This is a genomic window from Aetokthonos hydrillicola CCALA 1050, assembly GCF_017591665.1.
Taxonomy (GTDB): domain Bacteria; phylum Cyanobacteriota; class Cyanobacteriia; order Cyanobacteriales; family Nostocaceae; genus Aetokthonos; species Aetokthonos hydrillicola.
In genome coordinates, this window is record NZ_JAAKGC010000052.1 from 1 (window position 1) to 53,419 (window position 53,419).

A 53,419-nucleotide genomic window follows, 5' to 3' on the forward strand; every position below is an offset into this window, starting at 1 on the left:
AAATAACTCGACCCATTTTCAGTGGTCTAGCTTTGAACCATTTACCCCACTCCCGCATTTCTTTACTAAAAGTATGGGTTTTTTCTGGGTATTTTTTCAGATAGTCACCAGCTTTATCACCATCTCCCTGAAACCAGCCTTGAAAATCATCTTTGTATCTGCTTAAATCTTTAAAAGATAATGGCTGTAAGTCTTTTGATATCTGTGTGATATCCTTAATCAGTGGTTCAAGATCTGTTGTATCTTCGCCAAATTTCTCTATTATCTTATTAATTAGCTTCTTGGACACGCTTTCATAGGTAATCATACGCTTGATTAACTCTGGAATGCTGAGTTCTTCTTTTGGATCAATAAATGATTCCCCTAGTTTCTCGCTGAGTGCTTGGTAGAAAGCTGTGAGAATCTGCTTTTCTTGCTGATAGTTGTAATTGCGAGGATCGGAAATTTCGCCGAGTTTTGGATGTGCGATCGCATCCACACCAGAAAGAAGAGAACTCTCACCTTGCCAATTTATTCCAGTCCAATCACGCCTGTGCTTTCTCTGGTTGAGCTTCTCTCTAACATCATTTATACTCTGATTTGGCTCTCCTTGAACCCAGAAAAATTCCCATGCGTATTTTGTCCACAAACCCCAACTACTTTTCCACGTCGTGTAGTGCCATTCACCTTTAATATTATCCTCAATCCACTGACGGCAAGTTTTTGTAACACATTCCCAAGCTGTTAAGAATGTTCCTCTTGCATCTTCTTCTGGGAAATCACCATCAATAATAATCTGGTTGGGCATTCCTTGAATGATATTTGCTAAAGCGGGAGAAATTACTTCACAACCATGCTTATACGCAGTGTTACAAATCATCCAAGATAAGTAAGAAAGTAAATAATAACTTGCATACAAATCTCGCAGCTTGCGCGATTTTTCAATAAACCCCTGCTGCAGAGGAGTAAAGGTAATTATGGTGTAAATTTTGTTTTTCATAGGCATTTGTGATTGCATTACGTTAGGTTCTTTTAACATCAAAAATGTTTAAGTTCCTTTAGGAACTATACTCTACACGGTCAAAGAATGAGCTTTTTGCTTAAGCCAAGAGCAATACTAACTTAATGTACTATCCTTATGCTCAAAAACGCAATCAATGCCCGTGCAGAGTATACTTACTTGGAAAAAAATATTTTCAGATACTCTTGTTTCACAACAATAAAAAACATAGATTTTTGTCTGCGTTTCTTTTAATGGATGATTCGATACCTATAGGATGACTATTTGATTTTTGAAAAAATCTCAATTGTTGAGTATCTTAGGGCAGCGTAACGCACCGAAACCTTGGAATGGTGGTTTAGAACTTCGTTCTAAACCACTCTACTTATTATCCCAAATATAAAATAAGATTCCTATAAATTCCTGGCTACAATATCTGTTGAATAGATAGGAAAATCATAGCAGATGCGCCAATAAATAAGGTGATCGTATCATCTCCTGATAAGCCCATAAGGCTTTGTTGGGAAGTGACGATCCTATATATCACAGCACTTCCGGACACTATTCCGTAAGTGCTCATAATAACGTTCAAAACACTCTCCAACTTTACCTGACTCGTTGATCTGTAATAGTATGCAGATAGTCCTCGATAAATGAGGCAAGCAATGAGTAGTATCAAGAAAAGTCTCATTTGTTGTGACATATTATTGATTAAACCAAAAGTGAAGGTGGACAGAATAATTGCGGCTATAGCTAATGAGGTGAAAAACAACAATCTCCTCACCCTGATCGGCTATATCTCCTGAGAGGTTAAACATTGCGCCATTAGACATCTAGTTGAAACCGTTAGTGGGAGCGAGCAAGTACACCCTACGGAAACACCTAAAGGCAAGAGCCCCTACCTCATTTTTGAGGTATCTATGTGATAAAGTCCTATCGGTTAGCGCTTGTTATCGTTGTTGCAAGGTTTCTACGTCCACCTTTTGGTTGAATGAAGTAGTCACAAGATAGAATATTGGATCCTTTTGGAAAATTAATATGGGAAAAAATCTTGCTAGCCTTCGCTTCCTAGCAATTTTTGTAGCGTTACAACCGTGTTTGGTCAATTGCGGAAGCAGGATTTTAAGTTTTGTAGAGGACATATTATGGGGTCTCGTGTTAAATCGCTTACTTGTGGAGGGTTTATCATTAGGATTGATCGGGTCTCCCCAATCATTGAAGAAATTTTCGAGTTTCATATGCAACTAGAAATTAATAGACCTAAGTATAATACCATAGTACAACCTAGTGTTCCTTGAAATAGAACTTCATAAAAATTTAAGCTTAGGTAAGTTGACGATAAAAATTCAACGTATATGAAGAAATGTAAGTTGACCTTAGGGTGCTGCGAGATAACACAACCTAGCTCAACATTTCTTAACATAGTTTCAAATATTAGACAGAGCTACTTACCCCTATAAGCTCATCTTAACTGCCTATCTAATCTCTATGCAGGCTCTATTAACTAAGCTTAAGTTAGAATATTTATATGAAATCAGTAATGATTTCCACCGCAACTGGTTTAAGTTGATTAGTTGTAAACAAGATAAAATCGCATACGTGTGATGGTTTATCGTTAGACAATGGCTAATTAGCAGAGTGATGTATCAATTAAGCTAAAAAAGTTTAATCACCTTTGCTATTAGCCATTGTTTGTGTGAAGTCGAAAACTATCGACAACAAGGGAGCGATCGCTTTAAAATATTGACTATCAACTAGCTTGATGTTTGGCAAACCTAAGCGGGAGCCAAAACCTAGGGGGGTTTGCCAAAATTGCTGGAACCTTCATGGGTAAATGCTTTGAGCGTTTTGATTTTGGAGGTAAATAATAATTTGTGTCAATAAGTGTCCTTGAAATGAACCTGTTTTTTACCTTTGCCAAAACCTCTTGTAGAGTTCTTACTCTGTCAGGTTTTCAGGCGACAGTCTCGCGCCGACTGCGTTAAGTCGGATTAGTTGGAAACATATCAATAGAGGATATGTATGTTAATGGGGAAGAACTCGCGCCGACTGCGTTAAGTCGGCACGAGTTGGAAACTCGTACATTCCTAGCTCAGCTAAATGTAAGATACCATCCTCACCTACACGACAGTTTAAAGTTACACCTGAAAAGATCGGGAAGTTTGGTAGCCTCGAAAGAAGGGGTCAAGGATATTATTGGAATTAACCCCCTTCTGGTATTTATATCGGGGTGTAAAGACGGCACGAGCGAGTAAGTGTAAATACTGAGAGATAGTCAATTATGCAAGTCTGTCTAGTTACAGGTGGTAACTCTGGTGTAGGTTTAATGACGGCGGTAGGTTTAGCCAAATTAGGTAATCATGTATTTATTGCATGTCGTTCAGCAACTAAAGCAGCAAAAGCTATAGAATATATTCGGCGAACTACTCTTAATCAAAATGTGGAATTTTTACCACTTGACCTAGCTTCTTTAGATTCAGTTCGTAATTGTGTCACACTATTCAATGAGAAAAATTTACCGTTGCATATATTGGTCAATAATGCTGGTATATTTAACCGCAGAGGGACAACAAAAGAAGGGTTTGAACTCATTTGGGGAACTAACTATTTAGGTCACTTCTTACTCACCTATTTATTACTAGAAAAAATGCAAAAATCTGCGCCAAGTCGCATTATCATGGTATCGTCAGATTTAGCATTATATCCAAGTGGTATTGACTGGGATTTATTAGTAAAAAGAACACCGTTAAATTTTATAAACCTGTATGCCATTTCTAAACTCTGCTTATTGCTATTAACTCAAGAACTTTCTCAGCGATTAAATAATTCTCAAGTTACTGTTAATGCAATCCATCCAGGTTTTGTGCAATCGAATATTACTATATGGCATCAACTCAGTAAATATTTAGGTTTAGGTATTTCCCCAGAAGCTGGAGCATATAGCACCCTAGTTTGTGCTATTTCCCCAGACTATCAAAGTATTAGTGGAAAATTTTTAGATCGTCATAACAAAGAAATTCCATTACCTAAAATAGCACAAGACAAAGAAATATTACAGGAATTATGGGAACGTAGTTTATTATGGACTGGTTGCAATCAACAGCAAAATTTGCCGAAAATTAATTATGATGGGACTGATGGCATTTGGGGACCAATTTCTCTCAATTTAAACAGCAAAGAACTATCTGATATTACCAAAAATATTTTAAATGAAGTCTTGCCAAAATTACCAAAAAGAGTAATGCTTACTCAATTATTCTTGGCATTGATTAAATTTAATCCTGGTTCTGTTTGGATGATAATAGTTCAATTGTTGAAAAAATCTTTTCACATGGAGAGACATTTAGATTCGCCTATAATTTTGAACTTATGTCATAACAAGAGTTTATTAGAAAAGCTGAGCGAACATTTAGGAGAGAATTTAGTATTATGGCGCTCGGAAGTATGGGTAAATTATCCCGCTCAACAATTAATTCCTTTTTGGCATCAAGATTCTTATCCTAAATTGCTTAAAGGGGATGGTAAAACTATCCATGCTTATATAGCTTTAACAGAAGTTAATGAGCATAATGGTTTTGAGTATATACCTAATAGTTACTTGAAAAATTTTCCGATAAAACTGACTGATCCTTTTAGTGGTAATCAGTTTTTTGATATCCCTGATGAAGTTGTTAAAAAAGCAATTCCTGTAGTATTACGTCCTGGAGAATTTGTCTTATTTACTGATAACCTTGTACATCGTTCTATACGTAATCAGAGTGGTAAAGTACGACTTTCTTTAACACTGAGGTTAACTCAGCCGGGAGTAGAAATTTTACCACGTTATACATCTAACTATCACAAACCTCTGATTTTACAATCCCAAAACAAAAGGTAAGACTAACTTAATCGCTTTTTTCCTTCTCGCAACTGGGACGAGCAACAAGTCCTGGATACGGTTCAATTGAGAATTCTCGGTCTGGATCGGCTAATAAATAGCGATCGCACACCCCAAATAGTTCAGTTTCAGTCTTAGATTGCCGCATCTGGCTTAAGAAAGTACCGGTTCTCTCTACACTCAAACCAATAAAGTTGAGATACATCTTCATCTGGTTAACCCGTGCACGCTCCGGTACTGTCCCCCCACTGGTCGTTCGACGCAGTTTTTCAATGTAGTCGCGAACAAGTCCCAAAGTCACGACACAAATTCTTTCACCACTCAGATGTTGACGGATTTGCTGAAAAATCCAAGGGTTTCGGATTGCAGAGCGACCGATCATGACTCCGGCTGCTCCTGTACTGGAAAGGACTTTAGCAGCACTATAAGCTGATGTCACGTTACCGTTTGCTAAAACTGGGCAATTCACCCGTTGTACAGCGTGTGCAATTGTATCGTAATCTACAGCGCCATGATAACCCTGCTTAACGGTACGACCGTGCAAGCTTAGCAAACTGATATCATACAAATTAATATAATCGAGAATACGATCAAACAAATCAGTATTTTCAAAGCCAATTCGCATTTTGACGCTTAATACACCATCAATAGAAGATCGCAATTCGCCAAGAATTCGGTTTATCTTCTCAGGATCGCGTAACAGCCCACCACCAACATTTTTCCGATAAATTCTTGGAGCTGGACATCCCATATTAAGGTCGATACCTGCTATTGGGTAGAAGCTTAGCTCTTGGGCGATGCGGACTAAATCAGGAATGCTCTCGCCAATAATCTGAGCAAAGATGGGGCGACCGGTGGTATTTTCTGTAATAGAGCGCAAAATGTTTTTATCTAGACCAGAACTAGCATGGACGCGAAAATATTCAGTAAAGAAGTAATCCGGACTGCCATACTCAGCGATCACGTTCATAAATTGCAGATCCGTTACATCCTGCATGGGAGCAAGAGCAGTCAACTCAAGTCCTGGTGAAAGAGGTTCTGGTAGGCAAGTCGATTTTGGCATTTGCAGGGGAGATTGGGTTTTTTCAAAAATTTAGCTGTCCGAAGTGAGAGTTTTTGCGAGAACCAAGGATTAAGGCGATTATTGAACCAATGTTAGCAGGTTTGAAATTAGGGGATGTACCTAACGATGACATTCAATTTGTTATCGACTTGGGTTTATCCAAAATGGATCCCCAAGGAGGATTAACAATCGCAAATCCTATTTATCGGGCAATACGGTTCAGTTAAGGTTAGTGGTAGGTTGGGGTGAACGCTCGTGTTACCCAACAAAATCCTAAAAATGTTGGGTTTCGTTCCTCAACCCAACCTACGCAATTTTAGGCTTTAGGCTTTAACTGAACCATATTGATTTATCGGGAGGTTTTACTCATTGCCCTAATCAATCTCAAAAGATGCTCCAATAGCATATCAATTTAATCAATAAAGGCGTTTTAGAGTAGAACTATACGAGCATCATCAAAACTTTGCTGCTGCACACAGTAATGAACTACACAGATGCGCGACTATACCTTAGAGTCGCTTTAGCATAATTCAGGTATTAACCATGACAGGAAAGTAGCTGTTTAACTGATCTTTTTTGTGAGCGTTAACTGAACTTTTTTGTGAATCCTGTTTGAAAAAAACTGAGCCTTGCCCTGATATCTGGCTTAATGCTAAACCTTTGATTGTGGTTCAACAGAGAGATATCCATTTAACAAGGAGAAGGAGATCAAGTTGAATTTAATTCAAAAGGGGTCGTTACCTAATTGGCAATGCTATATAGAGCAAACTTTCTTTGAAAAACTTAAACTTATTCAATGGAAAGAAATATTTGCGAGGCTCTTAGAATCTAATGAAGATCAGAATTTAAGTTCAACACAAGTTTTATTAGCATTTCAAAAGTATGAACGATTCCTATTTTTGATACGAAAATACCCGTACGTAAGAATGGTTCCTAATCAAGAAATTGATTCAGTTTTACACGCACACATCGCTAATATTCATGAGTTTGAAAGAGACTGCCAAAACCTCTTTAGTGTTTGTCTTAAACATCTTCCAGGATTCGGAAGTGGAGGAGATGCTGAGCGTTTAGAATGGCAATTGGCATTTTCTCAAACTCAGGAGCTATTTGAGCTAAATTATGGACAAGGCACCATGGGTATTTCTGCCGCTGCTTCTTGTGAAATTCTTTGGAACTGTAGCTCATTCAGTAACTTGAAAGTGGTGTGCTAATCACTACAAAACAGTCTTGTATAGGACTGTCCTATGAACTAGCTATAGAATTGATGCGATCGCAGATGACAAACCAGCACATATATTGTTGTGTTAATTGGGTCTTATGTCTATATCTAGCGTTTCCAGCAAATGTTGTGTTTCCTCAACTTCTGGTAACATCCCTAGTTGTTCAAAATTCTCTAATGCTTTAGTTCCCCAAGAGTGAGCATCAACTAAATTGCCTCGTGCTTTCGCTAGAGAGGATAATGAGCGTTGACAAAACCCAAGACGGCTTTTGTCTTCGTTAGCTTCGGCTACCCGGAGTCCTTCAGTTAAAAGTCGTTCGGCTTCATCTAGTCTAGCTTGTTTGATAGCAATGTCAGCTAACCAATTCTGTGTACAGAAGATGGCTCGTATCCAGTCTATGGCTCGTGCAAGTTCGAGAGTTTCTTGAAAAAGAATTTTTGCTTCTTCATATCTTTCATATTTAAAGCAAATTTCACCCTGATAATATCGAATTTGTAACAACTTACGCGATCGCAGCTGTTCGTCGAATTGAGTTTGCTCTAGTAGTTCTCTTGCTTGATTCAGCCAAACTTGCGCCTGATCAAATTTGTGCTGTTGAATGTGTAAAACTGCTATTTTTATTGCCAAACTCAACACAAATAAAGGTTGTTGATGGTGACACAGCTCCCAAGCCTTGATAAATAGTTCGTTTGCTTCTTCTAGCTGCTTCTGCTTTCCCATTGAGGTGAGAGTCCAAGCACGGTCAACCATAACGTTTGCAGTGACTGACCAGTCTCCACGTTGTTCTGCTGCTTGAATTAACCATGCTGTCCAGGTAAGGCGTTCATCCCAGTATCTCAAGCGACTTTCTTGCCTACCCATGATGTGAGTATATGCCTCAAGATTGTGCCAGAATTTCAACATTTCGGCATATCGACTCTCAAGCATACACCACTCAATCACAGCTTGTAAATTTTGCCACTCCTCCTCTAAACCATCAAACTGTCCTTGCCATTCTTTAGCATCTTGTCCAGCATATGTCTGAGAAAAGCTTAAGTACCAACCAATCCACCTTTCCCTTGCCTCTCTTTCAAAATCTGGATGAGCTTTCAGTTCCGCTAGGGCATACTCGCGGGTTAGTGGTAGCATAGTGTAGCGATTATTTTCTTGTGTGACTAAGGAAAGCTGTCGCAATCGAGCTAAGTCTGTATTTGTTGTATTGAGTTGAACTTCTGGTACAGCAACTTGTACGAGAGCATCCTGTAGAGCTGGCGTTGGAAATAGCGCCAGAGCCATGAGTAATTTATGGGCTGATTTACCTACAAGTGGATTCACAGAAGTTTCAAAACAAAAACGGGCAACATCTCCTGTAGATTGAGATACCCCTCCCAATACTTCCTGAATGGGGTACCCGTTAGCTAGCTGACCAACCGTGTAGTTGATAGCTACTGGAATACCTCCAGTGACTTTGTAAAGTGCTTGACTATCTTTGTGGCTGAGGGATACACCTTTTTCTTCAGCTTCGTGCTTAATTAAACAAAGACCATCTGATTCTGGCATTGAAGTCAAGCGCACAGGTACAAATAAAATTTGTTCTCGGGTGGTGATGATTGCTTTAGCACTTGCTGGCAGCTCATACAAAAATGCTAAAACATCCTGCTGATTTTCCACCGTCTCCAAATTATCGACAATTAGCAACGTGCGCCGACAGGAGAGAGCATCTTGAATTAAATCTAATTGGTCTTCAAAACTCAACCCTGTAATATCTAACTCAGTTAGTACCCGCACAATTTGACGGAAAATATCATGTAAAGTCCGACGTGGAGCTAAACTTGGTAATAAACCAAAGGGTGTAAGATAAGACTGTTTGGCTGAGGTAAAAATAATGGTATCAAAGGTGGGTAGACCTAAAAAAGCTTCGTTGTTGTAACTCGCGTGTAGACAACGATAAGCTGCTTCCAGCACAAGGGTTGTTTTACCCACACCACCTATACCATCGACGCTAACCAAGTGTGCAGAATGCGACGGTGAAAGTAACTCCAAAAGTCGAGCAATTTCTTCTTCTCGACCAACAAATGTAGTACAACTAGGAGCAGGTAAGTTGTGACGTACACGTTGGGGAAGTATAGGAGGAGAAACTGAAGGGAATTCAGGCTGCGTAATAATTTCACCTTCGTTACTTCTACTATAGCTCGGCTCTTGTAATAGCTTTTCTAACACTAACTTTACTGTATTGATACGCACCTTCTGTCCTGTAGCCTGCGTTAATAACTCCCAAAGTTTTGGGCAAAATATTCGCTGGACTGTGCTATTCGAGTATCCAGTAACGTGAATATTTTTGAGCTTCTTATCTGTCAAAACTTGCTCCAGGATAGAGTTTTGTACATCAGTCAAAGATATACCTGCTTTGGAGAGAACTAAAGCATTTGCCATTCTTATGAGTTCCGATATTTTTTCAGTGCTCATTTGTCGGCTCAAAATAACTTCTTGTAGAGAGCTTAACTTAATTTTGAAAGTAAGTTGATGCCCTACTGGAATTTCTCACAAAATCTGCAAAAAAGCGGTTAAAAACATGCTATGGCAAAACAGCAGGGTTAAAGCTAGTTAAGCGCACAAACTGAACATGTTGAATATTTTGAATTTAAGAAATGAATATCCTGCTGAAATTTAGGTGACAAAATGAAGCATCCTTCTGATACTTTATGAGCAGTGTCTCAAAGTAAAAGTATAGAGAGGATTACTATTCGATTTTTGGAAAAATAGGTAGGGGAGGCTTTATTGAGGTGTGAATTTTCAAAGCAGTTTGGGAAGTAGATTTTCTTCGGCGTAAAACTGCTGTTCTCCCCCAATATTGCCCTGATGTTGGTGCAGAGATTAGGCAATAAGTTATCAGGGTTTAGTGGGTTACAACATTCCATCTAACAGATCCTACAATAATTAATTTTTTTCAGAAAAAAAGTAAATTTTTATACTACCTACCCGCATTCCGCACTCCAGCACGAATTTAAGGTCTCTACAAAAATAGTTGGTGTTAGAAGGAAGATTATGTTGAGTTTTATCAGAGAGCGTTTCAGCGTAGTTTATTTTGTCTTAATTTGGAGTCTGTCGCTCATTCCAATTTCAAAAGTAAGAGCGCAAGACTCACCAGGAGTTTTGAGCATTGACAAAAGCACTGATTCCCTTAAGGAAATTAGTCAATACACTGAACAAGATTCTCTACCAGTTACTTCAGTTTCTCAGCTTTCTGATGTGCAACCTAGTGACTGGGCATTTGGTGCTTTACAGTCTTTAGTTGAACGATATGGCTGTATTGCTGGGTATCCTGATCGCAATTTTAAAGGGAATCGTAGTATGACTCGCTTTGAGTTTGCGGCTGCATTAAACACCTGCTTAGAGAAAGTTAACCAACTGATTACTACTGGTACAGCAAACTTAGCTACTAAAGAAGATTTGGCAACTTTGCAAAAGCTGCAAGGGGAGTTCCAACCAGAGATTGCTAGCTTACGTGCTAGAGTTGATGCAATAGAACTACATACTGCACAGCTAAAGGCAGATCAGTTTTCAACACCCATAAAGTCTTCAACACCCATAAAGTTAAATTATTGCGAAGATCAAAGCCCAAAGAAACAGCCTAAGAGCGGAGTAAAACTTGATGCTCAGTTGATTCTTGCTGGTGTAGGTTCCACCCATAGTGGACGTGGGGAAGATAGCAACCTCGCAGTTGCTGATCGGGTGCGCCTAAACGTTAAAACTAGCTTTACTGGAGATCGTGACAACGAAGAACTTCGTGCACGAATTCAGGCGAGTAATGTTATAAATCCGATAGGACCGGGAAGAGAGACTCGCTTAAGTTTCTACTCTGGGACTGATGCAACTAATGCAGCTTTCCTCAGTAAGCTGGACTATAAATTTCCTGTAGGAAAAAGAAAAGAACTGAATGTTATGCTTGGTACAGGCTTTAATACTTCCTTCGATGATTGGGAGGTTATTAATCCTCTAAAAGATGATGGGGATGCTGCCATTTCGCGCTTTGGTCGATATAGTCCTATCTTCCGTCTAGGTGGAGATACTGGTGCTGGTGTGACTTATAATCCATGCAAGCATGAGGATATCAAAATACAGATGGTTTATCTAGCAGGCGACAAGAACGCTAACAACCCTGCTAGTGGATTGTTTAATGGTAAATATGGTGTACTAGGGCAGATTATATACTATCCCACGAGAAAGTGTAAAGATGAGGAAAATCAAAATGAGAAAGAGCCACAAAACAAATGCGAGAGAGAGATTAATAAAGACACCAAGATTGCTTTCACCTACGTCAATGCTTATAACGACAATGGTTTAGGACACAACACTGGCAGTATATACTCCAACCTGTTAGGCAAACAAGTATCCTCTAATTCCTTTGGTATTGAATCAAATGTAAAAATTAATAAAGGCTTTCAACTTGGTGGGTGGGTGAGCTATACCGATGCACGGGTGCTGAGTGGAGGTGTTAAAGGTAATGCTGATATCTGGAGTTGGGCTGTCACTCTAGCCTTACCTAAGGTAGACAAACAGTGTGAAAATCGTAAAAAGCTTAAAGAGCGTGAAAAGTGTAGTTTGGGAGGGGTTATCATCGGGATGGAGCCTAGGTTGACTGGTACTTCAGTGTCTATCCCAAACTTACGTCGTCGTGACCCAGATACAGGATTTCACATCGAAGGGTTCTATCGGTATCAAATTAACGACAAAATTAGCATAACTCCAGGTTTGATTTGGTTAACAGCACCAAATCATGATAGTCAGAACGGTAACATTTTTGTAGGAGTACTTAGGACTACCTTCGATATCAAATAACCCTGCGTGAAAACTTTAAGGGATCTCCAAAAGTAAAATGTCTATGTCCCAGCCTTTTGGAATGGGACATCCACGCAGATCAGGGATCAGTTGTCTAATAAATTAGACGACTGGGCATTTTATTATTTGTAAGTGCATAAATGTAATAAAATTACTACTTAAGTAATAATCCTTAGGAGGTAGGTGCAACTTAATTGTAATTATTAATACCATAATCATGAAATCAAGATACTTAATAGCCTGCATTAAGGAGCATTAATATATAGAAAATTAAAAATTACATATCCAACTTCTTCCAAAAGTCTGTTACAAGTTCTTGTTATCGAGTGTGTAATCAAACCAATTCGGGAGGTAAATTAATGAAAGTCTACTGCACTCATCCAAAGTGCTCGAAACCAGAGAATGAAATTTCAGATAAAGAGATAAATGCAAGAAATGAAACAAAAATATGTTGTAATGATTGTCAAATGCCATTAATTTTACAAGGGCATTTTGTAGCCATAAATTTATTAGGAGAAGGAGGATTTGGTAGAACTTTTCTAGCAAAAGATCTAGATTTTCTCGAGCCAAATTTTGTAATTAAACAGTTGCGCCTCACACATACTTCTGGACAAATTTTTACTCCACAAGAGCTAGAACGTAGACAAAACTTGTTTGTGAGAGAAGCAAAAACTTTGTTCACACTGAGACATCCGCAAATTCCTAGACTTTTTGCTTTTTTTTCGTTGGAATTGACAGATAAAAATGGCTTGCCACAGAATTTTTTTTACTTAGTTCAAGATTATATTGAAGGTTGCAATTTAGCCGAAGAACTTAGTAACAAGCCGGATAAAAAATTTTCAGAGGATGAAGTTATAAATATCCTTAAGGAAATTTTGAACATACTCACATATATCCATCATGACGAAGGTACTCATAACGAGCACTATATCCATAGAGACATTAAGCCTGAAAATATTATGCGCTGTAGCAGAGACGGTAAGCTACACCTGATAGATTTCGGTGCAGTTAAACAGGTAGTGCAAGGCTTTGAGCCTGAGACAACATCTATCGTGCTAGATCCACGTTTTGCACCACCTGAGCAATGGGATAAAAAAGCTGTATCACCTGCATCCGATTTATACGCCACAGCGACCACTTGTCTATGCTTATTAACAGGAATTAGAAACGTTCGGGGACTGCTATTCAATTCATGTTGGAGAGATCATGTAAAAGTGCGTGATCACCGATTTGCGTTAGTTTTAGACAGTATGCTTAAATCCGAGCAACAAATTCGTCCTCAGTCTGCTACAGAGGTTCTTAATGCTCTCTCTAGCACAACTAATCCAGATCCAGCTGCAACAACTGAAAATGAACCCAATGGACATCTCTCTCCCCCAATTAATCCAGATAGAGCTAAGTCAACTATTATACTTCCCCAATCTTGGTTTAGAAGATTTATTGATTGGATAAGTACACTTCCTAGATCCTGGCGTTCGATAATAAGATTTGTAATTCCGTTTGTGTTAGGGATAGTTATTGCCGTTACTTTTTATTATCTAAAAAATGTCTTACCCCCGGATCCAACGCCACCTCTTGCAGAAGATTTTAGCAGGGGAGAACAAGCTTTAATATCCCCTACAAATCTTAGTACTCCAGAATGTAATAAGGCTTACGCTTATAAAGAAAAAGGCATGAGGGCCTTTAAAGAAGGCAATTTTAAAATATCTACAGAACTTTTCAAACAAGCCAGGAAACAATTCTCCTCTAACCAAACTAAGTGTGAAGTTGATCCAGAAACATTAATTTACGAACATAATTCCCAAATTGCTCAAACTCCAGCAAACCTTAGTCTACCAACAATTGCAGTTGTTATCCCAATTGACTACAATGATATTGCACTAGAAATACTGCGTGGTGTAGCCCAAGCTCTCGATGAACAAAGACCACAATTTCAAATTCTTATAGCTAAAGAAAATATTGATAATAATACAAGTGGAAGTCAAGGAGTAGCTACGTATATCTCTCAAGGTAATATTCCAGGAGATATTTCTTCTTTTGAAAAGAGCAAAATACTAGGAGTAATAGGTCATTATACAAGTGAAAATACTCAGATAGCAGGTAAAACTTATGGAGCAGAAGCTCTTGGAGATGAAAAACTTGTACTGATTTCACCGACAAGTACTGGTGAGAGAGAACTTTATAGTGGTAATGATATTAGCAGCAAAAACTTAAAAAATCTATATGTTTTCCGCACAGCTTCTAGTGACAAAACTGCTGCTGGTGATTTAGCTAAATATATGTCGCAAACGCTCCACCAGAAAGACGGGGTGATTCTTTATGATCCTGGTAGCCCTTATTACAGCAAATCGCTGGCTACGTGGTTTAAACATGAAATGAATGACAAACTAGATTTTAAGCTAGGCGACCATATTAACAATTGTAATTTAATCATAGATATAGAGGCTAATGATTGTATAAAATCGGCAATCAAAAGACAAGCAAAAGTATTGATATTATTTCCTAGCCGTGCCACTTTCAAGGAAGTAAAAAACATTATTAAATCCAATAGTAGAAGTTTTGAAAAAATTCTAGCAGGAGACGTTTTATATAGTAAGGATACCTTGAACATTAGAGAAGCTGAAGGGATGATTATTGCTGTATCTTTCCATGTTAACCAAGCTAAAGATGCGTTTAAGGAAAGAGCTACAGAAATTGGCTGGTTAAGAAACATGACATGGAGAAGTATCACTTCTTATGATGCAACACAGGTATTTGTGAAAGCTTTGAGCGGAAATAATAATCGAAAGGATCTAACTCGTAGAGAAATATATGATAAATTAAATGATTCTAGATTTTCTGCTATAGGTGCTGTTGTTGATGTAAGTTTTAATGAATATCATGATCGTAAAATAGTCAATAGTGTTGGTATCTTAGTAGAAGTTAAGAAAAGTGATTCTAACAGCGATGAATATTATTTTGATCTTGTGCCACAATCACAATACAATAATCCGTAAGTATACCAATAGGCCGTCAACGAAAACTTTTTAGCATGACTTGAAATATATTTATGCCTCGCAATTCTCTAAAATCTTCTCAACGCGGAAAACAACTTATCAAAGAAGCTAAGAAGAAGTTAATTCAGAAACATAAAACGACAGATATAAACCGAATAGTTCGCAAAGAAGCAAGTAATATTCTAGAACCAGAAAAAAACTACGATAATGTTCTAGAAGAGCATTATGCTGTATCATTATCCACTTTAAGACGCTTCCAAGAAGGAAAACCTATTACTGCTTCTACTTTTAAAACTTTTTGCGAAGTGTTGAACCTAAACTGGGAAGATCTAGCAGAAAATGAAACAGATGCTAATATTGATCTCAGCGAAGCACCTTTTCCTGTTAATTTTTATGGTCGTACCCAAGAGTTAGCTGAACTTGAGAGATTTCTTATCCAACAAAACTCCCGGTTAGTCTTAATTTATGGAATGGGAGGAATTGGAAAAAGCACCTTAGCTCGCCATTTAGTAGATAGAGTTGCTAGCAGATATAATCGCTTAATCTGGCTTTCTCTAGAATCAGCACCTCCTTTTCAACAAATATTGATTAGATTGTTGCAACTTTTATCTAAAGGTGAACAAGAAGAAGGCTTTATTGACCAAATAATGCAATATTTACATCAACAAAGATGTTTAATAGTGCTGGATAGCTGGGAAGAAATTATTGATAATAATAGCGGAGCTTATAAAAGCTATAATGTGTTTGTGGAAAGAGTTGCGAAAGAACCTCATAGAAGCTCCCTATTACTACTTAGTAGAAGAAAACCTGATAACATTGAAATTTTACAAGGACAATTTGTTTATTCAAAAAGAATATTACCTCTCACTCAACAAGAAGTAAAAGAATTTTTAAGTTCAGAAGGTTTGTTTGGAACAGATATTGAAATAGAAAGATTTAGTGAACGTTATAATAATCCGTGGATTCTTAAGAGAATTATACAAAGTATTCATAATGTCTTTAATGGTGATATATCACTATTTGTAAATAATAATGAATTTTCTATTGTTCTTGACGAATTAACCACCGTTTTTTTAGATCAGCAATTTGAAACACTGTCACAAGCAGAAATAAATCTAATCTATTGGGTGGCTATTAGACGCAATACAGCTTTATGGGATCAATTAGTACAAGATAGTAAGGAAATTTTTACTTATCAACAATTATTTGAAAATGTAAATAGTTTAATTGGAAAGCATTCTTTAATCTCTAAAAATACCCAAGAAATACCAGTAATCTACATACTAGAGCCAGTCATTTTAAAATATAGTCTCAACAGGTTTGTGAAAGAGAATTATGTACAGATAAACCAAATATTTGAGACTAAAAATATTAATGGTTATGAACTGTTCTTGACTCATCGCTTCATTACTCAATATCCAAAAGATGAAGAACTGAACCAAGAACAAACGAGGCGGATTGTTACACCCCTTCAAAGAATGCTAGCCGCGAATTTTCGTAGTCAGCAGAAATTAGAAAATCAACTGACACAAATTTTGTCGATGTTGAAAGATAAAGAATTGTCTCATAGCTGTGGTTACCAAAATATTTCACAATTGATTTCGGCTTGCCAACAAATATAGTTGAAAGTGAAAAATATCGAGTTCTCGCCCTGCTTAGCTTAGATCTTGCACCTTTAAATATAAATACTGAATTAACGCCATAAAAGTATCGAAGATTGAACTATAAAAAATTCCTTTCCATTCCAATACTGCACGGGTTTTGGAAAATCGTAGCGTGGGTAGAGCGCATAAGCGTTACCCAACGAACCCTTGAAAATGTTGGGTTTCGTTCCTCAACCCAACCTACATTAATTTACAGTTTTCGGCTTAACCGAGCAGTATTGCTTTCCATTCCTCTTCTAGAGGAATTTAGCTCTTAGACAGGGATTTATAATCCCTGGCTGATTTAATCGTCGCGGTAGCATTTATGCAACGCCTAAAGTTTTATTGTTTATGCTAAAGTCGTCGTTAAAAGGGTAAACTTAAAGGCGCGATCGCTATGACCCAAGCTGCTTCAAAACTCTTGACTTTTGATGATTTCATCCGTCTCTATGGGGATAACGATCGCTACGAATTGATTGACGGTGAACTGGTTGATACGGAACCGACTGGACAGCACGAAGAGGTAGCTGCTTTTATATTGCGAAAAGTTAATATCGAGATAGACCGGATGGGTATGCGTTGGTTTACACCTACCCGTTGTTTAATTAAACCTCTAGGAACTAAAACAGCTTTCCGTCCTGATGTAGTGGTGCTAGATAAAGCTGCGCTCAGCAATGAGCCGTTGTGGCAAGACCAGCCTATAATCACGTTGGGATCTTCTGTTAAACTTGTTGTGGAAGTCGTCAGCACGAACTGGCAAAATGACTACGCAAGAAAAGTCGAAGACTACAGCGCAATAGGTATTCCAGAGTACTGGGTTATCGATTACTTGGGCTTGGGGGGTAGAGACTATATTGGCAATCCAAAGCAACCGACGATATCGATTTACCTGTTATCAGCTAGTGGAAATCAGTACCAAAAGCCCTCTCAGTTTCGTGGGAGGGAGCGCATTATCTCCCCTACATTCAATGAGTTACAGCTAACAGCAGAACAGATTTTTGCTGCTTAAGTAATCGCGTTTTTGATACACTGTCATCTCTCATAACCCACCAAAAGACATATGTATCAAGTTTAAAGGTAAGGTAGCCTAGATAATGGGCAGTTTCAGGGTAATAAACCATGACCGCTGAAGAAGCAAGATTAAAAGCAGATTCCGAACGTACCGCTTATTGGAAACGCTGGGGTTCTTATCTAAGCGAACGTCAATGGGGAACTGTCCGCGAAGATTATAGCCCTGATGGTAGCGCTTGGGAGTTTTTCCCCCACGAACATGCTCGTTCCCGTGCTTACCGTTGGGGGGAAGATGGTATTGCTGGTATTTGTGATAACCATCAAAGATTATGTTTTGCTCTTGCATTTTGGAATGGTCAAGATTCGATTCTTAAAGAAAGGATTTTTGGCTTAACGGGTAACGAAGGTAACCATGGGGAAGATGTCAAAGAATATTATTTCTACCTCGACAACACCCCAACACACTCATACATGAAGACTCTCTACAAATACCCGCAAGCTGCTTTTCCCTACACCCAATTGGTAGAAGAAAATCGTAAAAGAAGCCGTCAAGATTTTGAATTTGAATTGCTTGATACGGGTGTATTTGCAGAAGATGCCTACTTTGATGTGTTTGTTGAATATGCAAAAAAAACACCAGAAGATATCTTAATTCAAGTTAGTGTCGTCAACCGGGGACAAGAAGAGAAAACGCTGCATTTATTACCAACGTTATGGTTCCGCAATACTTGGTCTTGGTTTCTTAATCAAGAAAAGCCTTTAATCAAAGTTTTGAAATCCGATCCACATTTGAGTGTCGTTGAAGCAACTGAGGCAAGTATAGGAACAAGATGGCTGTACTGTAATAATGCTAGGGAACTGCTGTTTACAGAAAATGAGACGAATTTTGAAAGATTATTTGGAGTTAAAAATTCTTCTCCCTACGTCAAAGATGGGATTAACGACTATATAGTTGATGGGAAAAAGGATGCGGTCAATCCTAATGAAATTGGAACAAAGTTTGCTGCCCATTATGTATTGACAATTGCTCCAGGCGAAACTAAGACTGTCCAATTGCGACTTTGTGATACTCCAGATTTAGCAGAACCATTTGGATCTGATTTTGACCAGACGGTGAGCGATCGCATCAAAGAAGCAGATGAATTTTATCAGCGTATTTGCCCCTTTCCCATATCCCAAGATCAGCGTAATGTGCAGCGACAAGCGTATGCAGGACTTTTGTGGAGCAAACAATTTTACTACTACGTGGTGGAAGAATGGCTAAAAGGCGATCCAGCAAGTCCACCACCGCCAGAATCACGCCAAAATGGTAGAAATTCTAACTGGCTACACATATACAACGATGATGTTATCTCAATGCCTGATAAATGGGAATACCCTTGGTTTGCTGCTTGGGATTTGGCATTTCATGTAATACCGCTAGCCATAATTGATCCAGACTTCGCTAAACGACAATTAACCCGGTTCACGCGAGAATGGTATATGCATCCCAATGGTCAACTTCCTGCTTATGAATGGGCGTTGAGCGATGTTAACCCTCCAGTTCACGCTTGGGCAGCTTGGCGCGTTTACAATATAGAGCAAAAGATCCACGGACGTACAGATCACCAATTTCTTGAGCGTGTATTTCAAAAATTGCTGCTCAATTTCACTTGGTGGGTAAACCGCAAGGATATTGACGGTAAGAATGTCTTTCAGGGCGGGTTTTTGGGTTTAGATAATATCGGTGTGTTTGATCGTAGCGCACAATTGCCTACAGGTGGTCAGCTAGAACAAGCAGACGGAACCAGTTGGATGGCTATGTACTGCATCAACATGCTGACAATTGCCTTGGAACTGGCTACATTTGATCCTACTTATGAGGACATTGCAAGCAAATTCTTTGAGCATTTTCTTCGCATCACTGCTGCAATGGAGGGGGTTGGCAGAAACGAGATTTCTCTATGGGATGAAACTGATGGCTTTTACTACGATGCTCTGCGTTTCCCCGATGGTCACCATTGTCCAATGAAGGTACGCTCATTGGTGGGTTTGGTTCCACTGTTTGCGGTGGGAACACTGGAACCAGAAATCTTAGACAAATTGCCAGACTTTAAGCGGCGGACGGAATGGTTTATTGAAAACCGCCCAGACTTAACGGCTGGAATAGCTTGTATGCATTCATCTGGGGTGGGGAATCGCAAACTGTTAGCGATCGCCAATGAAGACAAGTTGCGTCGCCTGCTGCATAAGATGTTAGATGAAGCAGAGTTTTTGAGTCCCTATGGTATCCGTTCTGTTTCTAAATATCATGCTTTGCATCCCTATGTACTGACAGCAAACGATCAGGAATACCGGGTGGATTATGAGCCTGCTGAATCCACAACAGGCTTGTTTGGTGGTAACTCTAACTGGCGTGGTCCGGTTTGGTTTCCGATGAACTACTTGATTATTGAGTCACTTCAAAGGTTCCATCACTACATGGGTGACAATTTCAAAGTGGAATGTCCCACTGGTTCCGGTAAGGAGATGACCTTGTTAGAAGTAGGAGTTGAATTGTCTACCAGGCTAAGTCAGCTTTTTCTCGTAAATTCCTCTGGAAAAAGACCAGTATTTGGCGATTTAGAGGTGTTTCAAACGAACCCTCATTGGCGCGATTTGATTCTTTTCCACGAATATTTTCATGGAGACAACGGTGCCGGTTTAGGTGCTAATCATCAAACTGGTTGGACAGGTTTAGTTGCAGAAATGATTCAACGGTGCGGAGAACATTCCCAAATTTAAAATTGGTTCGTAGTTGCGCTACCCTCCGGGAAGCCACTTCGTGTCTATAGCGCACTCAAGCACAATCACCAGCCCTTCAAGCCATTTTCCAAAAAAACGAAGGTGAAAAACTACCTTCAGCAATTTACCGAAACTCCAAACACAAGCGAAGCTGTAATCACATACCTGTAAAAATATCAACCGTATTAAAATTATCAATAAATGTTTTTGTTAAGCCAGCGCTTTTAGTTTTCAATCTTTAGCAATTGAACAACGCAACTGCAAGGCTTTTAACTATTTGAATTTAAATTGTCATACGCCGCCAGTGATTATTACAATACCGCAGCCCAAAAGTATTGTCAATTCGTAGAGTCAAATTAAAAATATCAGGGTTTATTGACAGAATTTACAATTGCACTATTGGTTGTTTAAATCAAAATCTCAAGAAAGTTTAGAAAAAATTATATTAAGGGGAATTATGCTCTCTTGGGTGCGATCGCACTTTGCACAGTGCCGGAGGTGATGCGCAAGCCGTCACTTCGCGATCGCTTGAAGGTAGAGTAAATTTTTCACCTTGCAGGACAACTATTTGGAGTACTGTTAGAAGCAGCATTAGACACAGAAGAAATGAGTGTGACTTCACCTTTGCCATTGAACACCCAACCGGTAGCAGGGACAATTTCTATTGGCTTAGGTTTAATTCTTGCAGCGCGTGTCTTAGGTTGATTTTGCGGTGCTGTGGTTAGTGGTAAGCGAATGTCTGACCAAATAGCGTCAGAAGTTAGCGGTTCGTAAGGGCTAGGAGCCAAGCCACCGCGTCCTGTTATGGTACTGCCACCACCACCAGCTTCCACATATACAGCAGCGCCATTAGTCAAAGATATATCTGCTCTTTGACTAGAAGCAGGAAAGCCCAAACTCAAATTATTACCATTGATATTAAGCCCCACAGTACCGGATGTTGCTAATCCTCCTATCTCGACTCGACCACCATAAGCATTGAGTTGTCCACCATCCATACTGACATTGCCACCAACCAGTAGTAAGCTTTTCCCATCCCCAACACGCAAACCAGAGACATCAAACCCAGCAGGATCTACTCCTGCTGATGCAGTTGAGTTGTTTTGAATCGGTTGAGTAGCAATTTGGTTAAATAGCAGTGCTGAAGGATTAACTGTGAGCAAAGCAGGATTATTTGGAACACTTGCACTGAAAGTCCCAAGATTACCAAACTGAATAGCATTAGCAGTGGTTGCTACAAACGAACCGCCGACATTTAAACTGGCATTTTTTCCAAAAATAATGCCTGAAGGGTTGATGAAGAATAGATTTGCACTACCCGACGCTTTAATAATTCCATTTTTTGATGAAAAGCGCGACCATTATCAGTGGATGAATGTAGGGTGGGAAGGGTTAAAGCGTGTTTATCGCTGTATCATTCATTTTGATATTAAGAACGGGAAAATCTGGCTACAGCAAAATTTAACTGACCAAAATCCGGCGGAGGAGTTGGTAGCAATGGGTGTACCACGAGAGGATATTGTTTTAGGTTTGCAACCTACTTATAAACGGCAGTATACAGATTATGGTGTGGCTTAGATGTTACTGGATTGAGCCTGAAACCGCGAACCCACAGATGTAATGAGTACAAGAAATAGTAATATTTCTTGCACTCAAGTTATGGATCCTGTGTAGTACGCTCAATACTTATGTGGGCAAGATGCCCACACTACGATAATTTAACGTTTTCGTCTTTTACAAATTAGCTACACATCAGAGAATAGTTGCGATCGCCCTTCGAGAGCAAAGCTTCACTATCACTAATGAACCGTCGTCGCAAAATCAGCTGATACCGTTGGCTCAGACTGCTGCAAGTAACGATAAAGACGATTGAGAGCATTCATATAAGCATAGGCTGCTGCAACAACGATGTCTGTATCAGAAGCTTGGCCAGAAAAAATACGCTCTTGATGTTGTGCCCGAACTGTCACAGTTCCTAGAGCATCAATTCCGCCCGTCACAGATTGAACAGAAAACTCAATGAGTTGATTGGGAATCTTTACAAGTTGGTTGATTGCTTGATAAACTGCATCTACTGGGCCTGTTCCTACAGATGCAACAGTCAAAATTTGTCGCTCTGGAGTCACAACTGTAATGGTTGCACTAGGATAAGTGCTATCACCGCAAATCACTTGGATATGTTCAATTTGAAAAGCGTTTTCTACTTGTATCTGGGTTTCGTCTCGAACTATAGCCTCTAAATCCCAGTCAGACATCTCTTTTTTCTTGTCTGCAACTTCCTTAAACCGGCTGAAGGCTTTATTCAAATCAGCCTCACTCAGTTGAAAACCTAATTCCTGAAGTCTAGTGCGGAAAGCATTGCGCCCTGAGTGTTTACCCAAAACAATACGATTTTCTGGCAAACCTATAGAAGCAGCTTCCATAATTTCATAGGTTTGGCGATGCTTAAGAATCCCATCTTGGTGAATTCCAGATTCATGGGCGAAAGCGTTTGCTCCTACAATTGCTTTATTAGCCTGAACCTGCATTCCTGTTAATTGAGAAACTAAGCAAGAGGTTTTGTAAATCTCTTGGGTTTTGATGTTGGTTAAGGGTGCCTCTGAATCAACTGGGCGATTGAAGTAGGGGTTGAAATAGGGTTTACGAACTTGCAACGCCATTACAATTTCTTCTAGTGCAGCATTACCGGCTCGTTCACCAATTCCATTAATTGTACATTCCACCTGACGCACACCATTCTCAAGTGCTGCCAAAGCGTTGGCTGTTGCTAAACCCAAATCGTTTTGGGTATGAACTGAAAGAATTACGTTGTCGAAGTTGGAAACATGTTCTCGAATACCCTGAATGAGCATTGCCATTTCTTTAGGTGTGCAGTAGCCAACGGTATCGGGAATGTTAATGGTAGTTGCACCAGATGCGATCGCCACTTCCAGCACTTGATACAAAAACTCTGGATCGGTTCTGCTGGCGTCCATTGGCGAAAACTCTACATCATCCACAAAAGATTTAGCATAAGCTACCATTTCCTTAGCGATCGCGAGTACTTCTTCCCTTGACTTTCTCAACTGGTACTTTAGGTGAATATCAGAAGTTGAGATCATTGTATGGATTCTGGGATGTGCAGCATATTGTACTGCTTGAGCCGCCGCTTGAATATCCTGTCGCGTTGCTCTTGCTAAACTGCAAATAATTGGTCCACCTGACACTCCGACTTCTTGAGCAATGGTTTTCACTGCGGCGAAATCGCCAGGGCTGGCTGCTGCAAACCCTGCTTCAATTACATCGACTCCTAAGAGAGCAAGTTGATGAGCGATCGCCAGCTTTTCTTCTACATTGAGTGTTGCGCCTGGTGATTGTTCCCCGTCTCGTAGTGTGGTGTCAAAGATAATGACTCGGTCTGTTTGGGGTTGAATGCTCATAACTTCCTCCCGTAGGATTGAATATTTTTAGGATCAGCACTTTGACTATTGTATACAATATTCAAATATTGTATACAATATAAAGTATGAATTTAAATGATTTAGCAGCAAATGTACTGCAAAAACAACGCAGCGCCCCTGATCTGATCGCAGAAGCTTTGCGGGAAGCGATCCTACGGGGAATTTTTCAAGAAGGACAATCTTTGAGACAGGATGAAATTGCCACTCAGTTTGGAGTCAGTCGCATTCCTGTGCGTGAAGCTTTACGACAGCTAGAAGCAGAAGGATTGGTAACGTTGCACCTGAACAAAGGAGCAATAGTATCAGTTTTAACAAGCGCAGAAGTACAAGAAATCTACGAGATACGTAGCGCTTTAGAAACGACAATTCTTCGATTGGCAATACCTAATGTAACGGAATCAACGCTACAAAAAGCATCTGAGATTTTGGAAGCGACTCACCACACAACTGATGCACCGCGTTTAGTACAACTGAACTGGGAATTTCATGCAGCGCTTTATGCGATCGCCAACCGTCCTCGATTACTAACAATGATCAAAAACCTACACACTAACATTGATAGGTATATACGCCTGCTTATTGCGCAGATGAATGACTTAGAACGCTCACAAAAAGAACACTATCAACTCCTAAATGCTTGTCGTGAAGGAGATAGTAAAGCTGCTGTTGAACTTTTGAAACAGCACATTGAAGTAGAAGGAGCAGAACTAGTTATGTACTTGACGCAAATTAGAAGATAAGAGTTTTCAGCGTTATAATTCTTCTATATTTTCTCCCAATTCCTTTAAACGTGCAGCTAAACGTTCAGCACGTTGACGTTCAGCATCTGCGCGATCACGTTCAGCATCTGCGCGTTGGCGTTCGGCTTCTGCGCGATCGCGTTCAGCATCTGCGCGTTGGCGTTCGGCTTCTGCGCGATCGCGTTCAGCTTCGTCTGGTAACAAAACTAAATTTCTCTCGCGGTCATAAAATCGTAACCAGGATGCAGTTTCTCGGATAATCGTTCCTTCCCAAGTTCCCAACCAAAACCCCAAAGTTTCGCACCATAACCAACCTTGTTCATTAGCAACTAAAGGCTGATAGCGGAGATCGCTATCTAAGCGCCATCCTTGTAAAGAATTAGGGTCAAACGGGTCAAAAACAAAATAATCCCGAGTTCTAAAAACTCCTTCATAGAGATTTTTTTTCTCACGTAGATCAACATTTTTCGTTGAAGGAGACATTAACTCAATAATCACATCAGGATAGCGTCCATTCTCATCCCATACAACCCAACCTTGGCGAGAACGCTCTCCTTCAACATTGAGAACCACAAAAAAATCTGGTCCCTTAAAATCGCGATTTCGTACTTGGGCACTACTGTAATAAATAAACATATTACCGCCTGTGAAGTAATCATTGCGGTCTGACCAAGCTTGTTCCAGAGACTGGATTAAAACATTCATTGCAATGCGGTGGCGGTTACTTTCCAAGGGTTCTCCATCATCAAATATTAAATCTGTTGGTGGCTCAGGTGGTTCCCAATCTGGGATATCAGCTGGGGATAGACTTTGATCTTGAATAAGATTAGGTGACATATTATACCCTGATGCGTTTACATTTATTTGTCAGTTGCTGTGTATTTAATTTGTATATGGAACGCGGGCAAGATGCCCGCACTACAATAATAATTTTATATTTTCCTGATTTTATCGCCGATACTCGTCGCCACAATCGCCAATTAACTCATATAAATCGCCTGACTTTTGAGACACAGCATCTATCTGATTTAAATCGTCAGCATCTAGCGTGAAGTCAAATACTCTGGCATTGTCTTCTACATGCTCAGATAAACCAAGCCTTGCACCAACAATAACACCTCCAACTGATGGTTTGTCCAAAATATAACGCACAACTACATTTGCAAGACTAACACTGTGTTTATCTGCTATTTTTTTCAGAGTAGAAAGTAATTCTTGAAATAGACGCCAACCACCCCAAGCCTCAATCATATTCTTATATTTTCTTAAACTGGTGGTTGTAAGGTCAAATCCTCGTGGATCTGGTTTCCCTATATACTTTTCTGACAAGAAACCACCACAAAGTGTCCCATAAGTGAAAAGTTTAATATTGTGCTGTTGACAAAATTCAATCATCTTTACTTCAGGACGACGGTCAACAATAGAAAATTGCACTTGATTAGAAACGATTCTAATACCTGCTTCTGTGATAATTTGTAAGTGTTCAGTATCAAAGTTAGTTAAAGCTAAATGCTTGATTTTTCCCTCAGCTTGCAGCTCCGCCATATACTTGAGGGCATCCAGGTAGTTTTTATCTTGATACTCCCACCAATGAAATTGCATCAAATCTAACGATGCAACATCCATTCGTCTCAAAGATATATCAATATTTTCTTCAACGATTTTCTTCGTCATTTTACCAGGGCGAGGAACCCATTTTGTAAAGGCTTGAATATCAGATAAAGCCTCTTCACCACGAGTTGCAACAACTTGACGGCGAAACTCACCGATCAAGTCTTCTGCTGGGCCATAATGGTCTGCTAAGTCCCATGTAGTAAAACCTGCATCTATATACTTAAACATACTTTCAATGGCAGCTTTTGGATCAATACGTCCGTGTCCGCCAGAAACTTGCCACATTCCGTTTAGAACACGGCAAATGTTTAAATCAGGTGTAAATTGTAAACGACTTGATGCTGGTAGGTTCATTTTGGATTCTGGGTTATACCATTTCTTTGTGACGCTGCATATATTAACCCCCCGGCTAAGCCGTCCCCCCTTACCAAGGGGGGACTACAGGGGGGTCAAGCTATGTACATCTTCATATTAAATTGGTATTAGTCAGTTGTTGTTTTTTTGTTCTATTTACGCCAGCGATTTTCAGCTTGCTTTAGAACATAAGTCGAGACTTCTAGTATTTCTTGTTCAGTGAGGCGATCTTTATAAGCTGACATATTATTTTTACCATTTGCCACTATCAAGGAAATTGCCTCTACTGAATCCATACCATACTTTTTTAACGCTTGTAGCTTCAAATTCTTACCACGCCTGATGATATTACTACCATTGATATGACAACCAGTACATTGAGCGCTAAAGATTTTCGCCCCATTTGCCGTATCTGCGGCTGATGCGGTAGATATCGGGTTAAAAGTTAATACAATCAATGTTAGCAAAAGAATCGTGAATAGACGTTTTAACTTGATATACATTTCAATATCGCCTCTTGCCTGTTGAGCATGTTACCGTACCATGAAAAGTGTTCGGATTGAGAAAAGTCTCCTTCGTATTTCAGGCGACGGGCGTTAGCACACGTGATGTTCGATTTGTTTAGTACTAACGCCTAAATTGTAACAATTCTTAACAAAGCTTCTAATTTGGCACGTATTTTAGCAGACACCCGTATGGGAATACTAAATATATGATTTAAGGTTTAGCACTATGGCAAGTATTCTTGGCTACAAGATAAGCGAAGAAATTTACAACGGCTCTAGAACTCTAGTTTATCGAGGATCTCGACTAATTGACTCATTACCTGTAGTAATTAAATTGCTGAAAAATCCTTATCCGACTTTCAGCGAACTTTTGTCATTTCGTAACCAGTACACTATCACAAAAAACCTTAATTCACCTCTAATTGTCCAAACCTATAGCCTGGAAGCTTACGAAAATGGTTATGTGCTGGTGATGGAAGATTTTGGCGGTATTTCTCTGAAGCAATGGGGAGAGAGGAATACCCAAAAATCTCTAGAGGAATGTTTGAAAATAGCGATCGCACTGTGCGATGCCTTAAATGTACTCTATCGAGAGCGGATCATTCATAAAGATATAAAACCCAGCAACATTTTAATTAATGCCCAAACCAAACAAGTTAAATTAATCGACTTTAGTATCGCATCTTTATTGCCAAGAGAAACACAAGCGTTAGTCAATCCAAAAGTGTTAGAAGGAACACTGGCTTACATTTCTCCAGAACAAACTGGTAGAATGAATCGCTTGATTGACTACCGAACTGACTTTTATTCACTTGGTGTGACTTTTTATGAGTTACTGGCAGGAGAATTGCCTTTTGAAGCGAATGAAGCAATGGAATTGGTACATTCTCATATTGCGAAAATTCCCGATAAATTGAGCAACAGGAAAAAAGATATCCCCCAAGTTCTCTGTGAGATTGTAATGAAATTGATGGCAAAAAATGCAGAAGATCGTTATCAAAGTGCATTAAGATTGAAATTTGATTTAGAGAATTGTCTAGCTCAACTCAAGGAAACAGGTAGAATTGAGAGCTTTGATATTGCCAAAAGGGATTTATGTGATCGCTTTATCATTCCTGATAAATTATATGGAAGAGAAGCGGAAGTATCAACCCTGCTGCAAGCATTTGACCGAGTTAGCAAAGGTACAACAGAAATGATGTTGGTAGCTGGTTTTTCTGGAATTGGGAAAACTGCTGTCGTCAACGAAGTTCATAAACCAATTGTGAAACAGCGGGGTTATTTTATTAAAGGAAAATTTGACCAATTTCAACGAAATATTCCTTTCAACGGATTTGTGCAAGCCTTCCGGAATTTAATGGGACAATTATTAACAGAAAACGATTCACAGATTCAGCAATGGAAAAACAAAATATTAGAGATTCTTGGAGAAAACGGACAGGTAATTATTGATGTCGTACCAGAATTAGAAAATATCATCGGTGCTCAACCACCAGCAGTAGAATTATCAGGAACAGCAGCACAAAATCGATTTAACTTATTATTTCAAAAATTTACCCAACTCTTCACCAGTCTAGAACATCCCCTAGTAATATTTTTAGATGATTTGCAATGGGCAGATTTAGCATCACTAAAATTGATGCAGCTATTAATGGTTGATACAGGTTATCTTTTATTAATTGGTGCATACCGTGACAATGAAGTCAACCCAGGACACCCATTAATGTTGAATTTGAATGACATACAAAGAACACACTGCACGATTAATACAATTACTTTAGCACCACTCAATCAAGAACAACTCAATCAACTAGTTGCTGACACACTTAAATGTAAAGAAAGTCTAGCACTTCCCCTTTCTAGATTAGTTTTTCAAAAAACACAAGGAAATCCATTTTTTGCTACACAGTTTCTTAAAGCGTTGCAGCAAGAAAATATCATTCAATTTAATTTTGAATTAGGCTATTGGCAATGCGATATTGCACAAATAAAAACACAAGCGGTTACAGATGACGTTGTTAATTTTATGGCATTGCAATTAGGAAAACTGCCGCGATTAACTCAACAGGTATTACAAATAGCTGCTTGTATTGGCAATCAATTTGATATTGCAACTTTAGCAATTGTTTTAGAAAAATCCGAATTAGAAACGGCAAAATCTTTATGGAAAGCTTTACAAGAAGGATTGATTTTACCAATCAGTGATGTTTATAAGTTTTATCAGGGAGAGGATAATGAGAGATTTATACTGTCACCTAAAGATACCAGTAAAAGAATAGCTAAGTATCAATTTTTGCATGATAGGGTACAGCAAGCAGCTTATTTCCTGATTCCTGACGATCAAAAAACACCAACCCACCTTAAAATTGGACAATTACTTTTACAAAATTTATCTGAGATTGAGCAAGAGGAAAAATTGTTTGACATTGTTGAGCATTTGAATCTAGCACAAGAGTTAATTGTTCAACCAAGGGAACGCCAAGCATTAGCTGAACTAAACTTGAGAGCTGGAGTTAAAGCAAGAAATTCTACAGCTTACCCAGCAGCAAGGGTTTATTTGCAAATAGGTATTGATCTATTACAAGCAAATTCTTGGAGCCATCAATATGAATTGGCTTTGAATCTGTATCTCACATCTGCCGAAGTCAGTTATTTGAATGGTGACTTTGAGGGTATGGAACAGCAAGCAACATTGGTATTGCAGCAAGCAAAAACAGTTCTCGATAAGGTGAAAATCTACGAAATTCAAATCGCAGCAAAAACTTTACAAAGTTATGTGTTGGAAGCGATTGACGTTGGGAGAACAGCATTATTGCAGTTGGGGATTGAACTACCAAAAGAATCTGACAAAGCCGAGATAGGCAAAGCAGTGCAAACTCTCGCAAACCAACTCGAAAACATCGAAGTTGAAACATTGATCAATCTGCCACTCACAAATGATGCCGAAACTCAGTCTGCAATGCACATTATGGGAATCTTATTTGCACCCGTTATCCAAGGAATGCCAAGTTTATTGCCCTGGCTTAGTTCAAAGATGGTGAGTCTATCTCTCCAATTTGGTAACACGATCTCATCAACAATTGGGTATGCCCTTCACGGACTGGTAATGTCTGCCTTTTTCGCAGACGCAGTCACAGGCTATGCTTTTGGAAAAGTGGCTTTAAATTTACTTGAAAAATTTAATAGCCAAAAGATTAAGCCTATCGTGATGTTTCTTTTTGGCAATTTTATTCAGCCCCATAGAGAACCATTGAGGGACTCCATACAGACGCTAAAAGTTGCTTATGATACTGGGATCGACACTGGCGATTTTATGCATGCTGGATTTTCTTTGGCTACCCACAGTAATTCAAAATTTTTTAGTGGTGAAGAACTAGATAGTTTTGTCAAAGACATGGCTAATTATAGTGTTGCTTTAGCGCAGATAAAACAATATGCTGCTCAAGCCTATGTGAATTTAGGAAAACAAACAGCAGAAAACTTGATTGAGCCAGTTAGCCAACCACATTACTTAACTGGCAATACCTACAGTGAAACAGTGATGCTTCCTAAGCACCGACACGATAACGATCAAACAGCGATCGTTGAAGTCTATATCTACAAGCTGATCCTTGCCTACATTTTTGGTAATTATGCAGATGCGATTAACTACGTTGCTGAAGCACAGTTGTCTCTCAAAGCAGTATCAGGGTCGATTTTTGTTCCTATTTTTTATTTTTATGCAGCTCTGACACACCTAACACGCATCCTGAACGAGCCAGAAAAGGAGCAAGCTGAAATTCTTGCTATTGTAAAAACCTATCAAACCATTCTGGTTCAGTTTGCACACCATGCACCCATGAATCAGCAACATAAAGTTGATTTAGTAGAGGCTGAAAAACATCGGATCTTAGGTAAGAATTACGAAGCTGCGGACTGGTATGATCGTGCGATCGCAGGAGCCAAAGCCAACAAGTATATCCAAGAAGAAGCTTTAGCCAATGAACTGGCTGCCAAATTCTATCTCAATTTGGGTAGAGAAAAATTTGCCGAGTTGTATATGCAACAAGCTTATTATTGTTATGCTAAATGGGGAGCAAAAGCTAAAATAGATGACCTAGAAAAGCTCTATCCTCACCTGCTTAAACCTATCTTCGATCAAAAACAGATTAACCTCCATCCCCAGGAAAAAATAATCTCTTCATCTGCTCAAATATCTAGTCTTAGTAGCACTCATATTTCTGATGCCCTAGATTTTATCAGCGTACTCAAAGCGGCTCAAACTATTTCTAGTAGTATCGAATTAGACCAACTCATTACTAACTTGACTCAAATTACCCTCGAAAACTCTGGTGCGAAAAAATCTCTATTGATTCTCCCTCAAGACGACATTTGGCAAGTTCGAGCAGTTACTTCGATTAATTCCCAAAATCAAATACAAACCCTGCTTAAACCAAAATCACTAGATACTTTTGAAGATATTCCCACAACAATTATCAATTATGTCAAAAATATTCAACAACCTATAGTCATAGATAATTGTCAAACAGACATTCCAGGGTTAATTGGCGAATATATGCTCACATATCAACCCCAGAGTGTCTTATGTACACCCATAATTAATCAAGGAAATTTAGTAGCTATTCTATATCTAGAAAATCAAACTACTTCTGAAGTATTTACCACTGAACGTCTGGAAGTTATCAATCTACTTGCTTCCCAATCTGCCATATCTTTGGAAAACGCTCGACTTTATCAAAAAGCTCAACAAGCATTGCATGACTTACAACAGGCTCAATTACAAATTGTCCAAAGTGAAAAAATGTCAGCTTTAGGTAATTTGGTTGCAGGGGTAGCTCATGAAATGAATAATCCTCTAGGGTTTATATCTGCCAGTCTCAAACAAGCTAAACCTATCTTCTCTGATATTGCTGAACACTTACAAATATATCAAGAAACTTTTCCTAATCAGAGTAAAAAAATCCAAAGCCATGCCGAAGAAATTGATTTAGACTATAGCTTAGAAGATTTTCCAAAAATGCTTGGTTCGATGACAACGGCATGTGAGAGATTAACAAATATCAGCAATAGTTTACGTACTTTCTCTCGGTCTGACCAAGACTATAAAGTTCCTTTTGATATCCACTCTGGTATTGATAGCACTCTTCTCATTCTCAAACATCGTCTAAAGGCTAATGCAAAACGTGCTGCTATCGAAGTTGTCACTAACTACGCTAATTTACCTGAAATAGAATGCTTTCCTGGCCAATTAAATCAAGTGTTTATGAATATTTTAGGGAATGCTATTGATGCGTTAGAGGAATCAAACAATGGACTCACTTTTGAGGAAATTCAGCTAAAATCAAATTTGATTAAAATTACTACTATCCTGGTAGATAACTGTGTACAAATTATTATTGCTGATAATGGTATTGGAATAGATGAAACAGTTAAACAAAAGATTTTTGACCATTTATTTACTACCAAACATGTTGGTAAAGGTACAGGTTTAGGTTTGGCAATATCACGTAAAATTGTCGAAGAAACCCACGGTGGTAAATTGACGTGTCACTCTGTTTTTGGTGAGGGTACAGAATTTATTATTCAAATTCCTTTATGAGGTTTATCACTCAAAATTGATTTTGAATTCTGGCTCGAGAATTCTTCTTCAAAAATTAAAGAGTACCGAAACCTTGGAGTGGTGCGTTACGGACTTCGTCCTAACACACCCTACTTAAATTTCAAAAATCAAATGGGAATCCTATATAACAGCAATGATTTACCTCTATTATCCTTTTTTCTAAAAGCTCATCATTAAAAACAATTCTTTTTAAGTAAAATTATTTAATATTTATCAATTAGAGTCAAAAAAAATACCAAGAATGGAATGTCAAGTTAAATGAGGAAAGCTTCTACTAGACTCACGCTCTGGCTCTGCAATGTTCGCTGGTGCCTTTCGTTTAGCTATCTAGTTTTCTATCTAAAGGAAGTACCACTTATGGAGATATTAAGTCAGTATAGAGGAGGGAGTAGAGAGTCAGGTAATAAGTAAACGAAGTACAAGACTTTCTAAGAACCGAAATCATTAGTAATACTCTCACTACTCTGTTTACGATCTCCTGAATCTTAGATGACTTCTACCAAAAAAACTAATGTAAAATTCGAGTGAGTACTGAGAATGACTAATAATATTAAAGAGCAAATTAAAGCAGACCTCCAACAAGCCAAACAAACTGGACAGTTAAGATCAGAGCGAGTCAGAGAAATTGTAAAATCGGCAATTTCTCAAGTAGTATCTGAGTTCAAAGAAGGCTCTACTGAACTACGTACTCTTGTAAAAGACGCTGTTTCTACCGTGATAGAAAACTTACAAGAAAAAGGTAGTGAAGTAAAAGAAGAAGTGACAGCTTCAATTGAAGGAGCATTAGAAGCCGTTAATACTAAAAGACACGAAGCTATTGTTAAAACTCAAAACGAAGTAAAGCTTTTACAGGCTAATTTAGATGAGCAAGAATCACAAATTCAACAAGAAGTTGACGGTATCCTAACAGAACTTCAACAAACAAGTAAAGACACACCAGCTAATACTAAAACTATTATTGATTCAGCAATTAATTCTGTTCAAAACAGTGAGGAGGTAGGATTGTTGAAAAAACGCTATGCTCAATTACAAGCACAGCTAGCTATCGTTAAAGCTAACTTAGCTGCTCGTTATGGTGGACGCTCTGTTGAAGTTAAAGAGTATTTAGAAGATGCCAAGAATTGGGCTAATCAAGCACGCCCACAAGCTGAAGCTGTGGTGACGCAAGTGCAACAAAAAAGCTCGCAACTAGATGAGAAGCTTGGTGAAGCTGGTACTTCTTTAGCTAAGAAAGAGCGTCAGCTAAAACAGATATTGCGGGATTTACTCCAAGCTGCTGCTGATGGCTTAAAGGATAAGGAACACGTTAATAAATGATCTAATACAAATTCTCTAAAATAGACCAGCGAATACTGTAGGGGCGAACGCCGTTCGCCCCTACATCCTTCTTTACCAAACCCCTATTCGGTTATCTCATCTACTTCTTAAGGCTTAGTATATTTCACCCTGATCCATTCTTTCTTCGTACTTAGCAATAACCCAAATTGCATGAATACTACCGGGAAGCCAGCCCAAGAAAGTCAGTAAGATATTAATCAACAAAGTGGGACCTACTCCAACTGTTAGGAAAACACCTAAAGGAGGTAGAATAAGACCGAGAAGAAAACGAAGTAATTTCATGGTATTTCTGCTACTTTTTTTTAACTATTTTCAATTTCATTGTCTTGAATAAAGCCGAGTCTAGAACTCCATCTGAGGAATTATCTTGGTGTGTGACTCCTGTACAGAAGGAATTCTCGGTGTCTGTGCATCAATATGCTGTGTTCTAATTAGAAGGCAATTGAGTTTTGGAACTAGAAGGCAGATCAGTATTGGTTTTTACGCTATCACTACCTGTTAGAGCCAGATTTTTCTCAGCAAAGTAGTTATTGATGAAAGTACCAGCAAACGATAATACTACTGGACCTAGAAGAAAAGCGATTATTCCATGAACGCTGAACCCTGGAACCAGAAATGCTGCTAATGCGAAACAGATACCGTTAACTACAAGCGAAAATGCTCCTAGGCTGACTATATTAAGTGGTAAAGATAGAGCAGATAGGACTGGTTTCACTGAACCGTTGATTAAGCCGATCGCCAAAGCAGCAATGACAGCAGCTGGAAAGTTAGCAATATTAACGCCTGGAACGACCAAATCAACAATCAACAGGCTTAATGCTGTGGCGATCGCAGTTAAAAATGTTCCCGTCATGTTTTTTCCCCCAAAAACAGAGTATAGATACTTTTAAAGCTCTATTCCCATGTTCAAAGATGTGCTGTGCTTTCAACCTCTCTAGCAAGGCATATTTCTCTTATGCCATTTGGTTGTTTTTATAGTAAAGAGACGATTGATACAAAACTTGTTCTTGATGAGTTTCTAAAGTGCAATCAGATAAAGGGTAAGCGACACAAGTTACAATGTAGCCAGCTTCGGTTTCACTTTTACGCAAAAACTTTTGCTCACTTTGATCAACTTCTCCACTCAGAATTTTAGCAACACAGGCAGAACACTCACCTTGTTTGCACCCTGATGGAAGTCTGATCCCCTCATCTTCAGCGATGTCTAGAATATACTGATCGTCTGGAACTTCAATAGTGCGATCCAACCCAATAGCCTGATTAATTAATCTAACTTGATAAACTGCCATTTCCTGTCTTTATTGCCTAATTGATTTCATCGACAAACTAATCCGCTTCAACTTCTCGTTAATTTCCAGCACCCGCACTTTCACAACTTGTCCGACTTTAACAATTTTCTTTGGATCATCCACGTATCTATCAGCAAGTTGAGAGATATGTATTAAACCATCCTGATGCACCCCAATATCAATGAAAGCGCCGAAGTTAGCGACATTAGTCACAATACCTTCTAATTCCATGCCAATTTTAAGATCAGAAATTTCTTTAATATCGTCTTTAAAGGTGGCATACTTAAATTCAGCCCGTGGATCTCTACCTGGTTTTTCTAGTTCACTGAGAATATCACGCAAGGTCGGTTCGCCTACAGTGTCAGTGATGTATTTCTTGAGGTTAACTTTATTCAGCTTTTCCGCAATCTGGGTGATTTGAGTTAATGGTATGTTGAGATCTGAGGCGATCGCTTCCACTACAGGGTAACTCTCTGGATGTACAGCTGTGTTATCGAGTGGGTTATTACCACCACGAATACGCAAAAAGCCCGCCGCTTGTTCAAAAGCCTTTGGTCCCAACTTTGGAACTTTTAGCAGTTCTCGACGATTTTTAAACACGCCTTGCTTATTACGATAACCGACAATGTTGTTGGCGACTGTTGGCGTAATTCCAGAAACAGACACCAAAAGTTCTTTTGAGGCTGTGTTTAAGTCTACACCAACGAAGTTAACACAGCTTTCTACAGTTTCCTCTAACTTCTTCTTCAACAACTTCTGATCCACGTCGTGTTGGTATTGTCCCACCCCAATAGATTTGGGATCAATTTTCACCAGTTCAGCGAGGGGATCTTGTAAACGACGACCAATACTAATAGCACCGCGAACAGTAACATCTAGATCAGGGAACTCCTCAAGCGCGACTTTGCTGGCAGAGTATATGGAAGCACCTGACTCATTGACCATCACTTTAATTGGCTTACGTTCCACATTTTGCAAAACCTGTGAGACAAACTCGTCTGTCTCCCGAGAAGCTGTTCCGTTACCAATAGCAATTAAATCAATATTGTACTTTTCAATCAAACTTTTAAGAGTTTGTGCAGCTTTTAGCCGTTGTTCAGCAGCTTGGTGAGGAAATATCGCCTGGTATTCTAAAAACTTTCCTGTTTGATCAAGTACCACAACTTTACACCCAGTCCGAAAACCAGGATCTATCGCTAGTGTTGGCTTCATTCCTGCTGGAGCAGACAGCAACAACTCCCGTAAATTAGCTTCAAAGGTTTTGATCGATTCAATATCTGCATATGTCTTTTTCTCGGAAATAACTTCAGTCATCAAGGAAGCTTTCATCAAGCGGTTAAATGCATCTTTGATCATCGCTTGATAAAAATCACGAATGGCTCGGACTTTTGTCTTTATTTCCTGAGATTCTAGGTAAGAGAGTACAAAATCTTCATCAAAAGCAATTTGAAACTGTAAAACCCCTTCAGCTTCACCCCTACTTAGTGCGAGCATATTATGGGGTGCAATATTTTTTACCCGCATTTGGTAATTTCGATACATCTCGAACTTAGTTGTTCCTTCGGGATGGTCATTCTCTTTAATATGAGAAACAAACACCCCTTCCTCTAAAAGGTAGTCGCGTAGGTAAGCACGTAGTTCAGCTTTTTCCGCGACTTCTTCAGCCAGGATATCAGCAGCACCTTTGAGCGCATCTTCTGCTGTTTTGACGGCTTTTTCTTCAGAAATATACTTTGCAGCTTCCGCTTCTAGTGACGCTGGTGGAGCATTCTTGGTGTTTAGCGACTTGATCCACTCGGCTAAGGGTTCGAGTCCTTTTTCTCTGGCTATTGTGGCGCGAGTGCGTCGTTTCGGACGGAAGGGGAGATATAGATCTTCTAGTTCAGTTTTTTGTAAGCAGGATTCAATTTTGGCTTGTAGTTCTGGGGTGAGTTTTCCAAGTTCTGCGATCGCGTTCAAGATCACCGATTTTCTTGCTTCCAATTCTGTGAGATAAGTATACCTATCTGCTAGATCGCGCAATTGGACTTCATTCATTTCACCAGTGCGCTCTTTGCGGTAACGCGCAATAAAGGGAACAGTTGATCCCTCTGCCAGTAGTTCCAGCGCGTTTTGTACCTGATAAGGTTTGAGGTTTAGTTCAGTTGCGAGTAGTTCAGGAATATTTAACATTGGTGTGTAAATTACATAAATAGTGCAAACACACAGTGTTAAGCTAGTTTAGCAAAGGATTTCACAATTGTTGATAAATTTAGGGGCTTGTACCTTTTTCTTTCCCTGCTAAGAGCTCTCTGTTCCCTGCTCCCTGTCTTGGTCAATTTTTTATTCAGCTAAGAAGCGTATACTTCTTTAAAAAATGTAACAATTAAATCTTAGAGCTAACAGGTATATTTGCAGTAACCAGGCTATGAGTGTAAATATGCAAACACTATGGCAAAGAATCGATGCACAACTTGTGCGTCACGAACAAACTAAATGTGTCACACCTCCCAGAGTCGCATCTGACGAGGAGATTTTTGAGGTTGAACAGTTACTAGGAGTCAAGCTTCCTGACGAACTAAAACTATTTTATCAAAAGTTTAGTCATGACTGGGCTTGGCGTCTTGGGCGCTGGATTATTCAACCTCTACCAGATCTAGGAATTCTGACAGACACAATGTCAGAAAAAATAGTTTACGACAATCTATTTGTAGATGATGAGCAATACTGGAATCCCAAATGGATTGATTTTGCTGAAGATTTAGAGGGTAAGAAGTTTATGTGTTTGAATTTAGATCGAGAGGATGATGCTGAAGAATTAGCGGAACGGATCTTCTTTGACGTAGGAGAAGTTTTTGAGTTTGATATTGAAGAGGGTTGTGTTTTACGTAAAGGAGTGAGTTTTCTAGATTGGTTAGAAAATTTACTAAGTGAACTTGAAGCACAAGCTCAGACTTTTGAGATGCAAACGAAAGAGTAACTTGTTAATTTTTCTTAAGAGAGAATACACCTGTTGATTCTCCAGGTGCTCTAATATGCTAAAGCTTGGGAAAAATAGTTACTCAATATCGTTTTGCCATGCAATCTACCCCCCAATCTCTCAATAGAGTTCTTGCTTCGGGTGATTTACGCCGAGTGCATCACATAGCCTTAAATGTTCGTGACATGGAAGCTTCGCGACACTTCTATGGAAAGATACTAGGCTTGCACGAATTAAAAGATCAGGAGGTTCCCGCAACTCTTATAGACTTAGTAGCAGAGGGAAAAGTAGCTAACTTTGTTACACCCGATGGTACTATACTAGATTTGTTTTGGGAACCCAACTTATCACCACCTGATCCAAACCCAGAACGCACTTTTACCAGAGCTTATCATCTAGCTTTTGATATAGATCCGCAGCTATTTGAATCCGCCCTCGAAGTGTTACGACAAAATCAAATAATAATTGCACATGGTCCCGTCACACGTCCTACTGGGAGAGGAGTGTATTTTTATGATCCTGATGGATTTATGATTGAGATTCGTTGTGATCCAGAAGTTGCGTAAAAATGCTACAAACATTTCAATTGATCGAACAAACAATCAAGAAACCACCGATCCCACACGATCCAAATAAGCAGTCGCTAAAAGCATGGGCTATGTATTGTCTCAGAGACAGAGGTTTTAAGGTAGTCTATGCTGACAAGGCTGACTTTGCGATTGAAACTAGGGGTGCGGAAAAGTTGTATTTTAAAGTTTCGACCACAACAGATAATTTAGATAATAAATTTAACTGGATAGTGTGGGATAGTGCAACTCAAAGTGCTAGCTTGGTATTGCCTGAGTCTTAAACATCACATTTTGTTAGTGAGAATTGTTAACTATTTTAGGACTTACGCACTATACAAATTGGATATTATGTGCATTAAAGAATAATGGTTGTTTCAAACCTGTAGGGGCGAATGGCATTCGCCCTTACAATGGGCGGGAATACCCTCATTTTGTCGCCAAATTCTGAGTAGAGAAGTTATTACGTCCAATCGCATATCTGATAGTTTCTGTCAATGCGTAAGTCCTATATTTGTAACAAGTGATCTTCGTAGTGCGTAGGCATTACTCTTTATGCAGTAGCTAATCGGACTTTGTACTCTGGCAATTGGGATTGTCAGAGTGCGGATTGTTGCGAAAAGCGATCTGCCTTAGGCGGCAGCGCTTCGCTATCGCATGATTGTCGACAGTAATCGAGAGAAATGTTCACCTTGCAAGACAACTCGTTGGAGTACTAGAGGTAGTGTTGGATACAGAAGAGATGAGGGTGACTTCTCCTTTATCATTAAACACCCAACCTGTGGCAGGCACAATTTCTACGGGTTTAGGTTTGATTTTAGCAGCGTGTGTCTTAGGTTGACTTTGGTGTGCTGTAGTAGTTGGGAGGCGAGTGTCTGACCATCGCCGTACTCTGCGAGAAGCCAGAGGCTACGCCCCTAGGGGTGATCTTTGTTTCTCTATTTTAGAGAATTGGTATTAGATTCGTGTATCCATCGCCAGCCGCAATGCACATGCTGACTCCTGAATTCTTTCCTAAACTGGCTTTTGGAAAATCATGATATGTTGCTGCGGTAGCACGTTGTTAGTTTCGCGCCAAACCAAACCAGCAGCTTGCATTTCTTTGCGTGCTTGTTTCTGAGTCATCTTGTGTAGAGGTTTAATCATGATAAAAGGATTCTCACCTCGGTACTCAACTAGCACAACTCTACCACCTGGTTTGAGCGATAGCGAAGCGCTGCGGCGAAGCGCCGAACGCGTAATTCCTTGAATCATCTCTTTAGGGTAAGAAAACTCATGATAAGCATCCACCATCAATGCCAAATCAACACTCTCAGGTGGTAAGTTAGGGTTCGATTCACTTCCCAAAACAGATTCAACATTGGTGATGTGTTTCTCTTTTTTAATAGAGTCAATTATATTTAACATTTCTGGCTGAATATCAACAGCCAGAACTTTTCCTGACGTTAATAGGGGTGCAATGCGAAAGCCAAAAAAGCCTGTACCAGCACCAATATCAGCTACGACGTCATTAGGTTTAAGGTTGAGGGCTTTTATCAATTTAGTTGGCTGTTCTTCAGCTTCTCTAGTTGGTCGTTCTAGCCAACCAGCTGCTAAGTGTCCCATAACTTGAGCTATTTCCCTACCCATGTAAACCTTTCCGATACCATCTCGACTATGGACAGGTCGTTGCTCGTAAACACTGGTAGATGAAGAAGCTACTCCTACTGTACTACCAGGATTAACCAGTAAGTAGGACAGCATTCCTAGAATAGCCACTACAAAGGTTATAAAAATGTATTTATATTTTTGATTTGTGTTCATTTCTTGTACACAACGACTTAGCAAGTCGCTCTCAAAACTTAAATCTCAAAGGGCTTTTCAGGACGATTGTACCAATCTCCCTGGAAACGCTCACTAACAAACGGTCTAACGATAAACTTAGGTGGGCAAGTGTCTTGAACATCAATTCGTACAAAGGAGTAAGGAAATCGCTGCTGTATATCGTAACCAGTACGACCGATAAAAAGTTCTGAAACAGCAACTTTTCGCTTGTCATCACCAGCAGCATCTTTAAAAGTTTCCATTAACTCTGATCCCTGATCCCGTTGTCGTCGAGGAAGATGACCACTACCACCACTAATAATGCAGTTAATGTTAGAGTCAGCGTGTCCTGTATTAGTTGTGCGAAGATATTCAAAACAGTGAGCGTGTCCATTCAAAATTAAATCAACAATAGATCGTCCTTCCGTCAAGGAACCAAGAGTATTAGCAACCTGATCAAAAACCAAACGCAGATTATGACGAACTGCTAAAGTTTGTGCTTGATACCACTTAGTTGCTTCGGTGACATAGGGGGGATGGTGGAAATAAATGATACGCCCGCGAACTTCTTTCGTATTCCACGATTCAATCAGTCTGTCTCGTAGCCAGTTCAGTTGTTCAAAGTCGGTAGTAGGGACATTATGAGGTTCGAGTTGTTTTTCTATGTCTATTTTGATTTCATCAATTTGGTTTAATCTGGCTTTGAGAACATCGAGTTTTTCTGCTTCTTCTGGAGTATTTGGGTTTAGTTGATTCCAAAGTGACAAAATTTGCAGTTCTTCTTGTTCTATCTCATGCTGACGCTTTTGTAGTTCGCGGCGCTTTGTTTCACCCTCTTTGTTTGTAGGGAGAGGTGATGGTTCATTAAAGGTATTAGAATCAAGAGCAAAAAAATCAATACCACCGTAACGGAAAGTATAATAGCGGTTGGGTAAGCGGGTGAACTGCCCAGGTTTGTAACGCAAACAGCGTCCTGTGTCAGTTTTAGCAGTATAATGGCGATCTAAGTGTCGTTCTAACTGTTCACCGGGTGCGATCGCCTTTAAGTAATCTAAAAATGCTTGTGCGTAGGCGTCACCTTGATATGATCCATGCCATCCAATCTCAGAATTTTTATAGCGAAGCAGACGACGCAGGAGCGATGTACTTCCAGCAAACAAGCGTGACATCAGTGGTACATCATAATAATCATGATTCCCAAGCACCGGGAGAATTGGCACTTTAAACAGCATTCGGTTATAGGGAATACGTTTGAAGTTTTCGCCTCCCTCCAAAAACTCACGGTAAGGTTCCATAAAGTTTGTTTGGTAATATTCTCGGGAACCCACGACATAAATCACATCACCTGTGTGTAACACAAAACTGCACTTATTAAGGTGAGGAAGCATCAATTCTGCGATTTGTCTTTGAGGGTGACGTTCGTAAAGTGGCTTTGTACCAGTATCACCTATGACCATAAAAGAAAATTCTGGATTATCCGATTTTCCATCGTCCAAAACCATAGAGGTTTGGTCAATTCCTCTTTGGACAAAACTCGGATGTAGCCACCGCACCCGTTCCTTCATCTTTTGAATTTTTACAGGAATTGGTGAATCAATTATAAATTGCATAGGGAATTAGGGGTTGGGTGTTGAGTGTTAGAAAAAACGACTAACAACTATTATTTATCAAAAAGAAGTCAGGAGTCAGAATTCAGGAGTCAGAAGAATAAATGCTGGTAAAAACCTCATCCCTTGTGGATGATATAAGAGTTAAAACTTTTCTTAAAACACCATCCCTTTATGGGCAGTGTATTCTGACTCCTGACTCCTGAATTCTGAATTCTATTATTTATAGCCAGCAGCTTGCAATGAAAACAGTGTCGCATAGCGTCCTTTAGCCTGCAACAATTCCTCGTGGGTTCCTTGTTCTAGAAGTTCTCCAGCTTCAATAACTACAATTTTATCAGCCATCCGTACTGTAGAGAAGCGATGGGAAATAAGGAGTACCATCTGATTTTTGGTAAGCGTGTGAAAGTGATTGAAAATGTCAAACTCAGCTTGAGGATCCATGGCTGATGTTGGTTCATCTAATACTAGAATATCAGCACTACCTCGCATAAAAGCACGAGCAAGAGCAATTTTTTGCCATTGACCACCAGAAAGTTCTTGCCCTCCCTTAAACCATTTACCAAGCTGTGTGTAGAAACCTGTTGGTAAATTTTCAATAAAAGGTAGTGCCATTCCTTTTTCTGCTGCAATTTCCCATTGAGTTGTGTCTTCCATACGCTCCACATCCCCTACACCAATATTCTCTCCTACAGTGAACTGGTATCGAACAAAGTTCTGGAAAATCACACCTATACGTCGCCGCAATACATCGATATCCCATTGTTGCAAATCCAACCCATCTAGTAAGATTCGACCGGAGTCTGGGATATAAAGTCGCGTTAGTAATTTGATTAAAGTCGTTTTACCAGAGCCGTTTTCACCAACAATTGCTAGTTTCTCTCCTGGTTTAAGGTGTAGAGAAATATTTTTCAATGCTGGTTGTGAACTACCAGGATAAGTAAATGATATATTCTCAAACCGAATACCGTCTCCGGGACGTAAGCCTTTGGTTGCTTTCCCTTTTGGTTGGGGAACTTCTTCTTCTAAAAACTCATAGAGGGTGGAAAGATACAAATTGTCTTCGTACATCCCTCCAATAGAAGTCAAAGCACCGGAAAACGTTGACTGTCCCTGACGGAATACCGTGAGATACATTGTCATGTCTCCCAAAGAAATTTGACCTGCAACAGTTTCAACTACGATCCAGGCATATGCTATGTAGAAGGTGGCAGTGCTGAGCAAACTTAGGATATATCCCCAGAAACCCCGTCTTAACGTCAATTCACGATCTTCGTGATAAAGTGTATCGAACAGGTTGTGATAACGTCTCAGAAGCATGTTCCCTAACTGGTAGAGTTTCACTTCTTTAGCGAAGTCTTCTCTTGCAAGCAGTGTTTCGAGGTAATGCTGATGGCGGGTTTCTGGTGCACGCCAGCTAAAAAGACGAAAGGCTTGACCTGCAAATTTGGTTTCGGCAAAGAATGCAGGCATGGCTGCTATTATTAGTATCATCACTGCCCAAGCTGAGAATTTCACAAGCAAAACGCCATAGGTTACAAGAGATAAGGCACTTTGTACTAAACCGAAGGTGCGAGTTACTAGTGACAAAGGGCGAATTGAGGCTTCTCTTCGTGCATTGCTCAATTTATCGTAAAACTCTGAATCCTCAAACTGAGTTAGATCCAAAGTTAGGGCTTTTTCTAAGATGAGAACGTTTACCCGTTGAGCAAGTAGCATCCGTAAGAGGGATTGGCAAACGCTGAGTCCTCTTTGACTACCTGCTAAGATGCAGACCGCGATCGCTTCTAATCCTACATAAAGTAACGGACGATAACTATTGACAAAAGCGCTATTATGTGAATTAATTTGATAAGCATTCACCACAGTATCAACAATTAACTTGCCGATATAAGCTATGACTGCTGGTAAAAGACCAGCTATTAGAGTGAAAGCTGCGAACAAAATTGTGAGTGATCTATTAGTAGTCCAAACCAAGCTAATAGCCCGCCCACTGTAGCGGAAAACCGCCATGGATTGACGTAAAGCGTTACGTTTTTTAAGAATACTCATATTCTTTATTATAGCCGACACATTTCTAAGGTGATGGCCATAACAAAAATGTAGGTGTGGGGTGTAGGGTGAGAAAGAAGTAAGGTTTGAAGCGTCGCAATAAAGTGAGCGAAAGATCCATCTCTATACGGTTCGGTTGAAACCCCACCCTTTGTGGGTAGCTTTATATTTTCCCTATACCCTACACCCCACACCCTATACCCTATCCTCGTTTAACACTTTCAAAAGACGATCAATCTCTTCGAGTGTGTTGTAATGCACAAGCCCAATCCGCACTAAGCCGCCACTATCTTCAACACCCAACCTCTGAGTAAGACCAAGAGCATAAAAATTACCGTGCCAGACGAAGATCCCGCGATCGCCCAACTTCTTAGCTGTGGTGTAAGGTGTTTGCTGCGCCAGTCGGATTGCAACCGTTGGAGTTCGCCAAGCAAAGTGAGCGGGATCACTAATTCCATAGAGGGTTAAACCTGGAATCTGCAATAATCGAGCAACTAAATATTTGGATAGTTCAGTTTCGTATTGCTGGCAGGCATCCATTGCGGTTATAAGTGCCTCTCGTCGGTTGTTAACAGAGGGAGAAAGACGATGACCAAGTGCAGCTAGATAGTCAATCGTGGCTAATAACCCTGCAAGTCCCTCATAATTTTGAGTTCCAGTTTCCCAGCGCGACGGCACCTCATTCGGGGCTGGGCGCAATTTATAAGGATGAAAACGTTCGAGATGTTCACGCTTTCCATAGAGTATACCAACATGGGGGCCGAAAAATTTATAAGCAGAACAGCTCAGAAAATCACAATCAAGCGCACGCACATCAATCGAAGCGTGAGGTGTATAGTGAACCGCATCTACAAAAACCAGAGCGCCAAACTCATGGGCGAGGCGCACCACAGTTGAGATGTCATTGATTGTGCCAACAGCGTTTGATGCATAACCAATTGCAACCAGCCGCGTCCGATGATTAATTAATTGTGCCAAGTGATTCATATCTAAAGTGCAGTCATCTGGCTTGATCCTGACCACACTCACAGTTACACCTTTTTCCTCTAAAGCACACCACGGTGAAACATTACTATCGTGGTCGAGTTGTGTTACCACAATTTCATCGCCTGGTTGCAGTTCACGCCCAATGGCTCTACTCAATGCAAAAGTAAGAGTGGTCATGTTGGCACCAAAGACAACCTCATCACCATCGCATCCTAGAAAATCAGCGATCGCTGATCGTGCAGCCGTGACTAGGGCGTCTGTACGTATACTTGTAGCAAAAGCCCCGTGAGCATTGGCATTTGATTTGAGCAAATAGTCGCTCATCGCGTTTACCACAGATATTGGCACTTGAGTCCCACCAGGTCCATCAAAGAAGATTACAGATTGACCATTTATTTGTTGTGTCAGTGCGGGAAACTGCTCACGTACCCAATCAAGAGGAATAGACATCATAAGCTTTAAATCTCGGTAAGATTGAATTTTGGAGTCTCCCATAAGTTTTCTCAAGTTATCCCCACACCCTACACCCCACACCCCACACCCTCTGAGTTTTCAAGCGGCGGCAATTAATCCTGGACATGTCAAAACAAATACATCCCGGTTGCCACTTGTAGAAGCTGCGACTTTGATTGGAGAAGTATAGTGGAAAAATTGGCGATCGTCGAAGACTAGCAAATCACTCTTGTTGAGAATTTGATTAAAAACTGGTGGTTCATTTTTTAATTTGTACAGATGGGTTTCTCCACCTTCAATGCATTCTCGGCTCACACAAAATATCCCTATCAAGTCCACTCCATCTCTATGAATCCCTTCGGGAGCTGGGTTACCAATCGTTTGGCTGGAGCTAGTCGTTCTAATCTGATGAACACCAATTTGGTCAGAGGTGGAATACAGTTTACAAAACTCAAAAAACTCCCAGATAATTTTTTGAAAATCTTCTAACTCTACCAGAGCATCATCTATTTCTGGATATTCTCTGACAACATTTCCTAAGAGCGGATTATATTCTTTACTTTGAAACAAGCGGCTATGTGGCAACTTAATTAAGCCATTGGAACTGATTTTGAAGTGAGATAATCGCCTAAATCGATAATTTTCTTTCAAATAAGGATCAACGGGAAGATGCTCAAAATACGTCCCTATTTTATCTAAATTGATAAAATCTAGTCTTGTTAACAAGTAGTTGATAGATTTTTGAGCATCAAGCATAAATAATTCTTCTGAGTTGGTCATAGAGGCTTAAAGAAACTTAGTTCTTTATTGAATAGGTTGTGAGTGGCGCTTAACTAGTACAGCGCGGCGTAAATAAGCATACCATTCAAAATCTCTGAAAAGCCTACGCTGTATTCCTAACAGAATTTTGAATTTTGAATTCCGCCTTGCGGTACTAGCTTTTATGGACAAGATTTCTCAGGACAAAACTTAAAGCCTAATAAAATCTAGCTCTCCGAGTTCAGATCAAAGTAAAAAATAAAAGTACCATGACCAACTAAGGTATCGGTTAACCGATACCCAATAGTTGCCAGTGTGACTTATATTCACTAAGCAATTTTAAATATAAAAAAAATGGTTAATCTTCAGTATTTATAATGAAAAATCAAAAGATGATTTTTCACGAGAGAGGTTGGATGCTTAAGTCGTTAGACTGAATTAATTAAAGAAGGGCTGAAACATCCTTTTGTCGTTGGAATTGAACCCTACCCACTAAAAGTATGGAGTTGCACCAGATGAGCTACTATCTCAATCCATCTTTGTGATGTACAAATCAGTAGGGGCGTACAACCGTACACCCCTAGACAAGTATCTGTAGCATTCTTTTTTCAATATCCTAATAATCGCGTAAATTGCCTCAGTAACCAAAGGAGACAGGAAAAGAGCTTCCCTAGAACAAGGATTTGACAATATAATCGGAGAATTACTAATTCGTAATCCGTAATTAAAAGTTCAATTCCGTTAATTTATGGATGGAATAAAATAAATATTTTTATTATTTCAAGCCCTGCTGCTCATGCATAGGCTAATAATTAGGAATTACGAAACAGGAATTGCAAATCATTTGCATCGTCGAAAAGTGTTGAGCCAAATAAATTTTGTAAGAGTTACTCTATCCTAATCCTAGCAGTAGGCAGTTACATCTTCACCACATTCATCTGCAAGATAACATAACGCTTTGAAACGCAGAGTGACGACTTGCTCATACAAAGGATTTAACTTACACATTGGTGGAATGTGGAATAACTTGCGCCCAAAGAGTTTGATATCTCGTTCAAAAGGACATTGAGCAGGAATGAGTTTGCATAAGAAATGAGCTAGTTTAGCGTTATGAATTTCTTTTGAATCTAACCACTGGCGGACTGGGTGTAGTAGATCATTGTGTACCGGGATTTGAGTAAAGCTTGTCATAATTTTTACCTCATTATTGTTTTGTTTGTTAACTTTTAGCTGGTGTCTATAACTATATAGACCTGAGTTTTATTTGCTTATGCAGCTATGGGTTCTAGGTTTTTGATAAGGTGTACTGGATTTATCTCCACGTCTCTAACTACAAACCCAAGACTCATCATTCCAGATCATGTTCCTAGTATTTTTGTTTTCTTGTATTTCTGGAGCAACAAATACGCCCAAAGATGCATCCAGCAAAGGACTATACCACTAGTTGAAAGCATTAATGCCCATAATATGGCACGTAAGCACTTGCGGCCGGGTTGTTTTAAGATTACAGGTTGCTCTGTATAACTCTAATACGAGCATACGATGCCCGCACCGCTTTCGTTTAGGCAGTTTTGTCCAGGTTTTCGCTTCGGGGGTCACCCAGCAGAAGCAGCAATTGATCGAGAACAAGAGCAACAGTGCAAACATTAATAGTAAAACTAGATTAGAAGCACCGTTTGTGAGCTAAAAAGCAACGCTACCTCTGTTGTCGAATTCTGTATTAGCAGGTACAAAAATGTTCTTTTTATTACCAGCTAGAGTTTATAAATGAGTCAAGAGAGTACACGAAGCAAAATTCAATACTTTATTAATAAGTGAAACCACGATGTGTGTGTTACAGGTTAGAAACTTTGGTACAACCAAATGGTACGTTCTGTAATAAAGTAAATTTTAACAATCTACATCACCGCTAATTATACTTTGCGGAATCTAGCGCATGAAAAGAAAAAATTTTAAGCATCTTCTATCGTGGAAGCAAAGTTTCCAATTCCGTACAGCAACTCTGGTTCTATTAGGAATTGTATTGTTGTGTGCAATTGTTGTAACGGCGTGGTTTGCTGGTGAAGGCACAATTACTAGAATTTTTGCTCAAATACAAGCTTTACAAGAAAACCCGCCGATCTGGATAGAAGTACCAATGGTGAGGAGCAAATATTTACTAGCACCTACTTTAGTATTATTTTTAACTGTGTTTGCAGTGATGAAAATTTCTCCTGAACCCCGTGCATGGTCACGGTGGATGGTAATAGGAATTTTGATCATTTTAAGTGTAAGGTATATTCTATGGCGATCGCTCTCGACTTTAAATCTTACAGATCCGCTCAATGGGGTATTTAGCCTAGGTTTATTTTTCCTAGAGATGTTCATGATACTTAGAACCATTATCGAGCTATTGTTAATGCTCAATACTAAGGATCGCAGAGGAGAAGCTGATCAAAAATCTGTAGATGTTATTCGTGGTATCTATACTCCATCTGTCGACATTCTCATCCCCACTTACAATGAACCTGCTTTTATTCTTCGGCGAACAATTATAGGTTGTCAAGCTTTAGAGTATGCTAATAAGAAAATTTATCTTTTGGATGATATGAAACGTCCAGAGATGAAAGAATTAGCTTTGGAACTAGGATGCGAATATTTGACAAGATCGGATAGTCGTTATGCTAAGGCAGGTAATTTAAATCATGCACTCACTAAAACAAATGGGGAGTTAATTGCTGTTTTTGACGCTGATTTTGTGCCAACTACAAACTTTCTCATTCGCACTGTTGGTTTTTTTCAGAATGAGAAAGTTGCTCTGCTACAAACACCCCAAAGCTTTTACAATGGTGATCCTATTGGCCGTAATCTGGGTATAGAAAATATTCTCACTTCTTCTGAAGAAGTATTTTATAGGCAAATTCAACCAATGCGGGATGCAGCAGGTAGTGTGCTTTGTTCTGGTACATCTTTTGTTGTTCGACGCACTCCATTAGTGGCTCGCGGAGGCTTTGTTACAGATTCTTTAAGTGAGGATTATTTTACTGGAATTCGTTTATCTGCTGAAGGTTACAGCTTGATTTATTTAGATGAAAAATTAAGTGCTGGGTTAGCAGCAGAAAACAGCTCTATATACATAACTCAAAACGCACGCTGGGGAAGAGGTACGCTCCAAGGATTTTTTATAAAATCAAATCCTCTGACAATTCCCGGACTTAGTTTAGTCCAAAGGTTAGCTCATTCAGTAGGAATATTCTACTGGTTCACCAGCATATCTCGCCTTTACTTTCTTCTTATTCCCTTCGTTTATTCGTTTTTAAGTTTGAATCCTCTCCGTTATACAACAGCAGAATTATTATATTTTTTCTTACCTTACTATTTGATAAATCTTATAACCTTTGCTTGGTTGAACAAGCAATCAGCTTCGGCTTTTCTGTCTGATATCTACTCTATAATACTGTGTATTCCTTTATCAATAAATACCATTCAAGTTATGCTCAGTCCTTTCGACACAGGCTTCAAAGTCACACCGAAAGGAAGAGTAAATCATCGCTATACCTTTAACTGGAAAATAGCCTTACCCTTAATTATTTTGTTTATCGCCACGGTTGTTAGTCTATGGCAAAGTTTAGAAATGTTTATCGTTAAGGGTGTAGGTGTAAGTTTAGGTTGGATATGGAGTGTTTATAATTTGATATTAATTGGTATTGCTATATTGGCTTTGCTAGACGCTCCTAAAAACGATGTATATGAATGGTTTGATTTACGACGTGTGGTACGCTTAAGTCTTGGCGAGCACAGTTTATGGGGAGTAACTACCAAAATTTCTGAAGTGGGTGCAGAGATAGCACTGACTCAAAAACCCTTTGCTAATTTATTTGTCGATCAAACAGTAGAGCTAGAAATTGCGGAGGAAAATCTACAGCTTTCTGCTGAGGTTGTTTCCACTGGTTTTAATAATGATTTTCCTACAGTGAAAGTTAGATTTGAATCAGTGAGTTTGAGTCAACATCGTTGCTTAGTAGAAATGTTATTTTGCCGCCCTGGGCAGTGGAAAAATAAGAAAGTTCCAGGTGAGTTAAGTTCACTTTTTTTACTGTTGAAAACCTTGATAAGACCAAGGTTTTTGTTTGATAGAAAATTCGATGTGAGGGCGATATCAGTCTCTAAATATTAATAAAAAAGGAGTCAGAATACAGGAGTCAGGAGTCAGAATATACCTACCATCAAGGGATAGTGTTTTAACGAAATTTTCACCACCTGTCTAGTTTATAAGAGACACACTTTTAGGGCTTTACTAATTTAAATAGGGAGTAATGTATGTCTTTATAGACAACTTTTGCTTTTAATTTGGATTTTTTTTCTATTCCTTTTCGCAATTTTTCTGCAGGATTTAGTAAAAACATATTACTAAATTGAGGAATTTTACTAATATTGCTGTCTTTAATAAACTGATATTTCACTTTTGGCTCTAAAAGATAACTGAGTGAAAAAACATTTCCATAATTAATCCCAAAAGTATCACTGATTAACAGTGGTTGAGAACTGTGGTTAATGATTTTAGCTACTTGTGGATTTCCGTAGCTAATAACCTTACTCCACCAAGTTTCTGCTTGAGAACTGACAAAACCCGAAACGACACCACCAATAATTATTAATGCCATAATCGTTTGCCAAATTTGGCGGCGAGATAAATTGCCGTTGTATAGTTGAGTTGTTAGTAGGTAAGCAACAGCAAGTTCAATTCCCAAATAAGAAGGCATTAAATATCGATCAGAAAGCGATCTCGCTCCTCCAAAAATCAAATCTGGTAGCATAAGAGGCAGCGCTGGTATTGCAATTAATGTTATAATAAATAACCAAATTTTTGGATGTGTCGTCCGACAAAGAAAATAAATTGAGTATCCTACGAGAATTAAAAAAATAGTTGTAATTATATAGCTAAAAGGATTTTCAAAGCCAAAATTTAAGTCAAAAAAAATACGGCTTATCTGCAACAGCCAAGATTGAATGACAGTCAGTAAAGGTAACTGCATTGACGTCCAAGCGGTTGCAGCATTAAAGTGAGAAAAGTTAGCCAGCACCACAACAATCCAAGGAGTAAAGCTTACAAACGCAGCTAGTGATGCTAACCAATAAGCTTCGACTGTTTTAGTCCACTGGGATTTTTTCATAGTAAGCACGTAAATTCCGTGCGCGGCCGCAACAAATCCACTTAACAAAAATGTGTACAAACTCAGAGCTAAAGTTAATGCATAAATTCCCCAAGCTAGGATACGTTCTGATTCTAGCTGATGTTTGAAGTCTAAGCGCATTGCTCGAAGTAGTGAGGCGCTAGATAGCAATATAGTGACTACCCACAAAATATATTCTCGTGCTTCCTGAGCATAAAGGAGCTGAATCGGAGAGATTGAAATAAGCGCGATCGCAACTACGGGTAATGATAAGGGCACATTAAATAATTCACGGCATAGCCAATAAGTGCAAGGAAAAACTAGCAAGCTTATTAATGCCGATAAAGTTCTGATTGCTATTACCGAATTGCCAAAGATTTGCGTCCAAACTCGAGCTATCACATAATAGAGTGGAGGATGTTGCGGATCTTCTACTGCTAAAGATCTAATTGTATCACCTAAGCCTTTTTCAGCATTAGGACGCTGAAATTTTGCAAAACTTTCCTTACTAAGAATTTGACCATTTAATAGTTGTTGTTTTACTTCAGCAGCACTGTACCCAGATATTCGTAATGATGTATATGTTTCATCATGCCAGTAAACTTTACCGTCAAGATTATAAAAGCGAAAAAATATCCCCACCACCAACACGATGATAATTACAAAACGTAACCAATTTGGAGCAAGTTTGAGACGCTGCATTGCCTGATTTCTCAATAATTATTCACCCAACACCCTATTCAGGTGTTGCTACACAAACTAAGCCCACCTGCGTCGGCTAGTATATAGCTTGCGCAGGCTGGCTTAGTTAGTATAGCTCCAGGCTTCTAACCTATGAGAATGTTTTTGCTCAATAGTAGATTTTGTAAATGGTTATTTACATCGCCAGTATACTAGAAAAATCTTTCCGGGACTACACGAGCAATCCGATCAAGCGCTATTTGCAATAGTGTTTCATTGCTTAAAGGCTTGTACTCGATATGACGACTGAAGCGTTCTGCATAGCGGCGATACCCATCAACCGTGTTCTTGCTCTTGCCGTGTAACCACATGTCAATGAGTTCCGAGTTAGTAAGGGTAGCCGGTTTCTTCAACATCGCGCCAGGGGCGACTTACCAGAAACTTAGACGGACTACCAATCTTTTGTGCGATCTGCCTCCGAATGGGAGATTCGACGGCTAGCTGGGGGAAATCAGTATTAGATTGCACTTCTAACTAGACTAATGAGTAGAAACAATCAACTAAGAGTGCTAGGGTTAGACATCGCAAAGATGTCAGTGGTTGGGTGCCTGTTGACCGAACAACCATGCAAAAAACGCTTCTTAACTCCAACGTATGTAGTTCATACCTACCAAGCGAATCCTAATAAGAAAAAAAACACAAATGTGGGCGCAGATAGTGATGAACACAAAGTACTTGGTATGAGTGATTTGCTCGCTCTAAAACCGACTGTGGCAGTTTTAGAACCAACAGGGCTAAACTACTCGAAGTTGTGGATTCACCATCTTCAGCTTGCGGGGGTAGAAGTACTGCTGGTAGGGCATGATAAACTGCGTCGATACCGCAATACTGAAGATAAGGTGCTTTCTGAAACACCGACAAAAAGCTAATATGCCTGAGGATATTGAGAGCGAAACCAAACCGCATCTATCTGGACTGCTTTTCACCGTCGAATCAACTAGAGTTACAAAAAAAAGGGAACGGGGAACTCTTAACAGGGAACAGGGAAAGAAAAAAAACGTGACTTTGTGGGTTTAAAGCCCACTTGCAAATAAAGATGTATTTCGAGACGCGCAGCGCTCTTAAATA

General features: G+C 39.4%; 37 protein-coding genes and 1 pseudogene. 18 read left to right on the forward strand and 20 right to left on the reverse strand.

Annotation, left to right across the window (positions count from 1 at the left end; translation table 11 throughout):
- On the reverse strand, nucleotides 1–979 hold a 979-nt coding region (locus G4P69_RS22950; RefSeq protein ID WP_279606310.1), incomplete at its 3' end, for a type III-B CRISPR-associated protein Cas10/Cmr2.
- A 2,281-nt stretch (nucleotides 980–3,260) separates the two neighbouring features.
- Between G4P69_RS22950 and G4P69_RS22955 the strand changes: the two genes are divergently transcribed.
- Entirely contained in the window at nucleotides 3,261–4,856 is a 1,596-nt protein-coding gene (locus G4P69_RS22955; protein ID WP_208338768.1) for an SDR family NAD(P)-dependent oxidoreductase, read from the forward strand.
- A gap of 7 nt (nucleotides 4,857–4,863) precedes the next feature.
- Here the strand turns inward: G4P69_RS22955 and G4P69_RS22960 are convergent, their stop codons facing one another.
- Nucleotides 4,864–5,919: a tRNA-dihydrouridine synthase family protein gene (locus G4P69_RS22960; RefSeq protein WP_208338770.1), complete on the reverse strand. Its 1,056-nt coding sequence runs from the start codon at nucleotides 5,917–5,919 to the stop codon at nucleotides 4,864–4,866.
- A 47-nt stretch (nucleotides 5,920–5,966) separates the two neighbouring features.
- Between G4P69_RS22960 and G4P69_RS22965 the strand changes: the two are divergent.
- Together G4P69_RS22965 and G4P69_RS22970 are read left to right on the forward strand one after the other, a co-directional pair.
- A pseudogene (locus G4P69_RS22965) lies at nucleotides 5,967–6,134 on the forward strand (ATP-binding protein); the annotation flags it as partial.
- A 498-nt stretch (nucleotides 6,135–6,632) separates the two neighbouring features.
- On the forward strand, nucleotides 6,633–7,130 hold the full coding sequence (locus tag G4P69_RS22970) for a glycine-rich domain-containing protein (RefSeq protein WP_208338772.1): 498 nt from the start codon (nucleotides 6,633–6,635) through the stop codon (nucleotides 7,128–7,130).
- Nucleotides 7,131–7,223: 93 nt separating this feature from the next.
- On the opposite strand, the gene G4P69_RS22975 is transcribed toward G4P69_RS22970, so the two are convergent.
- Nucleotides 7,224–9,584 carry a tetratricopeptide repeat protein gene (locus G4P69_RS22975; protein ID WP_208338774.1) on the reverse strand — a complete coding sequence of 787 codons (2,361 nt, stop codon included), beginning with the start codon at nucleotides 9,582–9,584 and terminating at the stop codon, nucleotides 7,224–7,226.
- A 579-nt stretch (nucleotides 9,585–10,163) separates the two neighbouring features.
- Between G4P69_RS22975 and G4P69_RS22980 the strand changes: the two genes are divergently transcribed.
- From G4P69_RS22980 to G4P69_RS23000, 5 genes are all read left to right on the forward strand, one after another.
- Nucleotides 10,164–11,957: an iron uptake porin gene (locus G4P69_RS22980; RefSeq protein WP_208338777.1), complete on the forward strand. Its 1,794-nt coding sequence runs from the start codon at nucleotides 10,164–10,166 to the stop codon at nucleotides 11,955–11,957.
- A 359-nt stretch (nucleotides 11,958–12,316) separates the two neighbouring features.
- Nucleotides 12,317–14,953, forward strand: a complete 2,637-nt coding sequence (locus G4P69_RS22985) for a bifunctional serine/threonine-protein kinase/ABC transporter substrate-binding protein (RefSeq protein ID WP_208338779.1) — start codon at nucleotides 12,317–12,319, stop codon at nucleotides 14,951–14,953.
- Between the two features lie 53 nt (nucleotides 14,954–15,006).
- A complete protein-coding gene (locus tag G4P69_RS22990; RefSeq protein ID WP_208338781.1) occupies nucleotides 15,007–16,575 on the forward strand; it encodes an NB-ARC domain-containing protein in 1,569 nt (522 codons plus the stop codon).
- A gap of 418 nt (nucleotides 16,576–16,993) precedes the next feature.
- The gene (locus G4P69_RS22995; protein WP_208338782.1) at nucleotides 16,994–17,605 is read left to right on the forward strand and encodes a Uma2 family endonuclease; all 612 of its coding nucleotides are present in this window, start codon (nucleotides 16,994–16,996) and stop codon (nucleotides 17,603–17,605) included.
- Between the two features lie 110 nt (nucleotides 17,606–17,715).
- Nucleotides 17,716–20,370, forward strand: coding sequence for an MGH1-like glycoside hydrolase domain-containing protein (locus G4P69_RS23000; RefSeq protein WP_208338784.1), 2,655 nt, complete (start codon nucleotides 17,716–17,718; stop codon nucleotides 20,368–20,370).
- Between the two features lie 548 nt (nucleotides 20,371–20,918).
- Here the strand turns inward: G4P69_RS23000 and G4P69_RS40285 are convergent.
- On the reverse strand, nucleotides 20,919–21,704 hold the full coding sequence (locus G4P69_RS40285) for a two-partner secretion domain-containing protein (RefSeq protein ID WP_310833804.1): 786 nt from the start codon (nucleotides 21,702–21,704) through the stop codon (nucleotides 20,919–20,921).
- On the opposite strand from G4P69_RS40285, the gene G4P69_RS23010 reads away from it, so the two are divergent.
- Nucleotides 21,667–21,948 (forward strand): XisI protein, encoded by a 282-nt coding sequence (locus G4P69_RS23010; protein WP_243902092.1) that lies wholly within the window; start codon nucleotides 21,667–21,669, stop codon nucleotides 21,946–21,948. The two genes, G4P69_RS40285 and G4P69_RS23010, sit on opposite strands and share 38 nt — an antisense overlap.
- Before the next feature lie 221 nt (nucleotides 21,949–22,169).
- On the opposite strand, the gene G4P69_RS23015 is transcribed toward G4P69_RS23010, so the two are convergent.
- Complete coding sequence (locus tag G4P69_RS23015; protein ID WP_208338787.1) at nucleotides 22,170–23,789, reverse strand: 2-isopropylmalate synthase; 1,620 nt, start codon at nucleotides 23,787–23,789, stop codon at nucleotides 22,170–22,172.
- Nucleotides 23,790–23,875: 86 nt separating this feature from the next.
- Here G4P69_RS23015 and G4P69_RS23020 point away from each other — a divergent pair, with 86 nt between their 5' ends.
- Nucleotides 23,876–24,550: a GntR family transcriptional regulator gene (locus G4P69_RS23020; RefSeq protein ID WP_208338789.1), complete on the forward strand. Its 675-nt coding sequence runs from the start codon at nucleotides 23,876–23,878 to the stop codon at nucleotides 24,548–24,550.
- A 12-nt stretch (nucleotides 24,551–24,562) separates the two neighbouring features.
- Here G4P69_RS23020 and G4P69_RS23025 read toward each other — a convergent pair whose 3' ends face one another.
- The 3 genes from G4P69_RS23025 to petJ form a co-directional block, all read right to left on the reverse strand.
- Nucleotides 24,563–25,387 carry a Uma2 family endonuclease gene (locus tag G4P69_RS23025; protein WP_208338791.1) on the reverse strand — a complete coding sequence of 275 codons (825 nt, stop codon included), beginning with the start codon at nucleotides 25,385–25,387 and terminating at the stop codon, nucleotides 24,563–24,565.
- A gap of 111 nt (nucleotides 25,388–25,498) precedes the next feature.
- Nucleotides 25,499–26,518, reverse strand: a complete 1,020-nt coding sequence (locus tag G4P69_RS23030; RefSeq protein ID WP_208338793.1) for an aldo/keto reductase — start codon at nucleotides 26,516–26,518, stop codon at nucleotides 25,499–25,501.
- A gap of 152 nt (nucleotides 26,519–26,670) precedes the next feature.
- A complete protein-coding gene (petJ, locus tag G4P69_RS23035; RefSeq protein WP_208338794.1) occupies nucleotides 26,671–27,021 on the reverse strand; it encodes a cytochrome c6 PetJ in 351 nt (116 codons plus the stop codon).
- A gap of 229 nt (nucleotides 27,022–27,250) precedes the next feature.
- Here petJ and G4P69_RS23040 point away from each other — a divergent pair, with 229 nt between their 5' ends.
- Nucleotides 27,251–32,623 carry an ATP-binding sensor histidine kinase gene (locus G4P69_RS23040; RefSeq protein ID WP_208351349.1) on the forward strand — a complete coding sequence of 1,791 codons (5,373 nt, stop codon included), beginning with the start codon at nucleotides 27,251–27,253 and terminating at the stop codon, nucleotides 32,621–32,623.
- Nucleotides 32,624–33,181: 558 nt separating this feature from the next.
- Nucleotides 33,182–33,961 (forward strand): GumC domain-containing protein, encoded by a 780-nt coding sequence (locus G4P69_RS23045; protein WP_208340450.1) that lies wholly within the window; start codon nucleotides 33,182–33,184, stop codon nucleotides 33,959–33,961.
- Between the two features lie 114 nt (nucleotides 33,962–34,075).
- On the opposite strand, the gene G4P69_RS23050 is transcribed toward G4P69_RS23045, so the two are convergent.
- From G4P69_RS23050 to G4P69_RS23065, 4 genes are all read right to left on the reverse strand, one after another.
- Nucleotides 34,076–34,264 carry a YqaE/Pmp3 family membrane protein gene (locus G4P69_RS23050; protein WP_208340449.1) on the reverse strand — a complete coding sequence of 63 codons (189 nt, stop codon included), beginning with the start codon at nucleotides 34,262–34,264 and terminating at the stop codon, nucleotides 34,076–34,078.
- 145 nt (nucleotides 34,265–34,409) lie between these two features.
- Nucleotides 34,410–34,835: a phage holin family protein gene (locus G4P69_RS23055; protein ID WP_208340448.1), complete on the reverse strand. Its 426-nt coding sequence runs from the start codon at nucleotides 34,833–34,835 to the stop codon at nucleotides 34,410–34,412.
- A 100-nt stretch (nucleotides 34,836–34,935) separates the two neighbouring features.
- Nucleotides 34,936–35,271 carry a 2Fe-2S iron-sulfur cluster-binding protein gene (locus G4P69_RS23060; protein WP_208340447.1) on the reverse strand — a complete coding sequence of 112 codons (336 nt, stop codon included), beginning with the start codon at nucleotides 35,269–35,271 and terminating at the stop codon, nucleotides 34,936–34,938.
- A 9-nt stretch (nucleotides 35,272–35,280) separates the two neighbouring features.
- On the reverse strand, nucleotides 35,281–37,443 hold the full coding sequence (locus tag G4P69_RS23065; RefSeq protein ID WP_208340446.1) for a Tex family protein: 2,163 nt from the start codon (nucleotides 37,441–37,443) through the stop codon (nucleotides 35,281–35,283).
- Nucleotides 37,444–37,678: 235 nt separating this feature from the next.
- Here G4P69_RS23065 and G4P69_RS23070 point away from each other — a divergent pair, with 235 nt between their 5' ends.
- The 4 genes from G4P69_RS23070 (at nucleotide 37,679) to G4P69_RS23085 (ending at nucleotide 39,637) form a co-directional block, all read left to right on the forward strand.
- The gene (locus G4P69_RS23070; RefSeq protein WP_208340445.1) at nucleotides 37,679–38,230 is read left to right on the forward strand and encodes an SMI1/KNR4 family protein; all 552 of its coding nucleotides are present in this window, start codon (nucleotides 37,679–37,681) and stop codon (nucleotides 38,228–38,230) included.
- Nucleotides 38,231–38,328: 98 nt separating this feature from the next.
- Nucleotides 38,329–38,796 carry a VOC family protein gene (locus G4P69_RS23075; RefSeq protein WP_208340444.1) on the forward strand — a complete coding sequence of 156 codons (468 nt, stop codon included), beginning with the start codon at nucleotides 38,329–38,331 and terminating at the stop codon, nucleotides 38,794–38,796.
- Between the two features lie 2 nt (nucleotides 38,797–38,798).
- Complete coding sequence (locus G4P69_RS23080; protein ID WP_208340443.1) at nucleotides 38,799–39,080, forward strand: hypothetical protein; 282 nt, start codon at nucleotides 38,799–38,801, stop codon at nucleotides 39,078–39,080.
- A 377-nt stretch (nucleotides 39,081–39,457) separates the two neighbouring features.
- Entirely contained in the window at nucleotides 39,458–39,637 is a 180-nt protein-coding gene (locus G4P69_RS23085; RefSeq protein WP_208340442.1) for a hypothetical protein, read from the forward strand.
- 173 nt (nucleotides 39,638–39,810) lie between these two features.
- Here G4P69_RS23085 and G4P69_RS23090 read toward each other — a convergent pair whose 3' ends face one another.
- The 6 genes from G4P69_RS23090 to G4P69_RS23115 all read right to left on the reverse strand — a co-directional run bounded on the left by G4P69_RS23090 (nucleotide 39,811) and on the right by G4P69_RS23115 (nucleotide 47,648).
- The gene (locus G4P69_RS23090) at nucleotides 39,811–40,599 is read right to left on the reverse strand and encodes a class I SAM-dependent methyltransferase (RefSeq protein ID WP_208340441.1); all 789 of its coding nucleotides are present in this window, start codon (nucleotides 40,597–40,599) and stop codon (nucleotides 39,811–39,813) included.
- 38 nt (nucleotides 40,600–40,637) lie between these two features.
- Nucleotides 40,638–42,209, reverse strand: coding sequence for a metallophosphoesterase family protein (locus G4P69_RS23095; protein ID WP_208340440.1), 1,572 nt, complete (start codon nucleotides 42,207–42,209; stop codon nucleotides 40,638–40,640).
- A gap of 216 nt (nucleotides 42,210–42,425) precedes the next feature.
- Nucleotides 42,426–44,258 (reverse strand): ABC transporter ATP-binding protein, encoded by a 1,833-nt coding sequence (locus tag G4P69_RS23100; RefSeq protein WP_208340439.1) that lies wholly within the window; start codon nucleotides 44,256–44,258, stop codon nucleotides 42,426–42,428.
- 195 nt (nucleotides 44,259–44,453) lie between these two features.
- Nucleotides 44,454–45,698, reverse strand: a complete 1,245-nt coding sequence (locus G4P69_RS23105; protein WP_243902269.1) for a cysteine desulfurase-like protein — start codon at nucleotides 45,696–45,698, stop codon at nucleotides 44,454–44,456.
- A gap of 99 nt (nucleotides 45,699–45,797) precedes the next feature.
- Entirely contained in the window at nucleotides 45,798–46,478 is a 681-nt protein-coding gene (locus G4P69_RS23110; protein WP_243902264.1) for a 2OG-Fe dioxygenase family protein, read from the reverse strand.
- Between the two features lie 882 nt (nucleotides 46,479–47,360).
- On the reverse strand, nucleotides 47,361–47,648 hold the full coding sequence (locus tag G4P69_RS23115) for a Mo-dependent nitrogenase C-terminal domain-containing protein (protein WP_208340438.1): 288 nt from the start codon (nucleotides 47,646–47,648) through the stop codon (nucleotides 47,361–47,363).
- Between the two features lie 745 nt (nucleotides 47,649–48,393).
- Between G4P69_RS23115 and G4P69_RS23120 the strand changes: the two genes are divergently transcribed.
- On the forward strand, nucleotides 48,394–50,613 hold the full coding sequence (locus G4P69_RS23120; RefSeq protein WP_208340437.1) for a glycosyltransferase: 2,220 nt from the start codon (nucleotides 48,394–48,396) through the stop codon (nucleotides 50,611–50,613).
- A gap of 109 nt (nucleotides 50,614–50,722) precedes the next feature.
- On the opposite strand, the gene G4P69_RS23125 is transcribed toward G4P69_RS23120, so the two are convergent.
- Both G4P69_RS23125 and G4P69_RS23130 read right to left on the reverse strand, forming a co-directional pair.
- Nucleotides 50,723–52,312 carry a glycosyltransferase family 39 protein gene (locus G4P69_RS23125; protein ID WP_208340436.1) on the reverse strand — a complete coding sequence of 530 codons (1,590 nt, stop codon included), beginning with the start codon at nucleotides 52,310–52,312 and terminating at the stop codon, nucleotides 50,723–50,725.
- A 191-nt stretch (nucleotides 52,313–52,503) separates the two neighbouring features.
- A complete protein-coding gene (locus tag G4P69_RS23130; protein WP_208340435.1) occupies nucleotides 52,504–52,707 on the reverse strand; it encodes a hypothetical protein in 204 nt (67 codons plus the stop codon).
- A 126-nt stretch (nucleotides 52,708–52,833) separates the two neighbouring features.
- Between G4P69_RS23130 and G4P69_RS23135 the strand changes: the two genes are divergently transcribed.
- Nucleotides 52,834–53,220 (forward strand): hypothetical protein, encoded by a 387-nt coding sequence (locus tag G4P69_RS23135; protein ID WP_208340434.1) that lies wholly within the window; start codon nucleotides 52,834–52,836, stop codon nucleotides 53,218–53,220.
- Nucleotides 53,221–53,419: the final 199 nt, after the last annotated feature.

Coding starts and splice junctions, on each gene's coding strand:
- G4P69_RS22955 (WP_208338768.1), top strand. CDS start 3,261: ATGCAAGTCTGTCTAGTTACAGGTGGTAACTCTGGTGTAGGTTTAATG.
- G4P69_RS22960 (WP_208338770.1), bottom strand. CDS start 5,919: ATGCCAAAATCGACTTGCCTACCAGAACCTCTTTCACCAGGACTTGAG.
- G4P69_RS22975 (WP_208338774.1), bottom strand. CDS start 9,584: ATGAGCACTGAAAAAATATCGGAACTCATAAGAATGGCAAATGCTTTA.
- G4P69_RS22980 (WP_208338777.1), top strand. CDS start 10,164: ATGTTGAGTTTTATCAGAGAGCGTTTCAGCGTAGTTTATTTTGTCTTA.
- G4P69_RS22985 (WP_208338779.1), top strand. CDS start 12,317: ATGAAAGTCTACTGCACTCATCCAAAGTGCTCGAAACCAGAGAATGAA.
- G4P69_RS22990 (WP_208338781.1), top strand. CDS start 15,007: ATGCCTCGCAATTCTCTAAAATCTTCTCAACGCGGAAAACAACTTATC.
- G4P69_RS22995 (WP_208338782.1), top strand. CDS start 16,994: ATGACCCAAGCTGCTTCAAAACTCTTGACTTTTGATGATTTCATCCGT.
- G4P69_RS23000 (WP_208338784.1), top strand. CDS start 17,716: ATGACCGCTGAAGAAGCAAGATTAAAAGCAGATTCCGAACGTACCGCT.
- G4P69_RS23010 (WP_243902092.1), top strand. CDS start 21,667: ATGAAGAATAGATTTGCACTACCCGACGCTTTAATAATTCCATTTTTT.
- G4P69_RS23015 (WP_208338787.1), bottom strand. CDS start 23,789: ATGAGCATTCAACCCCAAACAGACCGAGTCATTATCTTTGACACCACA.
- G4P69_RS23020 (WP_208338789.1), top strand. CDS start 23,876: ATGAATTTAAATGATTTAGCAGCAAATGTACTGCAAAAACAACGCAGC.
- G4P69_RS23025 (WP_208338791.1), bottom strand. CDS start 25,387: ATGTCACCTAATCTTATTCAAGATCAAAGTCTATCCCCAGCTGATATC.
- G4P69_RS23030 (WP_208338793.1), bottom strand. CDS start 26,518: ATGAACCTACCAGCATCAAGTCGTTTACAATTTACACCTGATTTAAAC.
- petJ (WP_208338794.1), bottom strand. CDS start 27,021: ATGTATATCAAGTTAAAACGTCTATTCACGATTCTTTTGCTAACATTG.
- G4P69_RS23040 (WP_208351349.1), top strand. CDS start 27,251: ATGGCAAGTATTCTTGGCTACAAGATAAGCGAAGAAATTTACAACGGC.
- G4P69_RS23045 (WP_208340450.1), top strand. CDS start 33,182: ATGACTAATAATATTAAAGAGCAAATTAAAGCAGACCTCCAACAAGCC.
- G4P69_RS23050 (WP_208340449.1), bottom strand. CDS start 34,264: ATGAAATTACTTCGTTTTCTTCTCGGTCTTATTCTACCTCCTTTAGGT.
- G4P69_RS23055 (WP_208340448.1), bottom strand. CDS start 34,835: ATGACGGGAACATTTTTAACTGCGATCGCCACAGCATTAAGCCTGTTG.
- G4P69_RS23060 (WP_208340447.1), bottom strand. CDS start 35,271: ATGGCAGTTTATCAAGTTAGATTAATTAATCAGGCTATTGGGTTGGAT.
- G4P69_RS23065 (WP_208340446.1), bottom strand. CDS start 37,443: ATGTTAAATATTCCTGAACTACTCGCAACTGAACTAAACCTCAAACCT.
- G4P69_RS23070 (WP_208340445.1), top strand. CDS start 37,679: ATGAGTGTAAATATGCAAACACTATGGCAAAGAATCGATGCACAACTT.
- G4P69_RS23075 (WP_208340444.1), top strand. CDS start 38,329: ATGCAATCTACCCCCCAATCTCTCAATAGAGTTCTTGCTTCGGGTGAT.
- G4P69_RS23080 (WP_208340443.1), top strand. CDS start 38,799: ATGCTACAAACATTTCAATTGATCGAACAAACAATCAAGAAACCACCG.
- G4P69_RS23090 (WP_208340441.1), bottom strand. CDS start 40,599: ATGAACACAAATCAAAAATATAAATACATTTTTATAACCTTTGTAGTG.
- G4P69_RS23095 (WP_208340440.1), bottom strand. CDS start 42,209: ATGCAATTTATAATTGATTCACCAATTCCTGTAAAAATTCAAAAGATG.
- G4P69_RS23100 (WP_208340439.1), bottom strand. CDS start 44,258: ATGAGTATTCTTAAAAAACGTAACGCTTTACGTCAATCCATGGCGGTT.
- G4P69_RS23105 (WP_243902269.1), bottom strand. CDS start 45,698: ATGATGTCTATTCCTCTTGATTGGGTACGTGAGCAGTTTCCCGCACTG.
- G4P69_RS23110 (WP_243902264.1), bottom strand. CDS start 46,478: ATGACCAACTCAGAAGAATTATTTATGCTTGATGCTCAAAAATCTATC.
- G4P69_RS23115 (WP_208340438.1), bottom strand. CDS start 47,648: ATGACAAGCTTTACTCAAATCCCGGTACACAATGATCTACTACACCCA.
- G4P69_RS23120 (WP_208340437.1), top strand. CDS start 48,394: ATGAAAAGAAAAAATTTTAAGCATCTTCTATCGTGGAAGCAAAGTTTC.
- G4P69_RS23125 (WP_208340436.1), bottom strand. CDS start 52,312: ATGCAGCGTCTCAAACTTGCTCCAAATTGGTTACGTTTTGTAATTATC.
- G4P69_RS23130 (WP_208340435.1), bottom strand. CDS start 52,707: ATGTTGAAGAAACCGGCTACCCTTACTAACTCGGAACTCATTGACATG.
- G4P69_RS23135 (WP_208340434.1), top strand. CDS start 52,834: ATGAGTAGAAACAATCAACTAAGAGTGCTAGGGTTAGACATCGCAAAG.